The organism is Streptomyces sp. NPDC028910 (assembly GCF_055564955.1).
The window spans coordinates 1-56926 of record NZ_JBVHVF010000026.1; the positions used below are offsets into that span (position 1 = coordinate 1).

The following is a 56926-nucleotide window of genomic DNA, read 5'->3' on the forward strand; positions in this document are numbered from 1 at the left end:
ACCGGATGCGTCCGGCGGGGATGTCCAGGACGGCGGACACGGGGGCGGGGGTGTCGAACTTCTGCATGATGCTCTCCTCGGCTCCTTGGCTCCTTGTTTCTGACAGTGGAAACGCTACGTTGCATTCATGGATCTGCCAACACACTCGTTGCGCATAATCACTATGAATCCAGGTCAGAGCAGCAAAATCGTTGCAATAGTATCGAACCTAATGCAACAACAGCTCTCGCTCGTGTTGCAATGAACTGGCGGTGAATGCTACTGGCCTGGCGGTCGAGGCCCCCGTACACGTCCTGACCCCGCGACCACGGACCGTGGCACAAGCCCCTACGGTTGCGGGTCTACAGCGGTGTCACCCGATCCCCGAGCAGGAAGAACGCGTCATGACCCAGCAGATTCTCGAACGTATCGCCGGATACGAGCAGCGGTTCAACACGCTCTTCGAGGAGTACTTCGACACGGTGAGCGCCGGGATCGACGCGCCGTCGTTCAGCCGCTTCACCCCGGACTGCCTACGGTTGCTGCGGGAGTTGTCCATGCGGGGCGGGAAGCGGATACGGGTCGTTCTGCTGCATGAGGCGGCGCGTCTGGTCACGGACGAGCCGGTCGAAGGACTGGACGCCGCCGCACTGAGCATCGAACTGCTGCAGACCCACGGCCTGGTGCACGACGACCTCATCGACGACAGCCCCACCCGCCGCGGCGGCCCTTCCACCTACTACGCCTACCGCGAGCAGTTCCCCGCGCACCCGCGGACGGCCCTCGGCCTGACCGTGCTCGCGGGCGACCTCGCGCTGGCCCTCTCCCTCCAGGCCCTGCTGGAGGCGAAGGTACCCGTGGCGGTGCGGCAGGCCATGGTAGAGGTGCAGACGCGGGCGGCGGCCGACACGTTCGTGGGCCAGATCATCGACCTGGAGCGCGACACCACCACACCGGACGAGGACGTCCTGCACTGCGTGGCCGACTACAAGTCCGCCCGTTACTCGATCCTCGCGCCCATGCAGCTCGGCCTCCTGGCCGCGGGCGAGCAGCCGGTGCTCTTCGCGAAGGAGCTACGCGACTATGCGCGGCTGGTGGGGATCTGCGGGCAGATGCGGGATGACTACCTGGATCTGTTCGGGGACGCGGCCGTCATGGGCAAGCCCACCGGCACCGACATCCGCGACGGCAAGTACAGCTACACCGTCCGTGCCCTGCTGTCCGCGGTCGACGGCGCTGAGCGTCGCGTCGTGGAAGCCGCGCTCGGTGACCCCTCGTGTTCGCAGGACACCATCGCTGCCCTCCGGGAGATCGGGGAGCGCCGTGGCGTGACGGTCAGCATGCAGGCGGACATGCGCCGCCATGCGCAGCAGGCGTCCGCGGTGGCCGCCGGCTGGCGGTCGCGGTGGCGGGAGGAGGCGGTCACCTTCTTCGAGCACCTGCCGCTGTGGAGCGTTGAGCGAGCCAGGTGACCAGCGAGGGCGGCAGCACCGTGCACGGGCAGGGGCGGTAGTCCAGGCCGAGTTCGTGGTCGACCTCGGCGTTCGTACGGGTCGCGGCGCGGAAACCGCCGACCAGGAGCCGTACTTGGCGTAGAGCTGGTCCGCCGTCGGGCGACCTCCTCCTCCGGAGCACCCTGGGCGCGCATCTCACAGGCGGTGCCCCCACGGGGTACGCGCTGCCCCGCCCCGTTGACCAGGCTGTACCCAGGTGCGCCCGGAGTCTTCCGGGAGGAAAATCGAAAGGGGCGGGGCGTGCCGGGGGCGCCAGGTGAGTGGTCCAACACTGGATGTGAGCAAGATGGTTGACGGCGCAACGAGCAGTCGGAGCGCTGCCCGGCAAAGAGCGGCACGCGACGCCCGTGACACCCGCGGCCGCGACGGCCCCCGCCACCGGATCCGCATCCCCGGCTTCGCGCGCGAGGGTGCGGACATCGGACTGGGCGACGCCGTCGCCCGGGTGACGACGGCGGCGGGGATCCGCCCTTGTGGTGGCTGCGGCCGCAGGGCCGATGCGCTGAACCGGTGGATGACGATCGGCGGCGGTCGGGAGCACTGAAGCACCGCTCGTACGGCACGTACACGTACACGGGCATGGGCAGTGGGACGCACAGCACACAGCACGTCCGGGCGGGTGTAAGACCGCTCCGGCCTCGGAGCCCGGCAGAGCATGCGTGAGGAGTGACAGATGGACCCCCAGACCCCAGACACCGTCACCGTCACCGCCATGAGCCCTCCGGCGGAGGCCGAGGTGCGGCCCACACCCCCCGCTCCAGCCCCCACGCTCGATCCCGAGGAACCCCGCCCCGGTCCAGCCGATACGACCGTCACCCAAGCCGGCTGTAGCTGCGCCACGGGCGCCTCACGCGACAGAGGGGAGGCGAACGGCGAATCCACCCCCCGCTACGTCTATGTCCTAGGCCGCGTCCACGCCGTGTTCCCCGACCTCTCCGTGCAGCGGGAGTTCTCCCAGGTGGCGGGCGCCGACGATACCGCCGACATCACCGAGGCCGACGCGCTCTACCGCGTTCTCTCCGACCCGGAGAACCACTACATCGCCCGGCAGATGTGCTACGTCCTCTCCGTCCAGGGCGTGGACACCTACATCCTGGAGCCCGCTGACCCCGCCGGGCTGGACGACCTCGTGGAAGCCCTGCGCCCGGTCAGAAACCGGCGCGACCTCGCCGTGGTCGTCGGCTATCTCGGCCCGGTCGCGGCCCAGGGCGCCTGCCAGGGGCTGACCGTTCCGGTCGTCCGCGTCGAGAAGATCTGGGCCTTCGACAGCAAAGAGCTGATCCAGGCGATCGAACGCCCCGACGGGACCCCGCGCAAGGAGTTCGAGAGGGCCGCCGGATCCCTGCTCGACCGGTTGCTCCAGCTCGGCGACAACGCCGGCACCGACCCGACGGACCGGGCCCTCAACTACCTGACGGTAAGGGACCAGGACATCTACAAGAGGACCAACGAGAAGTACTCCGAGGGCTACACCCTCTCCGCGGTGGAAGCGGGACCTTCCCGGCTCAGCGGGGGATCGCACACCGTCATCACGGTCGTCTTCGCCTACACCCACCGCCAGACCAACGTCACCGAGAAGTGGTTCGTCCGCGTAGGTCTCGCCGGGCTCTTCCCCTTCCGCGTGACCCCGCTCCAGAACTACTACAACCGGTGACCGACGAGAGAGAAAGAGGCGAAGGACCATGCGTATCCCCGGATTCGCCGTCGAGCCCGCGGCTCGCGCAGTGAACGCCGGCGACCTGCTCCTCCCGCAGCAGTTCAGTTGCCAGGAGGAACTGGCTCCGGTCTGCCGCCGGCAGTGCCGGGGCGCCTACAACTACCCCGCGTGCGTGCGTAGGTGCCTGACGAAGCTCTGCTCGAAGGAGTACTGACCACACGCTCCCGCGCTCATTGCCACCGCTGCCATACCGCCGTTGCCACCGCTGGCCAAGGCAAGGAGATGACTTCAGATGCGTACTCCCGGATTCGAGCGCGCACGTCCGCTTCCGGATTCGTTCGGCGACCGACTCGTCCCCCAGAAGATCACCTGTGCGGAAGAGCACGGGCCGATATGCGATGACGAATGCGAGGGCTCCTGGAACCCCAATTGCTACAGGGACTGCATCAACGAGTACTGCTTCGGTCGCTTGGAGCCGATATGAACCTGCCGGGCTTCGCGCCCGCAGCCCCCACGGCCACCGCCCCGCCCGCCGGGCGGGACGTGCCCGGTGACCGGCTGCACCCGCAGATCGACACGCACTGCGACACGTTGTGCCTCAATCAGTGTGCCGACGAATGCCAGGACGTGCCTTCCTATGAATACGGCGATTGCCTGAACCGCTGCGGGGAGAGGTGCCACTACGAGTGCGCCGATCCGTTCACGCACAGGAATCCGTTCAGCACCTGATCGAGTGGTCCGGCCGTCCTGCCCCGTGGCCGGGGGAGAGGGAGTGCCCGTGGACCCGTTGGACCCGTTGGACCTGGTCCGCCTCAGGCCGCTCATGGCGCGCACGTCCGGCCGCTCCTCGATCGTCGTCGGCTTGATCGACGGCCGCGTCGCCCTGGACCACGCCGTCTTCGCGGGCCACCCGGTCAGGGAACTGCACCCGGCCGCCGGTACGGGAACCTGCCGCCGCGCCGATGTCTGCTGCGCGCACGGCACCGCCGTCGCGGGGATCATCGCCGCGGGCAATGGCGTCTGCCCGGGCTGCACTCTGGTGTCCAGGCCGCTCTTCACCGATCGTCCGGCCGGCGGCGGGCCCGCGACCTGCCTCTCCGGAGTACGGACAGGAGAGCTGGCCGAGGCGATCACGGAGGCCGTCGAAGCGGGCGCCCACGTCCTGAACCTCAGCATGGCCCAGCCCGCGCCCTCCGGGGTCCGCGACCACGCGCTGGAGACGGCCCTCGCCTACGCCGCCGATCGGGGCGTGATCCTCGTGGTCGCCGCCGGGAACCAGGGGCGGGTGGGCTCCTCCATCCTCACGGACCACCCATGGGTCATCCCCGTGACCGCCTACGACCGCGCCGGGCGCCCGATGCCCCAGTCCAATCTGGGTGCGTCCATCGGCCGCCACGGAGTCGGCGCCCCCGGGGACCGCATCCCGGGCCCAGGGCTCGACGGCCGTCCCTTCACCCTGAGCGGTACGAGCGCCGCCGCGCCCTTCGTCACGGGCACGGTCGCGCTGCTCCGCTCGGCCTTCCAGGAGGCCACCCCGGCGGCCGTACGGTACGCGGTCACGCACCGCCCCGGCCGACGGCGTTCGGTGTCCCCGCCGCTGCTGGACGCGTGGGCCGCGTACACGACACTCCGGGACGTGACCTCGCGCACCCTGCCCTAACAGGTGCGGACAACGGCGCGAACGACAAGGGCGGCTCCCACACCCGGACCTCCGGCTGCTGAAGCCGGTCACCCACGTCAACGTCCCGGCAGCCCGGGCCATGCGGAGAGTGTCGTGACGGAGCGCCAGACCCTCCGTGTGTGGTGATCGGCCGACGTGCTCCAATGGGCGGGCGGGACAGGGGGCCCGCGGAGGGAACGAGGGGAAGGCGGGGGCCGGTGCAGAGCAAGGCGATACAGGTCATGGGCTGGTTGGTGGTCGCGCTCGTGGCGCTGCTGGCGGGGGTGGTGTCGGCGTTCGAAGTCCGCGGAGCGCTCGAGCGGGAGCGGGAGTTCCGGGCCGCGCCGGTCTGTGCCTCCGTGCCGGTGAAGGCGTCGGCATGCGTATGGGATCAGGAGTTCACCGTCCGCCGGGCCGACACGCACCACGGCGACGACGGGAAGGAACCGGAAGCGGAGTTGTTGCTGCCGAGCGGCAAGCCGTGGGCAGTGACCTTCCGGAACGCCGATCCGGTCGTATCGGAGATGGAACCGGGCGAGTCGGTCATCGGCGTGATCTGGCACGGGCGGGTCGTCGAGGTGCGGGATGCCGACGGGCGGCGACAGCAGACGGCGTTCGGCCCGGTGGGGTGGCCCGCGGACCGGCTCGGGGGCGCGCTCGCCTGCATCTCGTTCGGCCTGACCGCCCTCGTCGGATCGCTGTGGGCACTCATCGTCCGCCGCGACCGCCGGCACGCGCGCGCAGCTGCCATCGTGCGGTGGCATGGCGTCGCCTTGGGCCTGGCCGCCATCCTCACACTGTGGGCGCAGGCGAACAACGACTGGCCCATCTTGACGATCCCGGCGATCTGGGGACCTCTCGCGCTGCTCCTCCTGGCCACGATGGTGGTGTCCGTCGTCGCCGCGCTCCGCAGCGATGCGGAGGACGACGCCGTGTTCACACCGCCTACGGGCCCGACGGCCCCGACGGGCCCGCCGCTGGTCGGGGCGGGTGGGATGGTCATGGGGGCAGAGGATCTGCCACGTGAGTACCGTGTGAGCAGGGGCAGGAGAAACGGGGTCCTGGGCCTCCTTGTCGCCAAGACGGCCCTGCTGCTCTTCGTCGTATGGACCGAGGAGATCGCCCCCTCCTGGTTGAAGCTCGGACTGAGCGTGGTACTGCCGGTGGTCCTGGTGGTGTTCGCCGTCCGCGTGCCGCGGTCCGGCACTCTGGTGGACCGTACCGGCATACGGATCCAAGGGATCACCCACACGCGGCGGGTGGCCTGGGAGGATATCCAGGACATCAGGTCAGAGCCGCTGCGAGGGGCCAATACGAGCGCCGGCGCCTTCATGCCCGATGTGATCGCGTACGCGTACCTGACGGGTGGCAGGCGCAAGCTGCTCATGCACCTGAACAACAAGGATTACGAGATGGACCGCGAGATCGCCGTCCTGCGTGCCGCCTGGGGCGAGCTGCGCGGCACGGACCCTGTGCCGGACGCGCCCGACGCGCCGGACGCGCCGGTCACCTGACCGCTCTCCCGCTGCTCCGCCTCGGTCCCTATGCGCACGACGTGGCGGGAAGCCGGACCGTGACGAGGAGGCCGCCGGCGGGGCGAGGGACGAGGTCGAGGGTTCCGTCGTGGGCGCGGACGATGCTGTGCACGATGGCCAGGCCGAGGCCGACGCCGGCGTGCTCGTCGGTGCGTACGCGTTCCGTTCCGCGCTGGAAGGGTTCGGTGAGGGTCGGTACCAGTGCCGGTGGGAGCGGATGACCCGTGTTCTCAACCCGCAGCACGCTCGTGTCGCCGTACTGCTCGGTGTGGACCGTCACGGTGCCGCCGGCGGGGAGGTTGTGGACGATGGCGTTCTGGACGAGGTTCATCACCATCCGCAGCAGGAGCTCCGCGGAGCCGCTGGTCCGGGCCGCCCCGCCGGTGACGTCGAGCGTGATCCCGCGCTGTTCGGCGAGGGGAAGCAGCGCTTCGGCGGCTTCTTCGGCGACGAGGGAGAGGTCGACGCTCTCGCGGGTGACGTTTCCGCGGTCGCTGCGGCTGAGCAGCAGGAGGGCCTCGGTGAGGTCGATCGCCCGCGTATTGACGGCGTGCAGGCGTTCGATGAGTTCTCCCCGGTCCCGCGTGGGGTCCTTGCGGGCGACGTCGAGCAGCGTCCGCGAGATCGCCAGCGGGGTGCGCAGTTCGTGGGAGGCGTTCGCGGCGAACCTCTGCTGCTCGGCGACGTGGGACTCGAGTTGTTCGAGCATCGAGTCGAACGCGTCGGAGAGCTCACGGAATTCGTCCTGGCGGCCCTTCATGCGGATCCGGTGGGACAGCGACCCGTTCCCGGCCATGCGTGCCGCATCCGTGATCTGTGTGAGCGGTGCGAGCATCCGGCCGGCGAGGATCCATCCCCCGACGAGGCCGAACACGAGCAGGAAGACCATCGCCACGGCCGCGGCGGGGGTGAAGGTCCGCACCAGAAGGTAGCGGTTGGGCGAGATCCCGAGCAGGCCCTGAGGGTTGTCGGGTACGTAGCGCAGCAGGAACACCCACACCACGGCCAGCAGGAGCGCCCCGGCGACGGCGAGGAACCCGGCGTAGCTGAGGGTGAGTTTCAGTCGGACGCTGAGCCCTGGACGTCTACGCATGCGTACTGCCGGGGCGGGTGGCGCCGGGGCGGGTGGTCTGGGGGCCGGTGGTGTCGGGGCCGGTGTCGATGCGGTAGCCGACGCCGGGCACCGTGGCGATGATCCATGGTTCGCCGAGCCGTTTGCGCAGTGCGGAGACGGTGATCCGGACGGCGTTGGTCAGGGGGTCGGCGTTCTCGTCCCAGGCCCGTTCCAGCAGCTCTTCGGTGCTGACGACCCCGCCTTCGGCGGAGACGAGGACCTCGAGCACGGCGAACTGTTTGCGGGTGAGCGCGACGTAGTGTCCGTCGTGGAAGACCTCCCGGCGGAAGGGGTCGAGCCGCAGGCCCGCGATCTCGCGGACCGGGGGCCGGGCGTACGCGCGTCTGCGGTCGAGCGCCCTCAGTCGCAGGACGAGCTCCCGCAGCTCGAACGGTTTGGTGAGGTAGTCGTCGGCGCCGAGCTCGAAGCCGGAAGCCTTGTCGTCGATCCGGTCGGCAGCGGTGAGCATGAGGATCGGGGTGCCGCTGCCGGAGGCGACGATGCGCCGGGCGACCTCGTCGCCGGAGGGGCCGGGGATGTCGCGGTCGAGGACCGCGAGGTCGTAGGAGTGGACGCTGAGCAGTTCCAGGGCGGAGTCGCCGTCGCCGGCGATGTCGGCGGCGATCGCCTCCAGCCGCAGACCGTCACGGACGGCCTCGGCCAGGTAGGGCTCGTCCTCCACGATCAGTACGCGCATGCCTGAAGCCTAAGCAGCACAACATATCGCCGGCATATGCAAGGGCGTATGCAAAGACGTATGCACACCGGACACGCCACTCAGGGCGCCGGTGCCGCTGCCGGTGCCGGCGCGGGGTGAGGCTGGTCCGACGGCGCTTGCGCCGCCGTAGTGCGCCACCAGTGGCGCGACGCCAGCGCGGCCAGCACGGCGCCGGCGGCGTTGACCAGTACGTCGTCCACGGAGGACACCCGGTCCAGCCGCAGGACGTACTGCGCGGTTTCGACCAGGACCGAGCAGGCTGCCCCGAGCGCCAGGATCCGCGGCACGGACGCCAGCGCCGCGAACCGCATCGGGGCGAAGAACCCCAGCGCCGCGAAGATCAGCAGGTTGCCGACGATGCCGAGCGACCCCATCGTGGCCAGGTCCCGCAGCGGTACCAGGCTCACCCGGGCGGGCACGGTGCCGGCCCCGCCGCCCGGCATCATGGTCATCCACAGGAACGGCACCGTCCCGTAGACCATGCCCACCTCGGCCAGCGACATCCGCCACGCCGATGGGACCCCGGCGGCGCGCCGACGGCGCGCCAGGGCCCACACCACCAGCGCGGCCAACGGCAGCGCGACCAACGTCATGAGCACCACACCGTTGAACGTGTCGAAGCAGCCGTGCCACCGCCCGGCCATGCACGCCGGAGCGGACATCATGAGCGGCCGCCGCACGACGAACGCGGCGCTCGCCACGCCGAAGATCGCCAGGCTGAGGAGCACGATCCCGCGCGTGCGGCGGGGCGGTGCTGACAGGGATGCGTTGTGGTTCATGCCCCCATTGGAGACGGAGGGCCGTTGCGGCGGCGTATGCGATTTTCGATACGCCCGCGATATGCGCGATCCCCGGTGGCCCCGTCGGTCGTGGTCAACGCGTCGAGCGGCCAGTCCGACTGGGCGGTCACCGCCGACGGCGCGGTCCGCGTCGCGCTGGCCGCCGTCGAGCAGGGCTGCCGCCTGCTGCATGTCTCCAGCGACGCCGTCTTCTCCGGTGCGCGCGTCCGCTACGACGAGATGTGCCTGCCCGATCCGGTCACCCCGTACGGCGCCGCGAAGGCCGCCGCCGAGACAGCAGTTCGACACCTGGTACCGGGCGGCGCCGTGGTCCGCACCTCGCTGATCATCGGACACGGCCGATCCGAGCATGAGCGCATGGTGCACGCCCTGGTGCACGGCACCCGCGACGGGGTCTTGTTCACCGACGACATCCGCTGTCCGGTACACGTCGAAGACCTGGCCACCGGCCTGTGGGAGATCGCGCTGTCCGACGCGGCCGGTGTGTTCCACCCTCGCGGGGCCGGACGCCCTGAGCCGTTACGACCTCGGTGTGCTCATCGCCCGGCGCCAACGGCTCGACGGCGCGCGTCTGCCCGCCGGGCGACGCGCCGACACCTCCCTGCCCGGGGCCCTCGACGTACGCCTCGACAGCTCCGCGACGCAGGGTCGGTTGCGGACCAGGCTTCGCGGCGCTCGCGAGTTCCTTCGCTGACCGCCCTGGCCGATACGGCCCGCCACGCGGCCGGCGGTAGGTACGGGATCACAGCCAACCGCGGCGCTGGGCCTGGAGGGCGAGCTGGAAGCGGGTCGTGGCGCCCAGGCGGGCCATCAGGACCTCCACACGGCGGAACAGGGTGCGGCGGCTGATGCCGAGTTCGCGTGCGATGTCCTCGTCCGACACCCCGCCCGCGAGGAGGGTGAGCATGCGGCGGTCGGCGGGCAGCGGGCGCTGCGGTGGGACGGCGCCCCGCGGGGGCGGTGTGCGGGAGGCGTACAGCGGCAGCGCGCTCCGCCAGGTCTGCTCGAACAGCGCCACCAGCGCCGAAAACAGCCCGCACGGGCGGACGATGAGCAGGGTGTGGTGCACGTCGACCTCGTGGATCGACAGGGAGACCAGCGCGCACGCGTCGTCGATGATGATCAGCTTCACGGGGACCGCGTGCACGACCCTGGCCTGCTCGCCGGCGGCGATGCACGGCTCGATGCTGCGGCTGAAGTTGCCGGGGTACTCCAGTGACTCCCGGGAGTACACGACCCGCTGGGTCACGCCCCGGGCGAGGGTGGCGAGGGCCTCGTCGGTGGCGGTGGGGATCGGGAAGTACGGCGGGGAGTCGAACTGGCGGATCTGGTCGCAGGCACCCGCCCAGGCCTGGCGCAGGCGGGGGCCGATGTCCTCTCCCGTGACCACCTCGACCAGGTCGTTCTTGAACGCGGCCGGCCGGCGGCGGCGGAAGGTGTCGAAGGCCCCGGCGACGGCGATGCACGAGGCGTCGAGCTCGGCGGCCCGCAGGCGGCCGAGGAACTGCAGGCCGGCGGCGGGCGGCAGGGGGGCGACCGCTTCGCCGTCGCCGGTGGCGGCGCTGCCCAGCCCCGCTTCCACCAACTCCTCATACGCGGCGGACAGTTCGGTCGCGTCCAGGCCGGTGGCGGCGCCGAGCTCGGGCAGTCGTACGGGCGCCAGCTCCAGCAGGGCCAGATAGAGCCGGACCGCTCCGGCGCCGATGCCCAGTCTTCGCAGGGCCTCGCCGACTTCCCCCGTCGCCATGGACGGCAAGGTACCAACGCGGTGCGGCGGCCGCACCACCCGGGCCGCAGAAGGACGGGTGGTGGTGCGGCCGCGCGGGCCTGCTTCGGCGCGGGTCCAGCTAGGTCCGGGCCCGGCGCGGGCCCGGCGCGGGTCCGGACCCGGCTCGGACCCGGCTCGGCCCGGGCCCCGGGTCAGTAGTCGATCGTGTTGTGGTACAGGCAGGACAGGGCGCCCGCACCCACGTCGTGGCCGTCGCCGGCGCGGTGGCTCCAGAACTGGCCGAAGGTCCCCGAGACATGGCCGAGGAAGGTGCTCCACAGCGGCCCCGCCGGGTTCTCCGCACAGGTGTCACCGGGCTCGTTCGCCGTGTCGGACAGGTCGATCATCGCGCCGAGGACCCGGCCCTCGACCGTATCGCCGTTGTCCCAGCCGGAAGTGCCCCAGGTCGGCCCCTCCAGGTCCAAGGTGCGGCCGCCGGGCCAGCGGAAGGTGGGATCGCCGAGCGCCACGACGCCGAACCAGGTGGCGAAGCCCTCGGTCCAGGCGCAGCCCGCCGAGCTCGTCTTGGTGATGTAGTGCGGGCTGCAGTTGGGGGAGGAGGGGAAGGCGTCCTCGTAGACGTCGTCCATCATCGCGTGGCCGAACTCGTGCAGGACGAGCACGGGGGCGTCGGGGTCCTCGGCGGCGAGGTGCACGGCGTTGCCCTGGAGCGAGTAGTACGTGCCGTCCGTGGAGTCCGGCGCCCAGTTGACCAGGCCGCGGCGGCAGGTGGTGTCCCGGGCGTCCCAGCAGCTGCCGGGCTTCCAGTTCCAGCCGGTGTTGACCGTGTCGAAGGCCTCGACCCCGCGCATCAGCGCCGCGTCGGCCGGCTGGAAGGCGCCGATGCCGGTGGTGGAGCCGGTGGGTACGTTGGCGCGGACCGGGGAGGCGAAACGATACGGCTGGCGGGACTTGCCGTTGCGTATCACCCAGTGCTGGTTCTCGGTGGCGAACTGGACGTAGACGTCCTGGCCGCCGCCCTCCTCGTCCGCGTTGTCGAAGCAGAGCGTGAAACCGCCGTCGGCTCCCGTGACACCGGTGGTGAGGAGATCGTCCGTGCCGCGCGCGTCGTCGTCGTAGACGGCCACGCGGGCGTTGGCGGAGACCCGGGTGACGCCGCCGTGGTCGACGTAGTTCCACGAGCCCGTCGCACAGGCCGTACCCGCCGCGGCCGCCGGCGCCGCCGGGCCGGGGGCCGGCTCGGCGGGGCGGTGGACGAGGCCCGGGCGGGCGCGGCTCGCGCCGGCGGCCGCCGGGGCCGCGGCGCTGACGCTCCCGACCGGGATGCCGAAGGCCGACTGGCGTGCGCCGACCGTGAGGAAGACGCTGCCCGCGTCGGTGTCGTCCGGGTCGGTGGCCGAGGTGGCCGTGGCGCGGATGCCGGCCGGCCCCTCGGCGACCGCGCGGACGGTGCCGCTGAGCCGCCACGGGCGCTGCTGCCCCGCCCGGCCGGTGCCCTCGGCCCGGTGCACGCGGCCGCCCTGGACGGGGACGAGCGAGGCGGCCGTGGAGGTGCTGAGCCCGGCGGGCGCGGTCACCCATTCCAGACCGGCGGGGAGCTGGACGTCGAGGCGTACGTCGGTGTCGCCGCCGACGGTGCCCACCTCGATGTCGAGCCGCGCCGAACCGCCGAGGGCGGGGGCCTCGGACAGGTGCAGCGTGACGGCCAGGCAGTGGCCGCGCTCGTCGGTGCGGTCCGCGTACGCCTGCGCGTCCGGCCGGCATCCGGCGCCACCGCCGGGCGCGGCCGCGGCCGGACTACCGCCGGGCACACCGGCGAGCGCCAGCAGCAGCCCGCACACGGCGGCGCGCACCGCGGTGCGGCCGGGGCTCCGCCGGCGGTGGTGTCTACGACTCAGGTGCATGGGGGTCCTCTCCAGTCGGGGAACTCGCTGCGGCAGCGCGTTCTACCGGACACGGACCCCGCCCGGTGGCCGATCAGTGTCACCGACGCGGATCGGCACCCCCCGCAAGTCACAAGCACGCCAACCTGGTCGGCGCGCCCATGGCTGTGGAACGACGCGTCAGCGGAGGGCCCCCGGGACCGGCCAGTGGCCGGACAACTCGGCGATTTACTGTGACCACCTGCGCGGCACGCCCGGCGCCACCGTCTACGCCTGCGCGACGGGGCCAAGCGGTGACTGCAGATCAAGCAGTCCCGCGAGGGCGCCGACCCGCTGGCGATCGAGCGCGATTTCACCGCGCTCCAGGGCTAGTTGGAGGTCAGCACGTCGAGCGGGAACCACGACGGCCGCTACCGCACCCCGACGATCAGCCACCGGGCGGGCCGGGGAGCTCTGGGCGAGGCGGCGCGGAGTCGGTTGGCCCGTGGCCCTCGCGTGGGTCAGCTGATGTGGGTTTCGTTTGGGGAGTAGGTGCATGAGTGCCCACATCGTGATCAGTGTGCCGACCATGTACCAGATGCTGTGGGCGAAGGCGGTACTCACGGAGGGGCCGCGGGTGGCGGCGCTGATGTGGGTGAAGAAGATGACGGTGGACAGGGCGGTGCCGAGCGCGATGCCGAGTTGGGTGGCGGTGTCGAAGAGGCCCGAGGCCGATCCCGCGTGGTGGTGGGCGACCTTGCCGAGGGTGAGGTCGGCGAGCGGGCAGCCGATCATGCCGAGGCCGGAGCCGACGGCGGTCCTCGCCCGGGGTGAGGCCGAGGCCGTCCTGCATGAACAGGACGTAGGACAGGAAGAAGACGCCGGACAGAAGTCCGAAGCCCAGTTGCGTGGGGAGCCCCGCAGTGAAGGTGCGGCCGGTGAAGAGGGAGAGCACGATCAGGGGTGACCCGTCCTTGCGCTCTCGGCGCCACCGGCGGGGGCGATGCCCGGTCAGCTCGACGTTGCGTTGTTCGCGCCGGACGATGCGGCTGTTCGGACTTCGACCAGGCACCGTTGGCGTTCTCCCGACGCCGCACATGCACATGGGCCCCTGGGTACTCGCAGCCCAGTGCCCGTGAGTCCTGCCGAATCGAAGGTTCCGCAGCCAGTGCTCGGCATCGGGGAAGACCTGTTCACTGCACCTGTGAGTGGCGCAGAGCCTGGAGCGAGCGCAACGTCGCCGCATTCCGGCAGCCCCCGAGGACGGCGCAGGCCCTCGCGGATCCTGCGCCGTCAAGGGTTAGCTCTGTCCCACCGGTTGCTCGGCCCGTTCATTGCTTTGCGGCAGGCGATTCAGGGCAAGCCCCAGGAGCATCACCGCGTACGCACACAGCACAGCGATCCCGGCCCACCACGGAAGCGGGAAGTATCCGGCGGAGGGCGCGTAGTGGGCGACGACCTGCGGATATTCGACGAGGGTCTGCTGGGCGGCGAAGCCGGCGGCCGGAGTGAGCCGCAGCAGCCACTGTGACGGGCCGTCGGCCAACAGCGGGAAGGAGGTCACCACGTACGGGACCGCGATCGCCAGGACGGCGACGAGGATCGCGAGCCAGGCCCGCCGGAGCAGGGAGCCGAGCGCGAGCGCGAGCACGGCGGCGAGGGCCAGCACCGCGGCCGTACCGACGACGACCCGCACTCCGGTGAGCGCGGGCACCGCGATGACGGAGATCCCGTTCCCCTTCAGGATCGCCACCCCGACCGGGATCACGATGCCCACGGCGATGAGACCGGTCACGAACGTGACGGCTCCGACGACGACCGCCTTCGCCGCGAGCACCCGGCGGGTGACCGGCGCGCCGCCCGTGGGTCCGCGGCGGTGCTCGGAGGCGGCGAACCGCACGGCGACCACGAGCACGATGAGCAGTCCGAGAGCCAGGCCGCCGAGGGTACGCTCCACCGGGCGGCCGCCACCCTCGGTACCTCCCGGCCCGATGTCGCCGATGCCGGTGACGGTGATGGTGCCGCCCTCCTCCACCGCCCCGGACGCCTTGTGGTACTTCTCCCAGTCAGACCGGTTCATCTCGCCGACGGCGTCCCTGCTCCAGCCCTCAGCGGAGGGTGCGCCTTGGACGTCGACGTTGTCGAAGGAACCGCTGGCCTGCGTGAAGCGCACCTGTTCCGTGGAGCCGCCGAGGCCGACGGGCCGCAGCGTCAAGTCGCCGGGAGAGGTGGCGAACAGGCCGACCTGCACGGTCTTGGGCAGCCCGGACAGCTGCGCCGTGCCGACCTTCGCCCACCGCTCGCCGTCGGCGGACTCGTAGCCGGTGATGGTGTCGCCCGACCGCGTCAGCCGCAGCCAGCGCGGCGACGTGGCCGAGACCCCACCGTCGCTGCCCGCGGTGTCATGACGGTAGTCGTACTGCATCCGCACGCCGTGGCTGCCGGTGAGCATGAGCGCCGCGTAGGAGGATCCCTGGCGGACACCGTCCTTGATGATGATCCCGGCCTTCGCCCACGGCACCAGGCCCGGGACGATCTGGTCATGGTTCGGCGGCGGGTAGGTGATCGTCCCCGTCATGGAGGTCATTCGGACCGTGATGCTGCCGTTCTCGCCCAGATCGCGATGCACGAAGTAGAACTGGTCGCTGACGAGGGAGCCGTCCGGCCCGGTCGGTTCGGCCGGGCACGAGCCGTCGCAGGAGGCGTGGTTGCCGAACGCGTAGAGCAGACCGAGGGCGACGATGGCCAGAGCCGCGGCCGCCATCGCGATCAGCCGGCCCGGACGTCGGAACCGGGTCCACTCCCGCCGGAGTAGTTCGTTGGTCGTAAGCATGGATCGAGTTCTACGGATTCGGCCATAACGTGGTCCTAACCGCCCCTGTCATGTCGCTGTTAGGTGCGGCGGGTCATCCTGAATCCGGCCGGACCGACCGGACCGACCGGACCGACCGGACCGACCGGACCGACCCGAGCGGGAAGAGGAACATGGGAAAGCTGCGGAGCGGGACCGTCGGACGGCGATTCACGATGTTGTACGCTGCGGGGTTCCTCGGGTCCGCGATCCTGCTGCTCGCCCTGACCTACGTGATTTCCGGTCGCCGGGTGACCAGTGCCGCTCCTGAACAACCCCCGGCCGGGCCGTCCGACTTCGCCGCCGCCGAGCAGCAGATCCGGGATCTGGAGAGGCAACTGTCGGACGTGCACGCGCAGCAGAACCACCAGCTACTGATCGCTTCGCTGATCGCGCTGCTGGTGATGGCGGGCGTCTCGCTCCTGCTCGGCCGGATCCTCGCCGGCCGAGTCCTGCGCCCGCTGCGGCTGATCACCACGGCGACACGGCGGATCTCCGCGGAGAGCCTCCATCAGCGGCTCGCCGTGGCCGGACCCGACGACGAGGTCAAGGAGCTCGCCGACACGGTCGACGGCCTTCTGGAACGCCTCGAAGCCTCATTCGTCGCGCAGCGCCGCTTCGTCGGCAACGCCTCGCACGAACTGCGTACGCCGCTCGCGACGATGCGGGCATCGCTGGACGTCGCCGTCGCCAAACCGGACCCCGCGCCGCAGACCCTCGCGCTCGCCGGCCGGCTGCGGACCGAGCTCGACCGGGTGGATCACCTGCTGGACGGCTTCCTCGTTCTGGCACGGGCGCAGCACGGCACCGGCACCCCGGCCGACCGGACCCGCGTGTCGCTCGGCGAGCTGGCGCGGGAGGCGCTGACCGCCCGGGCCGCCGGCATCGCCGCGAAGACGCTGACCGTCGACGAGGAGATGCGGTACGGCGCCTGGACGCTGGGCAGTCCGGCGCTGCTGTCCCGGATGGTGGAGAACATGGTCGACAACGCGATCCTGCACAACCAGGAAAGCGGCTGGATCCGGATCTCCACCGAACACGACGACGACACCGAGGCACGCCTGGTCGTCGAGACCGGCGGGCGCATCCTCGACCAGGGCCAGGTGGACCGGCTGACGCAGCCTTTCGAGCGGCTCGGCGCCGAACGGACGGGGTCGGAGGGGAGTTCCGGCCTCGGGCTGTCGATCGTCGCGGCGATCGTCGAAGCCCACGGCGGCCGCCTCCGCCTCCTGGCCCGGCCGGAGGGTGGCCTGTACGTTGCGGCGACGCTGCGGTCGGCAGCCGGTTCGGAAGGGTGACGCGGTGAGGGTTCTGGTCGTGGAGGACGCGCGGTCGCTCGCCGAAGTCGTCGCCGAGGGACTGCGGGACCAGGGGATGGCCGTCGACCTCGCGCACGACGGTCTGGCCGCCGCCGCCAAGCTCGACCTGACCGCGTACGACGTGGTGGTCCTCGACCGCGACCTGCCCGGCATCCACGGAGACACGCTCTGCCAGATGATCACCGAGCGGGACGACCGCGCGATGGTGCTGATGCTGACCGCGGCCGGGGCGCCCGGCGACCGGGTCAGCGGTCTCACCCTCGGCGCCGACGACTACCTCGCCAAGCCCTTCCACTTCCCTGAGCTGATCCTGCGCATTCGGTCGCTGGCCCGCCGCAGGCCGGCCGCCCAGGCCCGCACACTGCGCGCCGCCGGCCTCGAACTCGACCCGGCACGCCGGACCGCCGTCCGTGACGGCCGTCCGCTGGAGCTCTCCGTCAAGGAGTTCGCGGTCCTGGAGGCGCTGCTGCGCGCCAGTCCGGGCTTCCTGAGCGCCGAGGACCTGCTGGAACAAGTGTGGGACGAGAACGCCGACCCGTTCACCAACACGGTGACCGTCACGATCGGCCGGTTGCGCCGCAAGCTGGGCAGCCCGCCGGTGATCACGACGACGCCTGGGGTGGGCTATCGCATCGCCGACGCTGCGCCCGTCTGATGGCCCGGATCAGCCAGAGCCACGGCGGTTCGGACCTCCTGGCCTGGCCCGCCGGCCCCCTGGCCCCCGTACTCGCGCAGGTCGGTGGCCAGATGGGCGGTCAGATGGGCGGCGGCCCGTTCGACGCTCCGCCGTGTACGTGGTGCCCGCGGCGTCCGCGGCGTCTGCTACGGGTGCGGGGTGCGGGGCCGGCTTCGGCGCGGTGGCCCGGCGGGGCCGGGCAGGCCCTGGACCGTCCAGGCGGCGGGGCACCGGACCGGTACGCCGGTCCGCGCCGGATGCACCGGGGCCAGCGGCTGCCGCGCGACCGGCGCCGGCGCCCGCTCCGGCTCCGGAGCAGCGCTGGCGGGGAAGGAGGGCGGCACTGCGGGCATGGGGGAGACAGAGACCAGCGACGCATGACGATCAACCGCGTAGCTCGACCCATCCCGCGCGCCGGCACACGGCCTGGCGCGGGTGGCATGAGCCCTGATCAGCTGACCTCCGCCCACCTGACGCGCCCTGCCGATCGTTCCGTACCTGGTGGACCAGGCCGTTGAGCCGCTGAACGATCCTCTCGGGGGAGCGGGCGGCGGACGAGCGGCAGGGGCCCGCGAGCGCGACGTCCCCCTTCCCCGCGTGCCGCCGCGGGTGAGCCGCGTCTCACCTGACCACTGCCGCTTGTCTATGCAACGAGTTGCATAGCAGGATCGCGGTATGGCGCTCGACCACGCGATCCTCGTCTCCCTACTGGAGCAGCCGGGCTCCGGCTATGAGCTGGCCCGCCGGTTCGAGCGGTCCATCGGCTACTTCTGGACCGCCACCCACCAGCAGATCTACCGCGTCCTCAAGCGCATGGAGGCCGACGGCATGCTGGCCGTCCGCGACGTCCCGCAGCAGGGCCGACCGGACAAGAAGGAGTACTCCGTCGCCGGCCCCGGCCGCGCCGCCCTGGCCCGGTGGCTGCACGAGCCGATCGAACCCGAGAGCCTGCGCCACGACCTCGCAGTGAAGATCCGTGGTGCGGCCTTCGACGATCCGGCCGAGCTGATCGGCGAGGTCGAGCGGCACCACCGGGCACACAGCGACCGCCTCGCGCGCTATCTCACCGGCGAACTGCGCGACTTCACCGGGCCCGACGCCCCCGCACCGCTCGACGCCGGTCAAGAGCTCCAGCACGTCGTGCTGCGGGGCGGCATCGCGTACGAGCGGATGACGATCGCCTGGCTCGACGACGTCCTCGACACCCTCCACCGGTTGGGCGGAACTCCGCCGGCCGCGACCGCCTGAACCGCACCGCACCGCACCGCACCACGCCGTGCGGTGCCACGCGGCACCGCGCCACGCCGCACCGCACCACGCGCCGCCGCACCACCCCTCCCTCCACGTGTCCGTCCGACCTCCGACTCCCGACCATCCCAACCCTCCCAACCCTCCCAGCCCTCCCAACCCCTCGGAAGGTGTACCGCCATGGCCGACCCTCTGCTGTTCAACCCGCACACCTACGACCCGGCGCACTTCGACCCGGAGACCCGCAGGCTGCTGCGCGCCACCGTCGACTGGTTCGAGGACCGCGGCAAGCGCAAACTCATCGAGGACTACCGCTCCCGTGCCTGGCTGGCCGACTTCCTCGCCTTCTCCGCGAAGGAAGGGCTCTTCGCGACGTTCCTGACCCCGGCCCCCGCCGCCGGCCAGGACGAGCCGGACAAGCGCTGGGACACCGCTCGGATCGCGGCGCTCAACGAGATCTTCGGCTTCTACGGACTCGACTACTGGTACGCGTGGCAGGTCACCGTCCTCGGTCTCGGCCCGGTCTGGCAGAGCGACAATCCCGCCGCCCGCGCCCGCGCCGCCGAACTCCTCTCCGAGGGTGAGGTGTTCGCCTTCGGCCTGTCCGAGAAGACCCACGGCGCGGACATCTACTCCACCGACATGCTGCTGGAGCCCGACGGCGACGGCGGCTTCCGCGCCGGCGGGTCCAAGTACTACATCGGCAACGGCAACGCCGCCGGTCTCGTCTCCGTCTTCGGCCGCCGCACCGACATCGAGGGCCCCGACGGCTACGTCTTCTTCGCTGCCGACAGCCGCCACCCGGCGTACCACCTCGTCAAGAACGTCGTCGACTCCTCCAAGTACGTCAGCGAGTTCCGCCTGGACGACTACCCGGTCCGTGCCGAGGACGTCCTGCACACGGGCCGCGCCGCCTTCGACGCGGCCCTGAACACCGTCAACGTGGGCAAGTTCAACCTCTGCACCGCCTCCATCGGCATCTGTGAGCACGCGATGTACGAGGCCGTCACGCACGCGCACAACCGGATCCTCTACGGCCGCCCCGTCACCGCCTTCCCGCACGTGCGCCGCGAGCTCGCCGACGCGTACGTCCGTCTCGTCGGGATGAAGCTGTTCAGCGACCGCGCCGTCGACTACTTCCGCTCCGCCGGACCCGACGACCGCCGGTACCTCCTCTTCAACCCGATGACCAAGATGAAGGTGACCACGGAGGGCGAGAAGGTCATCGACCTGATGTGGGACGTCATCGCGGCCAAGGGCTTCGAGAAGGACACCTACTTCGCCCAGGCCGCCGTCGAGATCCGCGGACTGCCGAAGCTGGAGGGCACGGTCCACGTCAACCTCGCGCTGATCCTCAAGTTCATGCGCAACCACCTGCTGGAGCCGGCCGAGTACGTGCCCGTGCCGACCCGTCTCGACGCGGCCGACGACGACTTCCTCTTCCGCCAGGGACCGGCCCGCGGTCTCGGCTCCGTACGGTTCCACGACTGGCGCCCCGCCTACGATACCTACGCCGCCGTGCCGAACGTCGCCCGCTTCCGCGAACAGGCCGACGCCCTCTGCGAGTTCGTGGCCACCGTCGCCCCCGACGAGGAGCAGAGCCGCGACCTCGACTTCCTCCTCTCCGTGGGCCAGCTGTTCGCCCTGGTCGTGCACGGGCAACTGATCCTGGAGCAGGCCCGCCTGACGGACCTGGACGAGTCCGTCCTCGACGAACTCTTCTCCGTCCTCGTACGCGACTTCTCCGGACACGCCGTCGAGCTGTACGGCAAGGACTCCGCCACCGCGGCACAGCAGGACTGGGCGCTGGCCGCGGTCCGGCGCCCGGTCGTCGACGAAGCACGCTCGGCGCGCGTCTGGGCGCGCGTCGAGGCGCTGGCCGGGGCGTACGAGATGGCGCCGTAACAGCGCAGCCCTGCGGGTGGCCTCCACGATGCAGTCGTGGAGGCCACCTGGGCTGTTGCCGTGGGACGCGAGGGTGCCCTGTGCCATCCCTTGATCATTTGATCATTGCCATCGAACCCTGATGATCATTAGATTTGTGCCACCGAAGTTTCAGTGGTACGGGGTGCCGGTGTGTCGAGGGTGGCGGTGTGTGCACTCGCGGGTGCGTACGCGGGTTCGGCTGTTGGGGCGTTTGATCTCGGCTCCTTCGAAGGCGGCGTCCGGGTGCGACGCCCGCACTGCTCCTGCCGAGACGTGCGGTTCGAGCAGGTGACTGCGGGCCGGGACCAGCAACGCGCGCGTACCGCCGATGCCGCAAGACGTCAGAAAGTGAGCAGACACATGCAACCGACGTTCGTACTGGTTCACGGAGCCTTTTCGAACTCCTTCTCATTCGCACCACTCCAGGCCGAACTCGGCCTCCTCGGACACCGCTCGGTCGCCGTCGACCTGCCCGGCCATGGTTTCGAGGCGACCTACACGCGCGCCTACCAGGCGCCACAAGACCTCGAAGGGCTCGCCACGGCACCGGGCTCGATCAAGGGCGTCACGCTCGCCGACAATGCCGCGCACCTGATCGGGATCCTCGAAAGGGCCAAGCGGAACGGGCCGGTGATCCTCGTCTCCCACAGCCGCGGCGGCATCACGGCCACCGCAGCAGCCAACGCACGGCCGGACCTGATCGACCGCGTCGTATACGTCTCGGCCTGGTGCCCTGTCGATCTCGACATCAACGACTACTACGCCGAGCCGGAGATGGCCACGGTGGACGCCGCTTCCCTGGGCCTGGCGCTGGCCGGGAACCCGGCCGAACTCGGTCTGCTCCGCGTCAACTTCCGCACCGCGAATCCGGACGCCCTCGCGGCCTTCAAGGCGGCCTTCCTCGCTGACGGCACCGACGAGGAGTTCCTGACCTTCCTGAACACCTTCCAGCCCGACGAGAACCTGGACGTCGGCACCTCCGCCGACCGCGCACAGGCCGAAACCTGGGGCAGCATCCCGAAGACCTACGTCCGCTTGGCCGACGACACGAGCCTGCCGCTCGCCATACAGGACCGGCTGATCCGCGAGGGCAACGCGCTGACGCCGGACAACCCGTACGACGTCCGCACCCTTGAGGGCAGCCACCTGAAGTGGCTGGTCGCCCCGGCACCAGCGGCCCGAGTCCTGGGTGAACTCGCAGCACTAGCGGGGTAGCCGGGGGCAGGAAGAGCGGGCCCGAGGGCCCGATGGCGACACCATGGCCACGGCGGGCTACTCCAAGGATCCTGATCACGGACGTGGGTGAATGGTGGGCGATGTACGAGGGGCTACAGGGACGGGTTCCCGCGTGGCATCCGGTCGGGGTCGTTGTCGAAGCCGACGGGCCGGTCGTGGGCGCCGGTGAGCCGGTGGAGTGGGCCAGTTGGCCTCGCGGGCTCCGTCATGGCAGTGGACGTCGAACTGGCTGGCGTCGGCGACGAGTCCGGGGGCGCGGCGGGGGCGCCAGCGGCGAGGAAGTCGGGGCGCGGCCGCGGCCGACACGGCGGCGGCGACCTGATCGGCCGAGGTGGGCCAGGTCCAGCGGCGCGGTGACGGCCAGGCGGACCCTTCGGATGCGTGCGGCCCCACCGGGTCACTGCTGGCAGCGCCCGAAGGTCACGACGTAGGTTCCGGCCTCGCTCGCGCCGGCCCCGGCCGGATCCGCCGCACCCGGCTGGGCCCAGGCGCCGATCTCTCGCATCGACGGGTTGAGGATGATCTGGCGGTGGCCCCATGTGCTGACGTTCATCCACCAGTTGACTGCGGCCTTCGACGTCCCGGAGCCGCCCCAGCCCGTGTACGTGATCTCGGCGACGGCCCACGACCTGGGGTTCGGGCAGTAGCCCGCGGCCGTGATCCGGCTTTGCGGTGTCGAACCGGTCTGCGGGTTGCGGTGCGAATCGCTGCCCGGTGTCCACCACTTCAGCTGCACTGCGGCGGCGGAGTGCTGCTGCGCCGCAGTGGTCAGGGCCTGGTTCGTGGTGAGGGCAGACAGGCCCCGCTGCGTGCGCTCGGCGTTGATGAGGCAGATCAGCGCGTTCCGCACGGCGCTGTCGTTGCTGCTGTTCGGGGCCCGGGCAGCAGCCGCGACGTCGCACACGACGGCCGTCGCCGGTGCTGCCGAGACCGGTACCAGTGAGGCCGACAGGACTCCGGCCACAGCGAGACTCCGTGCGGTTCTGGTGAGCGAAGCGTGCCTGCTCAAGGAGGTCCACCTCCCGCGAACACGAACAGTGGTTTCCGGCGGTGTGGAGGCGCCACGTCGCGCCAGTGGCGGCACGTGGCATGGCCCGCCGCTACGGCTTCTCCTCCAGGCTGCCACCCGACGCGCCGACTCGCCATCCGGGCCCCGGGCAGGCGGTCGGGGGCCCCGTACGGCCCAGCGTGTCGACAACGGACTCCATGGACTTGGCCGTCGGCGGATTCCTTCGGGTGCTGCTTGAGGCGTTCGCTCGACCGAACCAACCGACGTACCGGGTGAGTTGCCCCGATGTCGGCCGCCCGGGGTCGCGGACCGCACCCGGTCCGGCCTGGGGGCCCCGTACGGCCCACGGCCTCACCGACGACGACCGAGAGAGGCACCGCAGTGTGGGCCGTGCCGCCTGAAGGCGGTGGGCAATGACGCGTCCTCGCTGATGGTCGCTGCCCATGTGCTGCTGCTGGCCCCGGACCGGACCGTGGCCGCTGCCCTGCGGGGCTTGATGCCGCGGTCCGACTGGCTCGCCATGGAGGTCGGACGCGGGCTGCTCTGGTTCGGCGGCGACCTGCACGTCGGTGGCTGACGCGGCCCTGCCGCCGACGGCCCGTCTCGTCCGGGGCGCAGGTCGTCGGCGTAGGCGCGGGCGTGGACTCCGGGCGCGCCGGGCTCACGGCGTACCGGGAGACACCCGAGGCCGGCGACTGCCTGAAAGGGCGGCCGAAGGGGATGCGGCTGATCGTCCGCAAGGAACGGCCCCACCCCGGCGCCCAGTTGCGGATCACCGACGCCGACGGGATGCGGATCACCTGGCTCCGAACAGGACGGGGACTGCTCTTGGGTTCACGCTTGCTGCTGGGCGCGAACGGTTTCACGGTCCGGGCTGGTCGCCATGGTCGCCTACGGTGCGGTGCGGGGCCAGGTCCAGGCGTACCGCAGGATGAGGGCGAGAACGATCACTTCCAGTGCGACGCCAAGGCCGTAGAAGTACGTCCAGGACTCGCCCACCGCGTTGAATGCCGCGAAGGGGACCTGTACCGAGGCCACGATGAGGTTCGTGATGCGGTTCGCCCGGGCGGGCAGCGTCATCGACAGCACGACCATGAGGATCGGGATCGCCATGAGCGCGAGGAAGGCGGTCAACAACGTCTGGCTGATGTCGAACTCCCAGACGACGCCGACCAGGATGTCATCGATGACGCCGGGCTTGAAGAAGGCGAGAATGTCCACGTAGGCGTACAGGAACATGAAGCTTGTCCACGCTGCGGCGAGCTTGGCTCTCACCGGGATCCGCTGGTCTTCCAGTGTGGTGGTGGGTTGACGTGTCCTCATCATGGGCTCCGTTGTTGTGGTGAGGATCGGTAGGTCCACGATCGCTGAGCCCGGCGGCGGGCACACCGGCGTCGAGGCCGGACCCGCCTCGGCCGTTGGGAGGAGCGGCGTCTCGTTCCTTGGGTCGGTCCCCGACGCTTCGGCGGTCCCTAGACTGGGTGTGTGATCACCAACGCCCTGAGCTCGCTGTGGGCCGAGCCCCGCGCCACGGACGCTCCCGAACGGGTATCGCGCGACTGGGTGCTGGTCGGGGTGTTGATGGTGACGGCGCTACTCGAGGGAGTCCTCCGGGACGACGTCGCCTGGCGGCCGTTCGCGACGATCGTGGCGGTCGGACTTGCGCCGGTGCTGCTGTGGCGGCGTACCCACCCGTTGGCCTGTGTCGTGGTGGGCTTCGGCACCGGCATGGCGTTGGGACTGGCGAGCCTGCTGGGCGGGGTCCCGAGCGTGGGCCTGAACACGATGGTCTACATCCTGGTGCTCGTCTACGCGCTGGTCCGCTGGGGCTCAGGGCGCGAGATCGTGATCGGGCTGGCGGTGGTGGCGGTCGCTGCGGCATTCGCCATAGCGACCGACTACACCGGGCCGGTCGACGTCATCGGCGGGTTCGCCATCCTGGCGGCGGCGGCGGCGGGCGGAGCGGCGTTCCGCTACCGCGCCGAGAGCTGGCGCCGGGCGTTGGACCAGATCCGCAGCCAGGAGCGGGTCGGCCTCGCGCGCGAGCTGCACGATATGGTCGCCCACCACGTCTCGGCGATCGCTGTGCAGGCGCAGGCGGGCCGGGCGATGGCCGGGCAGCGACCTGAAGCGGCGCTCGAGACGCTGGCGGTCATCGAAGGGGAAGCGTCGCGGACGCTCGCGGAGATGCGGGCGATGGTCCGGGTGCTGCGCGACGGAGCGCCGGCGAAGTACGCCCCCCAGCCCGGCGTTGCCGACCTGGTGTCCCTCGCCCGCCGCGACCCGGTCCCGGTCGTCGACGTGGAGTTGCCAGATGACATGGACGAACTTCCGCCCCAGGTCGACGCGGCGGTCTACCGGCTGGCGCAAGAGGCGCTGACCAACGCCCTGCGGCACGCCCGCAACGCCTCGCGTGTGGAGATCCAGGTCGTAGAGGGCGCGGGAAGGCTGCGACTACGCGTGACCGACGACGGACAGATCGACCTGGCACGGTCGGTGAACCACGGCTTCGGGCTGCTGGGGATGACCGAGCGCGTGCAGCTGCTCGGCGGCACGCTGCGTGCCGGGCCGGCGCCCGAGGGCGGGTGGACGGTCGACGCCGAACTGCCGACGAAGGTACGCCGATGACGGTGCGCGTGCTGGTGGCCGATGACCAAGATCTGGTGCGGACCGGGCTGTCGATGATCCTTGACGCGCAGCCCGACATCGAGGTCGTCGGCCAGGCCGCCGACGGCCACGCCGCCGTCGAGCTGGCGCATCGGCTCCGCCCCGATGTGTGCCTGGTCGACATCCAGATGCCCGGGCTCGACGGCATCGAGGTGACCGAGCTCCTCGCAGGGCGGGGCGTCCCGGACCCGATCGCGGTAGTGGTGATCACGACATTCGACCTCGACGAGTACGTCCAGGGCGCGCTCCGGGCCGGCGCCCGAGGCTTTCTGCTCAAGGACGCCGGGCCGGAGCTGCTCGTCCAGGCCGTCCATGCCGCCGCCGTCGGCGATGCCCTGATCGCGCCGAACATCACCCGGCGGCTGCTAGCCACCCTCGCCGCCAGGGAACCGTCGAGCCGACGGACCCAACCGATCGAGCCGCTCACCGAACGCGAGGAGGAGGTGCTGACGCTGGTCGCCCGTGGCCGCACGAACGCCGAGATCGCCGCCGAGCTATTCATCGGCTTGACGACCGCCAAGACCCACGTCGCCAGCCTGCTGACCAAAATCGGCGCCCGAAACAGGGTCGAGATCGCGATGTGGGCGTACGACACCGGCCGGGTGGGGAACTGAACCGAACCTGACGAGCATGCACGACGACTGGTTCCCGGCCGGGTGGCTGCAGGGCGGCGGCCTGCGCTTGACAGTCGTCCTTGGTGGGGTCGCCGTAGCATCGGCGGAAAATACGGCGGATATCCCTGACCAGCAGTTATTGACCTTTCCGAGTACCTGGGTCCGGCTGGCGGCGGCCGTCGGGGTCCAGGTGGCGGTAGATGGTCTTGCGGGAGACCCGGAGCCGGGTCGCGATGTAGTCGACGGTGTGGCGGCGCTTACCGTCCGGGCCGGTTTCGTCGTAGAGCTGGCGGGCCAGGGCGACGTCCGCCGGGTCGAGTTTGGGTTTGCGGCCTCCAACCCGGCCACGGGCTCGGGCGGCCTCCAGACCGTCGAGGGTGCCTTCGACGATCATCTCCCGGTCGTACTCGGCCATCGCTGCCAGGAGGTGGAAGATCAGCCTTCCGCCGGGGGTGGTGGTGTACCGTTGCTCGGCGAACTCGCCAGCCAGCCGCTGGTAGGTCTCCCGTTGCGCCTCGGCGCGAGCGTGACCGACCCGTTCGACCACGACGACCGGGCCGGGCCGGAGCACCTTCGCGGAGATCAGGTATCGCAGGCCAGACGAAACAGCAGCGTCGGCGAGTCATGCTCCATCGCCCGCGCGAGCAGGAACTCGTCCAACTCCTTGAGCTCCAGCGCACCGGACAGGTTCCAGCCCAGGTACCGGGCCACCAAACGGACATGGTCTTGGCGAGCCTTCACACGGCGGCCGTAGGAACGCAGCTCGTCCGGGTCAACGTTCAACTGGTCGGCAAGCCGGGCCACCGCCACCGGCGGAGCCGCGGTCACCTTGTCCGGCACGAACCCCAGCCACGGCAACGTGCACAACGACACCGCCAAACCCAGCCGGTCAGCCGGACCCCGACCGCGGCCCGGATCCACAAACGCCAGATCAGCGGGCATCAGCGTGAAGAACCAGAACAACTCATCCCGGCCGATGTCCGGGAAGCCCCGCAGACGCTCCAACTCCTCGTCCGCGAACAGCTGGTTCGCCACCGGCACCCCCCACACCAGGAAACCCTGGTCAGGAGCCTAACCTCGGGCTTTCACGGGGGCTGCCGTCCGAGGCTTGATCGAAAACGCGAGAAGTGCTCCTGACCTGCAACGATAGGGCTTGTCGAAGGTCCTGTCGGTCGCGAGGAAAGAAGCACTTCTCAGGTAAGTAAGCGTATCGGGTCCTACCCGCGTGTCCGCGTCGAGGGCAGCGGCCGGACCGTGGTGTCCCAGGCCGGGGCGGTGCTGCAGGCCGAGACCGTCCGCAAGACCGGCCTGGAACGGGTGATGTCGGCGGCGCTGACGCCGTGGCGCAAGCGCCGGGCGGTGCACGATCCGGGCAAGATCCTCCTGGGCGTGGCGCTGGCGGTCGCGCTGGGCGGGGACTGCCTGGCCGATGTCGGCATGCTGCGGGCCGAACCGGCAGTGTTCGGCCCGGTGGCCTCCGACCCGACCGTCTCCCGCCCGATTGACACCCTCGCCGGTGCCGGGCCGCGGCCACTCGCGGCGATCCGGCGCGCCCGGGCCGAAGCCCGCGAGTGCGTGTGACGGTTGGCCGGGCAGGCGGCCCCGGACGCGGACGGCGAGGTCGTGGTGGACATCGACGGGGTGCTGGTCCTGGCCCACTCCGAGAAGGAACACGCCGCCGCCACCTGGAAGAAGACCTTCGGGCACCACCCGCTGATCGCGTTCGTCGACCACGGCCCCGGCGGATCCGGAGAGCCGGTGGCCGGCCTGCTGCGGCCGGGCAACGCCGGCAGCAACAACCGCCGACCACATCGAAGCCACCCGCCTGGCTGCTGGCCCAGCTGCCCAAGAAACACCGGCGCGGGCGCCGGACCCTGATCCGCACCGACTCCGGCGGAGGCACCCCCGCGTTCGTCAACTGGCGGACGGCGCGGGGACGGTGGCTGTCCTACTCGGTCGGCATGACCATCACCGACGCCATCCACCAGGCCGTCCTGAAGGTCCCGGCCGCGGCCTGGACCCCAGCGGTCGAGCCCGGCGGGGAGATCCGCGACGGCGCCTGGGTCGCCGAACTCGCCGGCGACTGCCTAAAAGGGTGGCCGAAAGGGATGCGGCTGATCGTCCGCAAGGAACGGCCCCACCCCGGCGCCCAGTTGCGGATCACCGACGCCGACGGGATGCGGATCACCTGCTTCGCCACCAGTACCAAGAACACCCCGATCGCGGCTCTGGAACTGCGGCACCGACAGCAGGCGAGGGCCGAGGACCGCATCCGCGCCGCCCGCGACACCGGCCTGCGCAACCTGCCCCTCCACTCGGCCGCGCAGAACCAGCTCTGGCTGGAGATCGTCCAGATCGCCCTGGACCTGTTGGCCTGGATGCCGATGCTCGCCCTCACCGGCCAGGCCCGGCGCTGGGAACCCAAACGCCTGCGGCTGCGGCTGTTCTCCGCCGCCGCGCAACTGGTCACCACCGGCCGCCGCCGCGTACTCCGCCTCGCCCGCCACTGGCCCTGGACCGACGTGATCGCCAGCGCGTTCGGCCGCCTGCAAGCCCTGCCGGGCCCCGGCTGACCGGCGGACAACGACCTGTCCCGACGAGCACCTCACACCCGGAGCCGTGGAACCCGGCGCCCACCCGACGCGACAGCCGGGCGTTCAGCCTGCCCACCCGCAGAAACCGCCGCCCCGAACAAGCCGAAAGGATCCGTCAGCAGGCCGACGGACCCTCATGCAAGATCGCGGTTAAGGCGATGGAGTCCACCACGCCATCTGCGGAATCGCCCGGATGCGAAACCTCGCCTTCGCCGGATGAACGAGCGGGCCACAATGCGACCAAGCACGGCCCGAGGCGACCGTCCCACCAGGAGCTCGATGTCCGTCTGGGGGCCGGGCGAGTCTTGAGTGCCCTGCCCGCAACTCGCCTGCTTTAAGCAGCCACTTGGCTATGCGCTGAGAAACGTCAATGACCTGCGATCGTCAGTACCAGAGATACAGATAGAACGGCAAGACCGCTCCGGGTAAGCCCATAAGGCACTTGTAGGGGAGATCCTGGGCTTCTCCGGCAGCAACGCACGGCGAGGGTGAATTGTAGTACGTGCTGTGGTAGTGCCAATCGGGCGCGGTGTTTGTGTCGTCGGCCGAGACCCTCGCGGATTGCGTGGATTCGGTCGCCTGGGCGGGCATGGCTGTGCCTCCGAGGGCGAGCGTACCCCCCAGGGCCAGGCTTGTCAGTGCATGACGTATGCGCATGAAGTTCTCCTCTTCTGGTCGTGGTCCGGTCAAACCCGCGGCGCAATGCGCCACCGGGAATCCGTCCGTCTACTGGACTTTCTCCTTGTTAGCACAGCGAGCTGTCAAACCGGTAGATCCAATAGAGTTCACGCTACCGTCGACGCTTTTCTGTTGCTTCAACCGCTCAACGAATCGACACGGACTCGCGAATGTCGCCGAATCGAGCAGGCCGGGAAGGGGACTTCCTTACGGCAATCACGGCAATCACGGCAGTCAGCTGCTCGCAGTTCGGTCGACTGGGCACGCCCACATCTCAATTCTTCGCGACGAGCCGGCTGCGCGGTGAACCCTTGTCGCCTCTCGCCGTTGGTCCCCTGTGATTGGCAAGGGCAATCCAGCGGGCTCGGAAAGATGTATGACCTACGGCAAAGTGGACTGTCCCGTCAACTGGACAAATTCCGCTCAGCGCGACCCGTAGAGGCAGGCTCAATTTACCCTTTGAGTAACTCCTCACTATTGGACGCGACAACACAGGAAACACTTGCCCCCGGCACCCTCACGTAAAGATCTTCGGATCGCCTCGGGGACGGCTGGCCGCCGTACGGCCCGCTGATCTGCCGGCGAGCGCGAGGTTGTGCATCCGGGCGATGCCGAGTATGGCGTGGTGGACGCCGTCGCCCTTTGCGGCGGCAGTCACGGAGGATCTTCCAGTCTTCATGCGGGCGAAGACGTGCGGCTTGAGCGACGCGGGCGCGGACCTGCTTCTGGGACCTGTTGTGTTCCTCTTTTGCGTCCGCGTCTGTCTGTGTCTGCTGTGCCTCGTTTCTTTTTATGTGCGGGTGGCGAGGGCGGCGGTGTAGCCGGTGGGGGCTGGTAGGTCTTTTAGTGTCCATCCGGTGATGGGGGCTGGGGTGGGGTGGGAGCCGACGTAGGGTTGGGTCAGGCCGAGTGCTACGCCTGTGCCGAGGGCTTTGAGGCAGGCTTCTTTCCGGGTCCAGACGCGGGCGAGTGCGTGGGGGCGTTCGCTGGGTGTGAGGGCGTTCAGCTCGGTGTTCTCGTCTGGGTGTAGGGCGCTGAGTATGTCGGTGACGGCTTGTGGGGTGGGTGTTTCCTCGATGTCCACGCCGACTGGTGTGGTGGCGAGGGCGATGTAGGCGAGGTCGCCGCTGTGGGAGAGGGAGAAGTGGAGGGGGTTCTCGGCTATGGCGGGGCGGCCGTGGGGGCCGCCGCAGGCCGGGCAGTCCTCCCGTGTCAGGCGGACTTGGTCGGGGGCCTGTGCCAGGTAGCCGCCGAGTAGTACGCGTAGTGCGAGGTGGGAGGCGAGGTAGCGGTGTCGGGTCCCGGGCGGCAACAGCCGCCTGGCTCGTTCGCGTTCATTGGCGTCCAGTACCGTGTCCGCTTCCCGGACCTGGTATCCGCCGATGGTGTCGGCCGTGGTGTTCAGGGACCACACCACGGTCTGGGTGCCTGTGGGCGCCGGCCCGATCTGCGGTGTGCTCCGGCCGAGTTGATGCAGGTACTCGATCACCTGACCGAGAGTAGAGCACGAGGCCGGGGATGTGGGGCCTTGCGTGATCGGGTGGCCTCCGGGTGGGTTCGTGGGGCCGCGGTGGTGTGAGTACCGTCTGCTCATGCACATCAACGGACCGGAGCGGCAGCGGGGGCACGTCCTGCTCATAGCCGGGGACGCCGCCGTACGCCGAGGCGCGGTACAGCTCGCGCCCAGCGCCAACCTCGCCGCGCTGGCGATGGTGCCGGCCCGCGCCCTGCTGGGCAGTGAACTGCCCAGCGACACCGTGTGTCTGGACGGGGCCCGTGATCCGAACACCGTTGTGACCCGGCTGCGTACGGCCGCCGCCACTCCCGGTCCGCTGCTGCTCTACCTTTCGGGGCGGCTCACCGTCGACCGCCGTGCCCGCCGCCTGCATCTGGCCCTGGCCGGAACCACAGCGGCCACCGTCCGCTACACCTCACTGCCCTGGGAGTGGCTGGGCACCGAACTGCGCGGCCGGCCCGCCGCGCTGACTACCGTGCTGCTCGACCTCGCCGCCGACAAGGACGCCTGGCCGCTGCTGCGGGAGTACGGCGGTCTGCCCGCCTTCCCCCTGGCTGAGGTGTACGGGGTGATCTGCCCGCCCGCCTTCGGCGCCGCCGGCGGCGCGGTGAGCAGCTACACCCGGCACTGGATCGACCAGCTGCGCCACAGCCCCACCCGGCCGCCCAACGTCCAGTTGCACGCCCTGGCGGTGGGAGCCGCGGCGCTGCCACCGGGCGCCCTGGTCCTGCCCAGCGCCCGCGAACTCGACATGCGCCCCCCGACACCACCCCAACCCCAACCCCAACCCCAATACCAGCACCCGCAGCCCCAGCTGTACCTGCACCCGCAGCAACCGGAACAGTCCAAATCGCAGTCCCAGCCGCAGCCGTGGAGACCGGTTCAGGCCTCCGCCCCCGCCCCCGCTTCCGCTTCCGCGCCTGTTCCCGTCCCCGCCTTCGTCCCCGTTCCTGTTTCCGTTGTGGGTGGGGATCCGCGGCCGCATATTCATGCCTTGGCTGTTGGTGGTCGTCATGTGGAGGCGGCCGCGCTGGCGCAGGCGTGGGAGCGGCATGTTGTGCAGAGGCATGGGGGTACCTCGCTGGAAGCGATCCGGTGGGTGGAGATCCGTGCCGATCTTGCCCGGATGGCGGGGGATTTCGGGTTGGCGACCGGGCTGTGGATCGGTGCCGGTCAGGCCCGTTTGGCTTGTCAGGACGCGGATGCTCCCGAGGTGCTTGCCGCGGCGGTCGGCGCCTTGTATTGCTGGACTCAGCTCAAGGATCGGGCGTCGGCTCTGGAGTGCGGGGTGGAGCTGATGCGTCTTTTGGGTGGGGTGTCGTGCGCCGATCCCCGCCATCTGCGATTGGCCCGGCAGCGGCTGGAGGCGCTGCGCGCCGTGCACGGGCCGCGCGCCCTGCGCACCTGACGGCGCCGGGCGCGGGGCGCCGGGCGTGGGGCGCGGGGCTTAGGCACCGTTTTTTTTGGCTTGATGGTTGGTTGGACTGTGCATGGCGGGGCTGGTTGAGCGGCTGGTGCCGGACGAGTTGTGGGTGCTGTTGCGGCGGGTGGTTTTGCCGACGGAGGTGATACGTCCGCGGGGTGGCGGTCGGCGTCGAGCGGGTGATCGTGAAGCTTTGGCCGCGATCTTCTTCGTGGCGGTCTCGGGCTGTACGTGGCGGCGGCTGCCGCCGGTGTTTGGCCCGAGCTGGCGGACGGTCTACCGACGCTTCGCCCGGTGGAGCCGGGCCCGGGTGTGGGCCCGTCTCCACCGTGTCTTCCTCGATGAACTTGGCGGCCGCGGTGAACTGGACTGGTCGCGCTGTGTGATCGACTCCGTCCGCATGCGGGCTGCGAAAGGGGCCTGTGACGGGACCGAATCCGACCGACCGCGGCACGTCGGGATCGAAGATTCACTTGATCACCGATCGGAACGGATTGCCGCTCTCGTAGGGCGTCTGCGGCGCGAACATGCACGACGGCCTCGGCCTGGAATCGCTCGTGCGGGGCATCTGGCCGATCTCCTCCCGCCGCGGCCCCCGCTGCCGGCGCCCGGCGAAACTGTACGCAGACAAGGGCTACGACTGCGGCCGGCTGCGGCGATGGCTTCGCGCGCGCGGCATCCGAACATCGCATCGCCCGCAAGGGCACGAGTCCTCACAACCGCTCGGCCGCCACCGGTGGCTAGTTGGGAGGGCGGTGTCGTGGCTGGCCGGCTGCCGTCGGCTCCACCGCCGTTACGAGCGCAGGGCCGAACACGTCCTCGCCTTCGTCGCCATAGCCGCAGCCCTCATGTGTCACCGCCGCCTCACCAAATGAAACGACGTCTTAGCGCGCCGCTATGGCGTGCGCGGGCGAGGCCCGGCGCCCGGTGTTCTGGGGGGTAGTACCGCCGGGCCGCCCCCAGGCAGGCAGCCGACCCCGGCCGGTGACGAGAGGTCAGTGCGCGGCCGCGTCCGCGTCCGGGTCTGTGCCGAGTTTGCGGTGGGACGGACGTGGAGTACACCCCCGCCCCGTAGCCGGGCTGGTGCACGGTGCGAGGGCCATCACGTCGGCGAGTTCCAGGGTGACGGCCCTTGCCCGTGGCGGGGGGCGGAGTCGGCCTCCAGCGACTGGTTTATGGCTTGTGACTCACCTTGACTGTCCGGTGATGAGGCTCTTCGAATTTCCCCACCCGCCGCTCAGGTGCTGGCCAGACATGCTCACTTGGATTTCCCACGCTGGAACAGGCGGTGGGTACACCGATGGCGAGAGCGGCGGTCGCCGCTGAGCGGGTTGGCGAGGAGAGTAGCTACCTATGGCCTACCTGACAAATGATCATCTGGCGGGTTCGTGGGACCAGGAGCGCGGCCAGGGGTCGGCCTCGACGCAGAACCGCCGGCTCGCTGGATACGGAGAGCGAGCCGGTCGGCGGTTGCTCGGCTATCGATGTACTCGTCTCTGATCGTGCGGAGGTCGTGAGTTCGAGCTCTGACCAGGTAGACGGTCGGCTTGGTGACGCCCCGAGGCCGCCTCGCGGGTTTGAGCCCGGTGCCGCGGCTGACGAACCTGTCCGCGTACTCGTCTATGTGCTCAGCCGGGTACAGGTGAACGTGCTCAGATACCAGGGGCTGCTCAGGTCCAGGTGCGGTCGAGGAAGTCGGCGATGAGGGGGGCGACTTCGGTGAGGTTCTCCTCCAATGCGAAGTGGCCCGTGTTGAGGATGTGGAGTTCGGCGTCGGGGAGGTCGCTCAGGTAGGCGTGGGCGCCAGGTTCGGGGAAGAACGGGTCGTTGCGGCCCCAGGTAATGAGGGTGGGCGGGGTGTGCTTGCGCAGCCATGCCTGCCACTGCGGGTAGTGCTTCAGGTTGTTGTGGTAATCGAAGGCTAGGGCGACCTGGGCTTCCTTGCGTCCGGGAAGGTCCAGGAAGTGCTGATCGAGGGTCCAGCCATCGGGGGCGACGAGTTCGGGGTCGCATGTGCCGCCCTCGTACTGGCCGCGCGTGGCGGGCAGGGTCAGCAGGTCGCGGATGATGCCTTCGTCGCCAGGCACGTCCGGGCGGAGCTGGATGAAGTCGCGGGCGCCTTTTGACAGACCCTGTTCGTAGGCGTTGCCGTTCTGCACGACCAGGCCGGCGATCCACTCGGCGTGACGGGTCGCCAGCCGGAAGCCGACGGGAGCGCCGAAGTCGAAGACGTACATCACGAACCTGGCCAGGCCGAGTTGTTCCACAAATGCCTCGGTGATGTCCGCGAGGCGGTCGAAGGTGTAGGCGAAGCCACTGGGGGCCTGGGTGTGTCCGAAGCCCGGGTAGTCCGGGGCGATCAGCCGGTATTGAGCGCCGAGTGCGTCGATGAGGCGCCGGAACTGGTGGGAGGCCGACGGGAAGCCGTGCAGTAGCAACAAGACCGGGGCGTCCCCCCGGGCCGGAAGCGATTCGCGGTAGAAGACCTGCACGCCGTCGACCTCGACGTGGCGGTGGACGATGCGGGGGATGACCAGCGGCGCCATTTCACATGCCTCTCTGTCGAGATGATGCATTAGTTCTAACGGAGGTCAAGCTAATGCGTCAACATGCCCATGTACCATTAGACGCATGGTTGATCCCACTCCGCTGACAGGCGAGACCCTGGCCCTCGACTTGGTCAACACCCGCCCGAACACCGTCGACGGCCCGGTCGACCTGCTCTCCGACGTCACTCGGCTGAGGTCATGGCTGGGCCTCCAGGCCGAACGCTTCCCAGAGCCGACACCGGACGCGGCAGCGCTCACCGATGCCGACCTGGCTGCCGTGCATGCCGTGCGCGAGCACATCGCGGCCGCCGTGCACGCGGCCCGGCACAGCGAGCGGCCACCCGCAACGGCCCTGGACGGCGTCAACGCGGCATTGCATGCTGCGCCCGCCATCCAGGAACTGGTCTGGGACGGCGGCTCAGTCACACTCACCTCCCACCGTCCAGGCACCCCCGGCACACGCCTGGCCGCCCTACTCGCAGAGGACGCCGCCGGCCTGCTGAGCGATCCGGCAGTCCGCAAGGTCCGTATCTGTGAGGGCGAAGACTGCGTGATGCTGTTCATGCAAACCCATCCGCGTCGCCGCTGGTGCTCGGCCTCCAGGTGCGGCAACAGGGCCCGCGTTGCCCGCTACTACCAGCGCCACAAAGCCAACTGAACCGCCGACACCGTTGGGCCGGCGGGCGTCACTTCACCCACGGCGTCGGGCATAGCGCCCCTACCAGCCGGCATGTGCTTTCCACGGACAGCCAGGACTAGCACGTTCACCTGTACCTGGCTGAGCACATTCACCCGTACGCCGACAGAACCTGGCGAAGAGTCGTGTCCTACCGGTTCGAGGCGCGGCCAACCGCCCCCGCTACGTCCTACTCCTCCGGCTCCCAGGCGCGGAGCAGGTCGAGCAGCCCTGCGTCTCCGTCAACGTGCAAGGAGTCGGCCGGGATACGGTCGTACAAGTAGAGGACCAACTCACTGGCCGTGCCATGGATGGAGGCGCCGGCTGCGTCCGAGTCCTCGCCGGTCGCGGCAGTGGGCGCGGGGATGCGGGTGGAGCGTGCGCCGTCGCCGTCGACCGTGAGGCGCCAGGAGCGGCCCTCGGCGGTGTGGAAGTCGAAGGCCGTGGGCTTGTGCGGCCAGGCGCTGGGCGTCGCGACGCAGGTGAACAGGAACTCCTCGACACCGTCGAGTGCGACCTCGGCCGGCAGCGGCTGCGGGGCGCCCGCGGCGAGCTGGGCGTCGTAGGTGTGCACCGCGCTCTCCTGGACCCGGTGCCGGGCGACTCCGCCAGAGGTCCGCGGCGTCTGCAGGGCACTCCACCACGCCCAGCAGCCGGCGTCCGGTCCTGCCTCGCGCAGGGCGCTCAGCAGAAGCTGCGTCGACGCGGCCAGCCAGGCCAGCAGGGCCTCACGCTCCCGCGGCACTTCCAGAGCGGCGCGCGCAGCGGTGGCCTCGGCCGGGGGAGCGTCGGCAGGCCCCGCGCCGACGATGGCGGCCCAGAAACGGTCTCCCCCACCCAGGTGCTTCACCAGATCGAACAGCGTCCACCCGGGGCAGGTCGGCACCTGTGCGTCGAGACTGGGCGCGGCGGCGACCGCGGTGCGGAAGGCGGTCGACCGTTCATCGATCAGTCGCAGCAGGTCAGGGAACTCAAGACTCTTTTCCACGCCGGATATCTATCACCGTGCTCCGGTGATCGGACAGCGATTTTTCACAGTCGCCGCCGGTTGGCCATTGCGGACGTCGTCCTCGCCTCCCACCGCTCGGGTGACATGCCGCGCACTGCTGCGAGGACGCTGGTGGTGGCGGTACGCCCGGCGTCGTACCTGTGGGTGCTCTGGCCTCGCCGCGCCGCTGGGCACCTCGGCGACGTGACGTCCACCCGGTGCGCGCGGTCGTGCTGCCGGTCGAAGTCGTAGTGACCAGCGAACGCGACCGCCTCCGGGTGGAGCGGAACCGCCTCACCGGGGGCGACGTGCCGCCGGACCCTACGGGGACGGGCGACTCCGGCCTTCGATGCACGCGCAACCAAGTGGGGAATCGAGAGCGGGCCTGGCCGTTTTCGCAGATCCTCATCACCGGGCTGTTCCTGGAGAAGGGGTGCGGGCCCGGGAGGTCCCTGGCTGCCTGCCCCCTGCTGCTGCTGGTGCTGGTGGGGCTGATCAGCACGGTCCGTTCCGCTCTCCAGGCGCCGAAGGCATGGCAGGATCGACGTCATGTCCCTGGACGTTCCCCGCCTGCGGGTCGGCTCGGCCGAGATTATCGCCCTCGCCGACGGCGAAGGCCCGTTCTTCTCTCCCCGCGCCGATGCCTTTCCCGGGGCCACGGCCACACAGTGGGTAGAGGCCGACCGCTACGACCCGGGCGCGGTCGACGCCGAGGGGCGCTGGCGGCTTCAGTTCCGCGCGTACGCGGTCCGCAGCGACAAGGGCCTGACCGTCGTGGACGCCGGGATCGGTCCGGCGGACAGTCCGGCCGGCGCCTGGGCGCCTGTGCCCGGTGTGCTCCCCGACTCGCTGGCTGCCGCGGGTATCGACCCGGGCGAAGTCGACACCGTGGTGCTCACCCATCTGCACACCGACCACGTCGGGTGGGCGGTGGTGAGCGAGGCTGCCGTCCCGTCAGCGGGCGGTGGGGTGGACGGCGACGCTTCGATCGGTGGCCGCCGCCCTTACTTCCCGAACGCGCAATACCTGCTGCAGCGGGCCGAGTTCGAAGCCCTTGACGCACTCAACCCGCAGCTACGCGAGACCCTCACCGACCCGCTCGCGGCTGCCGGCCGGCTCCGGCTCCTGGAGGGGGACACGCCGCTTCGCACCGGGCGGGCGGTCGCCACGCCCGGTCACACCCCCGGACACCAGAGCGTGCTGATCGAGGACGGGCGCAAAGCGGCGCTCATCACCGGCGACCTCCTGGTGCACGCCCTGCAACTCCTGCACCCCGAGCTCGCCTACGCGCACGAGATCGACGCTGAGGCGGCCCGGCACTCCAGGAAGCGCATGCTCGCGCGCGAAGCGGCCACCACGCTGCACCTGGCGACGCCGCATCTGACGGAGCCGTTCCTTTCGGCGTGATCGCGGCGCTTCGGCGAGGGGGGAGGCGGCGTGGGCATGTGGTTGTTCCGATCTTTTCGGCGCTCTGGCCGTCGATCGGGAGCCAAGACCGTGAGGTGGTAGGCGTCTTTCGGGCCGGGGCCGCATCCGGTCGGCGTGCTGGCGCGGCACGCGGGCCTGAAGATTGCGGAAGGTCGTGACGTCCCTGATCGGCCACCCGGTGCGCCGCCGCGTCGCCGCGGCCCGCTGGGCGGGTTCGTGATCCCCGGGTGAGTGTCGGCAGACGTTAGACGTCTTTCACGAGCCGGCGAGCCGGTTCGGGGGGATCGCGGCTTGGATGTGGGCGAGTTGGGCGGCGAGGATTTCTTCGAACGCGGCGCGGCGATCCGCCCCGAGGGGGCGGACGTCGCGGGCGAAGTGGGCTAGGGCGGGGAAGCGTTCGGGGTCGGCGCCGAGTACGGTGACGCGGAACAGCTCCATGCCCTGTTCGTGTTCTTCCGGGGTGATGGTGCTGACTGCGGCCTCGGAGGCGATCAGCGCGGCGATGAGGACCGCGAGCCGGTGGTAGCACGCCGGGATCTCCTCGTCGGGCAGTCCCGACGCGCGCAGGGCCTGGAGTACCTCTTCCACGATCAGCCGGGAACCGGCGCCGCCTGACGCGTACCGTCCCCAGACCGCGGCGAGCTGGGGCTGCTGGCCGAACGTCTCTCTCATGCGCAGGGCCAGGGCGGTGATGCGCTGCTTCCAGTCGCCTTCGGCGCGGTAGCCGTCCATGGAGGTCAGCAGGATGCGGTCGGCGAGCGCGCGCAGCAGTTCGGTCTTGCTGCGGAAGTGCCGGTAGAGGCTGGAGGAATCGGTCCCGAGGGTCGCGGCGAGCTTGCGCACGCTGAACGACTCCGTGTCGCTCGTGCGCAGCAATTCCGCGGCCGCATCAAGGATTTCCTCGGTCGTCCAACGCCTTCGGCCTGCCATTTCGCCCCTCTCGTCGGACATAGCCTACCTGTGCACTTGGTGTTGCACGCACTGCGTGCATAATGAGGACCTGAGCGTGGCGAGCGACCCGCGAGCAGCGGGGCCGACGAGCCACGCGTTGCCCTGTCACTCGGGTCGGGCGACCGATGCGGAGCTCGTCCCTACCGATGCGAAAGGACGCACCGTGAGGAAAGCACTGGATCCGGCGGCGCTGGACGCCGCCATCGACAACGTCCACCACGCCGGGATGCCGGGCCTGTTCGCCGAGGTGCGAGACGGCGACCAGGTATGGCGCGGCGCGGCCGGCGTCGCCGATGTCACCACCGGCCGCCCCGTCACGGCCGACATGCGCCACCGCGTCGGCAGCATCACCAAGACCTTCACCGCCGCAGCCGTTCTCCAGCAGGCCGAGAGCGGCCGGATCGGGCTCGACACACCGATCGGCCGGTACCTTCCGAAGCTGGTTCCCGGGGAACGCGGCAACGCGATCACCGTCCGGATGCTGATCAACAACACCAGCGGCCTCGCCGAGTACCTCCCGTACGCCTACCCCTCCCTCAAGGGCATGCCCGTCGTCGCGGACACCAGTCCCCAGAGCCTGGACGACCACCGGTTCACGCGGTTCGACCCCACTGAACTGATCGAGATGGGAGTCAGCGCGCCTGCCGTCGGCGTCCCGGGCGGTGCTCCGGGGGTGTACTCCAACACCAACTACCTGCTCCTGGCTCAACTCCTGGAAGAGGTGACGGGCACTGCGGCCGAGCAGTACATCACCCGCAACATCATCGAGCGCGCCGGGCTGCGGGACACCGAACTCCCCGCCGGGCCGTACATCGACGGACCGCACTCACAGCTCTACGAGGCGTGGTTCGGCATGATCGACCCACCGCGCGACTACAGCGTCTACGACATGTCATATGCGGGGCCGACAGCCTCCCTGATATCGACCGTCGCGGACCTCAACCGCTTCTACCGCCTGCTTCTGGCCGGAAAGATCATCAGCCCGTCGTCGCTGGCGCAGATGCAACGCATCGGCCCGGTCATCTCCCAGGAGGGAAAGACGATCGACTACGGCCTCGGCCTGTACCCGATGCAGGGTCCCGGTCAGGGCACCTTCTGGGGCCACGGCGGCACGGTCTGGGGCGGTGGAGCACTGGCCATGATCCGTGCCGACGGCACACGGCAGATGGCCGTCGCGGTGAACCTGCAGAGGTGGAACAGGCTCGACTCCTGCGGCAAGCCGCAGCCCCATCCCATCGACGACGCGCTCGCGACTCTGTACCGCGTGGCGATGTACGGCTGACCGGCCGCCTGACAACCGCCTGCCTCGCCACGGCGTCCCCCGTCATCCTCGAAAAGAGAAGGCTCATCGACTGCCAGGCCGGCCCCGCCTGACACCAAGAGCCCCTGTTCGGCGCCGACGGCGCCGAACAGGGGGCGGGCCCAGCGTCTGCCCCTCCTCCCCGGACCGGTCCCCTGGGCGGTGCTCGGGCAGGTGCGGGTGATCGAGCGGTTCCATTCGGGATGCGGGTGACGCTAACGGGTCGACGGTGGCACTTTGCCCGGCCGAACTGGTCAGGGCGACCAGCCCGCCCAAGGCGGCACCGACCAGCTCCTCGGCTGGCTCTACCGCCGGCGCCCGGCTGCCCGTCTCCCCGACGGCGCGGCGCGCCCGGCCCCGCCCTCCTTGAGCTGTCCGTACGCGAAGGCGGACGCCCGGAACACGCGATGCGGCAGACGCCGGCCCGCCTTGCGTGATGCCGTCGGCGCCGCCGTGTACGTCAGCAGCCACACCGACGGCGAAGTCTCCGTCTCCAGATCCTCTGACGGCCCTGACGGCCCTGACGGCCCTGACGGCCCTGACGGCCCTGACGGCCCTGACGGCCCTGACGGCCCTGACGGCCCTGACGGCCCACGCGTCTACGAGTGGGTCGACTTCAGGGCCCCAGCTCACGCCAGCGCGGTCGCAAAGAGCCCGCTTGCCCAGCTGTCCTATGAGGAGCGCATGGACCACCTGTCCCGTCACCGTGCGGCCAGGCTGACCTCACGCACCATCACCGACCCGCGGACTCTCTTCCGTGACCTCGATGGACGCGGGCCCCGCGCTGCCCGGTTCGACCGGCAGGAGTACTCCGCGCGAGAGGTGTGCGTGGCGGTTCCTCTCCCGCTCAACCTCGGCAACGGGCAGGCCGAGTGCCTCGCGCTCTCCCTCCCGGTGGACCAGCAGCACCGCCTGCGGGAAGCGGCCGAAATCCTCACCACCAAGTCGGCCACCCCGACGAGCAAGGGGCGCGGGGGCTTGTGAGCTGTGTCTGTGTGCCGGCCGCCGTCCTCGTCAGTCCCCAAGGCCTTGTGCTGTGGGCGGGGGTTGGGCGCGGCGGCGAGGTGTGATTCCTGTGCGGGGCCGGCGTCCGGTGCGCCGTCGGAGGCCTGCCCCGTGTCGTTGAGTGTGGGTTCTTTGGTGGGCAAGGCCGGTGTTGTCAGGGCGGGTTGAGGCCGGCACGGGGTGTGGCGGCGGGAAGGTATTCGCTGCTTTCGGTGGGGGTGGAGGGTGGAAAGCTCGTAGGCTGCGGGGGTAGGGGAAGGCTGTGGAAGGGGGGCGTGTATGTCTTTGCCGAAGGGTGCCAATGTACCGGTGGCGAGTGGCAGCATCCGTGTGGAGCTGGGGTGGCGGGCGGGGCCTGGAGTGCCTGATGTGGACGTCTCGGCCCTGTTGCTGACGGCGGCCGGCAAGGTGCGCTCGGACGAGGACTTCGTGTTCTACAACCAGCCGGTGCATGGCAGTGGCGCCGTGCGGCACGAGGGCAGGCGCCAGGACGGCACGGGCGTGTTCGAGACGATCGCGGTGGCGCTGTCCGTGGTGGAGCGGGAGATCGCCACCGTGGTGCTCGCCGCTTCCACCGACGGCACGTTCGGTCAGGTGCCCGGCCTGTTCGTACGTGTGCTGGACGCGCGGAGCGGCGCCGAGATGGCGCGGTTCGACGCCACGGATGCCACCTGTGAGACCGCGTTGGTCTTGGGGGAGTTCTATCGGCGGGGTGGGGCCTGGAAGTTCCGGGCGGTGGGTCAGGGATACGTCCGGGGTCTGGCTGGGCTCGCGACCGACTTCGGCATCACCGTCGACGAGCCCGCGCCTACTCCTCCACCTGCGTCTGTCCCTGGCCGTGTGCCTGCCCCCGCGCCCGCGCCGCAGCCCCCGGCGCCGGCGCCGCAGGCCCCGGCGCCCGTGTCGCAGGCCCCCGTATATGTGGCGCGGACCCCGGCGCTTGCGCCGCGGGCTTCCGGGCCCGTGGTGCGGGTTTCGGGGGGTGGTCGGCCGGTGCGGTTGTCGAAGATCACGTTGACGAAGGCGGCGCCTACCGTGTCGTTGACCAAACAGGGGGCTACCTCGGGAGGTATGCGGGTCAATCTTTCCTGGAGCGCGGCCAGGGCGCAGCGTGGCTGGATGAGGAAGGGCAGGGACGCGGTCCGGTTGGAGGACGTCGATCTGGATCTGTCGTGTCTGTGGGAGCTGCGTAACGGGGTGATGGGGATCGTGCATCCCATCAACAATCAGTTCGGCTCGTTCGACCAGCCGCCGTACATCCGGCTGGACCAGGACGACCGGACCGGGGGGAGTGAGAGCGGCGAGAACCTCATGATCAATCTTGATCAGGCGGCCGAGTTCAAACGCATCTTGGTGTTCGTCGTCATCTACGCCGGGGCGTCGAGCTTCGCGGGTCTGCACGGGGTCGCCACCCTGTATCCGCCCACCGGTCCGCCGATCGAGATGCGCCTGGACGAGTGCACTGTTGCCTCGCCGGTCGCCGCGATCGCGCTGATCGAGAACGTGGGCGGGGAACTGATCGTGCGGCGCGAGGCGAAGTACCTCGTGCTGGCGCCCGGCGTCCTCAAACAGCAGGCCGCCGACCTCGAGTACGGCTGGGGGATGACCTGGCACGCGGCCAGTAAGGACTGACTGTCCTCGCCCGCCATCGGGTGCGCGCGCACGAAAATCGCGGGCGGTGGCGGTCGGGACGCGCCGGCCGGGCACGTCATGCCACAAGGACCCGCGACCCGCGCCTTGACCTCTGTCCCGCGACCCGCGTCTTGACCTCTGTCCGGCGAAGGCCTCTTGAATCATGCCGGGGGAGTGGCGGTTCGCCGCGCCGGCCGCCGAGGAGGAAAGCGGTCGCCCGTATCCGACCACCGTGCTCCGGGGCGGGGAGTCAGGGTCCGCAGGGTGTGCGTCGTTGGCTTCGCCGCCGCCGCCGCCACCACCACCACCGCCGCCGCGACTGCCGATGGCGTTGAGGTGGAGCGTTCGCGCCGTGATGTGTGCGCGGTCGTTGCGCGGGGCGTGGCGGGGGCGGGGGGCGGCGTGGGCGTCGGGGGCGCTGCGGGGGCCCGCACGTGCGACGTCTACGGGTCATCCGGCCGTGACGTGGTCACCTGGCCGTCCGGGGTGGGCGGGCTCGGCGTTCACTTGGTGTTGGGGCTGGTGGCTGGGTGTCACAGTCCCAGGGCGATGGCCAGGCGGGTCAGCTCGGCCGTGCTGTGGACGTTGAGCTTGGCCCGGATGCGGCGCAGGTAGGCGTCGACGGTGTGCTTGGAGAGTCCCATGTGGCGGGCTGTTTGCAGGTAGGTGCGTCCGGCGGCGATGTGTCCCAGTGCTTCCTGCTCACGCGGCGCCAGCTCGGGCTGGGAAGCGTCGGTGTGCGGCATGGCGAGTGCGAGGCTCATGGGATTTCCTCCGCCTGATCGGCTCGGTCATCGCTGCTCACGTCGTCGGAAGCAGGGGACATGCGACTGAATGTCCCTTTTGTTCTCTTGTTAAGAGCGTGACCGCGTGATTTCACGAGGGTGTCCGGCGACTGTCACAGGCGTGTGACAGGCCCCCGCCCGGCCGGCCGGCATCAGGCGGGCCGGCCGGGATCAGGCGGCGGGGGTCGGGCGGGGCGGCGGGGGTCAGGTGGCGGGGGCAGGCGGGGCGGCGGCGGGGTCAGGTGGTGGTGGGCTGGGGTTGGCGCAGTTGTGCCTGGCCGAAGAGGAGGGCGTAGCCGCCGGGGAGCCGGCGCAGGATCCGGGCCAGGAGGCCGGGTCCGGCCAGGCGTGAGACGACCGTGAGGACGGCGCCGGTGTCCCAGCGGGCGGTCGCCGGGGTGGCGCCGGTGCGGTGGGCCAGGTCCTTGACGAAGCCCCAGCCGGTGAGCTGTTCGGGGGCGTGGGCGGGGGCGGGGGTGGGGGTGGGGGTGGGGCTGGTCAGGGCGTAAGCGGCCCGGGCGGGCAGGCGGCGGGCGAGCTCTGCGCGTTCCTCGCCGTCGACCTGCCGGCCCAGGGCGGCCAGGACCTGGTACACGGCCTCTTCGGCGTGTTCGCGGGTGGGGTAGGCGCCCTCGTGGCGCACGTGTTCGAGCATCTGCTCGAACGTCATGGCCGCCGGCCAGGGGCCTGGCCCGCTCTGGTCGTACATGCTGCTGCGGTTCGCCTTTCTCTTGTGGGGGTCCGGTGTGCGCCCGCCGGCGGTCATGTGGGCTGGGGCTGGCCGAAGAGGAGGTCGTAGCCGGGCGGGAGCTGGAGCAGGACCTCGCGGGTGAGGGACTCTCCCGCGGCCGCGGCCACGGCGCTGAGGACCGCGCCGATGTCCCACAGGGCGGTCTTCTCGGTGGCTCCCTCGATCCAGGCCGCGGTCGCGCGGACGAAGCGTTCGGGCGAGAGCGGCTCGGCGGCCGGCAGCGGGTTGAGCAGGATCAGGGCGTAGGTCTCCGGGAGCCGGGCGGCGAGCTCGGCCCGCACGGTGCCGACCAGGTGCGCGCCCAGCAGGGCCATCACGACGCGGGCCGCCCGTTCGGCTTCCGCCCGGGTGCGGTACTCGCCGCGTTCCTGGACGTGGGAAAGGAACGCCTCCCAGCGCATCGACATCACGTCACCTCGGTGCGGGGGTGAGGAGTGCGGATTGCGGATTGCGGGTTGCGGGCCAGGGGACGCGAAGGACGGGGGTACCGGGAAGGGGGGTCGGGCCCCCGTCCCGCGCCGCTGGCGCGAGGGCGCTTCAGCCGGAGATCTCCTTGCGGCCACCCTCGCCGCCGATGGTGATCTTGCGGGGCTTGGCGCGCTCGGCGATCGGGATCCGCAGGGTCAGCACACCCGCGTCGTAGTCGGCCTCGATGTGCTCGGTGTCCAGGGTGTCGGCCAGCATGACCTGGCGGGAGAAGACGCCCAGCGGCCGCTCGGAGAGCTCCATCTGCACGCCGTCGGACTTCTGCGCGGGCCGGCGCTCGGCCTTGACGGTCAGCATGTTCCGCTCGACGTCGATGTCGATCGCCTCGGTGCTCACCCCGGGCAGGTCGAAGGCGATCACGTACACGTCGCCCTGGCGGTAGGCGTCCATCGGCATCACGGACGGCTTCGACCACGTACCCGCCGTGCCGGAAAGCTGCTGGACGATCCGGTCCATCTCGCGGAACGGGTCGGTGCGCATCAGCATCGCGAAACACCTCCAGTCGTTCAGGCAGGAACTGCCCATGCGCTTCAACGTGACCCCGTTGTAACATGTCGTCGAAACGATGACAAGTAGGGTGTCGTCCAGACGATGACAGAGCGAGGGAGAGTGTCATGAACGAGGCCGCCCCACCGCCGGCGCGGGTCCCCTTCCTCGCCGCCGCCGCGGCACTGCGGACCATCGACCAGGCCGTACGGGACGCCCAGCGACCCCCCGCGGGATCACCCACGGCCCCGGCGGCCCCGGTGGTCCCGGCGGAGTCAGCGGCCCCGGCGGAGTCCGCGGCGCCGGCGGCGGCGGTGCCGGCGCGGGAGGCGGGGCCGCATCCGGCTCTGGCCGCGCTGCTGATGCTGCGCGAGGTCCGTGAGCAGCTCGCCGGCTGGGAGAGCGTCCTGATCGAAACCGCCCGCGGCCAGGGCGCGAGCTGGGCCGACCTCGCCGGGCCCCTGGGGGTCGCCAGCCGCCAGGCCGCCGAACGCCGCTACCTGCGACTGCGCCCCGGCACCACCGGGAGCACCGGCGAGCAGCGCGTCCAGGCCACCCGCGACTCACGCGCCGCCGACCGCACCGTGAGGGCCTGGGCCCGCGACAACGCGGCCGACCTGCGCCGGCTCGCGGGCCAGGTCACCTCCCTCACCCATCTGCCCGCCAGCGCCGAGAGCGCCGTGGGCGAGCTGAACCTGGCCCTCGCCGCCGACGACGCGGCCCGCCTCGTGCGTCCTTTGACCGACACCCGGCCTCATCTGCGCCCCCAGGACGCCGACCTCGCCGAGCGCATCGACGCCCTGACCCGACACGCCGACCAGCTCCGCCAGGACACCCGCGCCCAGCGCGGCACGTGATCCACCTCCCCCGAACCACCACCCCGGCACCCCCCCCGCAGCCCCTGCCGGGCCACTGCGGCCCGTCAGGGCGCCGCCCGCCATCCCGCTGTGACCGGCCCTCTGCACGCGATCCCGCACACCCCGCGGATCCCGCACATCCCGCGGATTCCGCAGAGCCCGCGGATTCCGCACATCCCGCGGATTCCGCGGATTCCGCGGGTCCCGGAGCCCGTGGAGCCCGCGGAGACACCGCTCCTTGTGGCCGGCGCGTGGGAGGGCCCCCGCGCGGCGTCGCCGCGGCGAGGGTCACCCGTATCCGCGGGGGCCCCGCGCGGTGCAACCCGCGCGGCGTCGCCGCGGCGAGGGTCACCCGTATCCGCGCCGAAGTGACGTGCGTCCCGGTGGATTTCGTATCTGCCGGGCCTCTCACCGTCCCGGTGTCCCTCTGGCTCCTCACCGCGTTCCGTCAGGCCCCGGTGCGTCGCCGCGTCGCCGCTCGCGGGCGTCCGGACCGTTCTTGCGGCGGTGTTCCCGCGACCGGGGTGCCCGGCTCTCAGGACGACGGCGGTGCGGAAGGTGGCGTGGGGGCGGGGGAGGCGTCGCCGCCGTCCAGGCACATCAGCGACATGACGACCGTCGCCGGAAGGCCCTGTGCCTGCTCCCCGGAGAGGCCGACGGTGACCGTCCAGTTGCTCTTCACGAGCGTGAGTCTCTCGGCGCCCAGGTCGGGTCCGCTGTGCCAGCCGTGCTCCAAACGGGCCCGCGCGAAGGCCGCCTTCAAGGCGGCGTCCACCGTCTGCGGCGCGTGCTGTCCCATGAGTCGTTCGTGGCACCTGCCCAGAAGGTTCGAGGGTTCCCGCCGCACGGTGATGCCCTCCGCCGCCAGTACCGACGTCATCTGCGACACCACGGTGTCCGCGGGCAGCGGCGGACCCGAAAAACGCGGGGGCAGCGGGCCCAGATCCCGCAGCGGGAAGGCGAGGCAGCCCGTCGCCGTCGCCGTCATCAGCGCCGCCATGACCAGGGACCAAAGGGCGGTACGCCTCTGTCGCCGTCGCACGATGCTCTGCGTCCTCTCTGTCACCTGCACGGCCGGCCAGTCTCCCATCCCGCTGATCTTGACCGACCACCAGCCACCGACCACCAGCCACCGACCACCAGCAACCGGCCATCGGCCACCGGTCACATAGGCCCGCGGCCCACCGGTGCGCCTCGCGTGCCGGCCGGGAGCCGCCGTGGGAAGGAGCACGGTCACCACGGCGGCGTGAGCGGGCGGGAAGGCGGGGCGAGGCCGCGCCTCACGCCCGCCACCATCGGCCTCGGTGTGATCCCCGGGCTCCGTGGGCGCGCCCGGCGAGGGGTGGCCCGGTCACCGTAGGGTCGGCCCCGCACCACGGTCCGGCCGACTGGCCACCGAGGAGGCCGCGTGGAGGTACTGACCCCGTGCAGGGGGAAGGGCGGGCCGCCGTCCGCCGGCGACCCGCCCTCATCGCACCGCCGCCGCGCCCCGGTCCTTCCCGATCGCCCTCCTGGGCCGTTAGCCAGGTCCGTCGCCACGCCGGCTTGACCGCGCGCACCCGCGACTGCGGGCATGTCCGGCACAGGGTCGGCCCAGCGGGTCCGGCCCGGCGGGTCCGGCCCAGTAGGTCCGGCCCGCCGCCGCCTGGTGTCGCGGTGGGGGAGGGGGGCGTTCTTCGTGACCTGTCTCAGCGCGAGCGGGAAGGCGTCTGGCAGTACTCGGCGTCGAGGATGGGCAGGATCCCCGCCGCCTGCCAGTCGCCGTTGTAGTTGAACGTGAGCTGGTGGCCGCCGTCCTCGGTGAGGGTGGCCAACGTGATCCACCCCACCGCGCCCCCGTCGTGGTACCAGAGGGTCGTGCCACAGCTCATCGTGAGCCGTTCGATGCCCAGCCCGTAGGACGCGCCCGGGAAATCGGGGTTCTCCACGGTCGTCTTCATCGCCTTCAGCTGCTGCGGTGGCAGCAGTCTCCCGCTCATCAGGGCCCTGTAGAAGCGGTTCAGGTCCCCCGCGCTGGAGATGATGTCGCCGTTGCCCCAGCCCTGCGAGCCGTTCACCTCGGTGACGTCTTCGATCCGGTCCGGCTGCCCGCGAAAGAGCTTGGAGTAGCCGCGGCTGCTCGGCTGGGGCAGGTGGATCCCCTCGCCCGGGTTGGACGTCGCCTTGAGCCCCAGGGGTTCGATGATGCGCCCCCGCACCTGGTCCTCGTACGGTGTGCCGCCCACCTTCTCGACGATCAGCGCGGCCAGGACGTCGTTGGTGTTGGAGAACCCGTGGCGGGCGCCGGGCTCGAACAGCGGCTCGTGGGCCAGGGCCACCTTTACGCGCGCCCCGGGCGTCAGGGTCTGGTAGCGGTGCTGGAGGTAGCCCTCGCCCACCACGTACGTCTCGACGTACTCCTGGTCGGCGAGGTAGTCGAACAGGCCGCTGGTGTGGTTGAGGAGCTGGCGCACGGTGATCGCGCCGCCGTCGTTGCCGTTGCCCCGGACCAGGCCGGGCAGATGGCGCTCCACGGTGTCATCCAGACTGAGCTTGTTCTCCGCCTCCATCTGCAGCAGGACCGTCGCGACGAAGGTGTTGGTGATGCTGCCGACGCGGAACCGGTCGTTCTTGCCGCGCGGCGCACCCGTCTGCAGGTTCCCCACGCCCGCCGCCGTCTTCCACACCCCGTGGGCGTCTCGCGCCTCGGCCGCGATGCCGGGAACACCGGCCGCCACGGCCTCCTCGATCGCGCGCTGCGTCGCCTGATGGGCGGAGGGAGGCGACTCCTGCGATGCCCGGGCGGGACCCGCGAAGGCGGTGGCCATGACCGCGGCCGCCGCCAGAGCGGCCACGCCGGCCCGTGGTCTCTTCCGTATCGTCATTCACCGCTCCTGAAAGTCGTCCGTACTTGGCTGATTTCGTACCTTGTGCGGTCCGTCGGCGGCACAGTACGTCACCTCGGTGGGGTGCGGGCGGCTCGCGCGGCAAGAGCGCGACGGCGACGCACTGTGAGCCGTACGCCCGGGCGCGCGGGGCCGGAGGGGGCCCGGGGTCGTCCTCGCGCGGCCGCGGTAGCGGCGGCAACCGCGCCCGCCTCCCACCGACTTGGCCGGCGGCAGGGACCGGATCCGGACTCGGGCCTGCCTTCGGCATGACAGGCCTGGCCGCGGGCCACCGGGCGGCATCGTGGCACAGCAGGCCCCCGCGTATGGGGGATCGCGGTGGGGTGCGCATCCGGGCGCGGCGACCGGGCAGCCGGCGAGGGCGCCGCCCTTGTAGCGCTGAGCGCCGTGTCCTTACGGTGACGTGCAACGCCGGGTCGCCACCGGTGCCCGGTGGCCGGTCGAACGGACGCGCCGGTGTCCTGTCGGCCGGACAGCCCGGCGTCCCGTCGACCGGACAACACCCCGGCCGGCGAAACCCTTGCCCGGTGCCCTCCGGCACCGGCCGGCGATACCCCATCGGGAGTCACCCCATGACCGTTAAGGACGGTGCCCGTTGAGCACGAACCCCTTCGACGACGAGGACGGCCGCTTTTACGTTGTCGTCAACGACGAGGAGCAGCACTCCCTGTGGCCGGTTTTCGCCGAGGTACCCGCAGGCTGGCGGACGGTCTTCGGCGAGGCGGCCAGGGCCGAGTGTCTGCAGTACGTCGAGCGGAACTGGACCGACCTGCGCCCCAAGAGCCTGCGGGAGGCCATGGCGGCGGACTGAACGCGCGTAAGATCACGCCGAGTTGACGCGGCACGCGGCGGCGGAGCGTCGGCGCTGCCTGTGACCGACGCCGCCGACGCGAAAGGCCTACGGGGCTACCGGCCTACGGGCCTACGGGCCTACGGGGCTACGGGCCTGCGGGGCTGCGGCACCTGCCCGCTCATCCCGGACCCCGTGACCGCCCGCCGGCGCGCTCGCGGAGCGGGAGCGGACCGGGACGACGCCGCCCGGCCGCACGAACCGGTAACCCCCGGCGGGGGACCCCGCGGCCCACGACGCCCACGGTCGCCCACGGCGTCCATACGCCCACGGCGTCCACAGCGTCCATCCGCCCGGGGCGTCCGGGGCGTCCGGGGCGGTCCGGCGTCCTGTTGCGCGGGTCCGCGCATCTGCCGCTCGCCGGCGCTCGCGCAGTCCATGAGCAGGCCGGCCGACCGGGGAACGGACGACGATCGCCGCCCGGGTGCTCGTCCGAGGGATCGCTCTAGGCCCGGGAAGAAACTCTGAGTTGGGAGATGAAGGTTGTGACGGGGGCTGTGCGAACGGCGAGCAAGTACAAAGCCAGACCGGTGGACAACAGCGGTGAGCCCGCGCAGCGCGATGTGGTCCTGTCGTTCGTGGGGTCACAGGCCACGGTGCAGAAGTCGGGCATGATCTTCCCGCAGAACCTGCCGGAGCAGTCCTGGGAGCGCATCGGCGCCAACCTGCGCGAGCTCGTCAACTCCTCCGCGTGGTGGCTCGCCGACTGGCTGCTCTACGGGGAGGCCACCTACGGGTGGCGGCGGTACAAGGAGGCGATCGAGCGCACCGGGCTCGACTACCAGACCTTGCGCAACTACGCGTGGGTGGCCAGGCGGTTCGAGCACCACCGCAGGCGCGACAGCCTCAGCTTCGCCCACCACGCCGAGGTGACCCGCCTCTCGCCACCGGAGCAGGACTACTGGCTGCGCAAAGCCGAACAGCACAAGTGGTCGCGCAACGAACTGCGCAGGGCGGTTCGCGCCAGCCTGGCCGTGCAGAACGACACGGCCGACATCCCCCCGAGCGGCGGCGACGAGCAGCAACAGGCACCCCAGCCGGCAGCCGCCTCGCAGGGCGCTGAAAAGCGCCAGCCAAAGCTCACCACGCTCACCATCGAGCTGTCCGCCGGCCAACTCGAGTTCTACTCGAAGACGGCTGCCGCGCACGGTCTGCCCGTCGATAAGTGGGTGACCCAGGTGCTCGACACCGCCGATCGGCGCACCGCCACCGCCTAAAGGCCCACCGCCCACAGGCGCCCACCTGACGCGCATCGCCCGCAGGCCCATCGCCCGCAGGCGCACCACCTGACGCGCATCGCCCGCAGGCCCACCGCCCGCAGGCCCATCGCCCGCCGGTCCACCGCCCGCCGGCGCGTCGCCCCAAGGTGGGCGGCGATGCCCCGTTCCCCCGTGGTGCGCCGGCGGCTCGTCCGACCGGACAGACACCCCTTTCACACTCGGAGCCAGTTGATGATCCTTCAGGGAAAGCGGGTCGCCCTGCCCCCGGCGCCCGTCGTCCACAAGCGGTTCGAGGCGCACGCCGAGACCGCCCCCGACGCCGTTGCCGTCTTCTGCGCCGGTGAGCAGGTCACGTACGCGCAACTGGACGCGAAGGCGAACCGGTTCGCGCACTTCCTCGCCGCCCGCGGACACGGCCCAGGCGCGAAGGTCGGGGTCTGTCTCGACTACTCGATCGACATGCTCGTCGCCATCCTGGGCACGCTGAAGGCCGGCGCGGCCTACGTACCGCTCGATCCGGCCTACCCGCCGGCGAGGCTGAAGCTGCTGCTGGGGCAGATCCCCGATCTCGCCCTGATCGTCGCCTCCCAGGCGACCGCCGCGATGGTGGAGTCGGCGGCCGTCGAGGTCGTCGATCTCCAGCAGCTGTCCGACCACCTGGCAGCTCTCCCCGCGACCAGCCCGCAGGTGCGCGTCACCGGGGACGACGTGTGCTACGCCGTCTTCACCTCCGGCTCGACCGGTACGCCCAAGCTGACCGCGGTGCGGCACGAGGGCTGGTTCAACCTGATGAACTGGCTGACCCTGGAGTACGGCCTGCACAGCGGGTCCCACCACCTGGTCGTCAGCGCGTTCGGCTTCGACCTCTCCCAGCGCAGCCTGATGACACCGCTGTTCTGCGGCGCCACCCAGAACCTGATGGCGAGCCGCAACTTCGACGCCCTGATGGCCTACCGGCTGCTCGGCGAGCGCGACATCCGCGTGGTGCACTGCGCCTCCAGCACGCTGTACCTGCTGGTGGACTGGGAGAGGGCCCGCGGCGGGGAGGCGCTGGCCCGCCTGGACTACGTGCTCTTCGGCGGGGAGGCGCTGAAGGCCGAGCGGCTCACCGACTGGGCGCGGCGCGAGGGCAACACGTGCACCCTCCTGCACCAGTACGGCGTCGCCGAGTGCACCGACGTTGCCACCTCCTACGACCTGGCCCGCTACCGGCCCGGCGAACACGACGTCCCGCCGGTCGGCAGGCCGGCCCACAACACCGACATCCACCTCCTGGACGAACACCTGCGCCCCGTCGCGCCGGGCCAGCAGGGCGAGATCTGCATCTGGGGGGCCAGCGTCGGCGCCGGCTACCTGGGCAACGGCCCCGAGAACGCCAAGTTCACCACGATCGACGTCGACGGCGAGCCGCGCAGGGTGTACCGCACGGGGGATCGCGGACAGGTGAACGAGGCCGGCGAACTCGTCGTCCTGGGAAGGATCGACGCGCAGGTCAAGGTGCGCGGCATGCGCATCGACCCCACCGACGTCGAGCGCGCCCTCGCCCGGCTGGCCGGCGTCCGGGAGGCCGCCGTGGTGGTCACCTACACCGACCACGGCGACGCCGAGCTGAACGCGTTCATCGTCCCTGCGGGCGACGACCTCGCCGAGGACGACCTGCGCACCCGCCTCCTGCACACGCTGCCGCGGAACATGGTTCCCACCAGGTTCGCGAATATCCCCCACATTCCGCTGAGCCCGCACGGGAAAGTGGACCGCGCGGCGCTGGCCGACGCATGCCGAAACCAGTACGCCGACAGCGCCGCGAAGGCATAACAGGGGGACGGGCGGGCCTTGATGACAACCGAGAGGACTGTGATGATTGCCGAGAGCGTGCGCGCCATTTGGTGCCGGGAACTCCAGCACGACGACATAGCGGTCGACGATGATTTCTTCGCCCTGGGCGGCCAATCCGTGATCATGGTCAGGATTCAGGGCGCTTTCATGGAGGAGTTGGGCGTCGAGGTCCCGATGGACCAGATGTTCCTCAACTCGACGGTGGCGTCGATCTCGGCGTACATCGAATCCCTGGGCGCGGTAACCCCGTAGCGTCAGGCACCGTCGACGCCCCTGTCGATGCCCGTGTTGATGCCTGCGTTGATGCCTGTGTTGATGTCCTGTGGTGTCCCGCCGGCGAGACACCACACGGCGCCGGCACCCATTCCCCTGGCGGACGTTCTATTTATTCCGCCAGTTCGGGTCGGCTAGCATCGAATTCATGCCCCCCGGCGGCTATTTCGTCCGCCGTATCGATCGCACGCCCCACCGCCATGGAATTTCCGGCCGCGGCCGCATCGGGCTTTAAAAACCAACTGGTAAGAGAGGCGCCATGTACGACGTCATTGTCATAGGTGCCCGTTGTGCGGGTTCGCCGACGGCCATGCTCTTCGCGCGGCAGGGTTACCGCGTCCTGCTCCTGGAGAAGGCGCGGTTCCCGCAGGACACGCTGTCCTCGCACTACATCCACCAGCCGGGCGTGGCGCTGCTGCATCAGTGGGGGCTGCTCGACAAGCTCCGCGACGTGGGCTGCCGGCCGATCAACCACGAGAGCTACCAGGGCCTCGGAGTCCGCCTCGACGGCTTCTCCCTGCCGGTCGACGGCCAGCGCACCACCTACGCGCCCAGGCGCTTCGTCCTCGACCCGATCCTCGCGGACGGCGCCGTGGCGGCCGGTGTGGACTTCCGTGAGGGCTGCGCCGTGGGTGATCTCCTCTTCGAGGACGACCGGGTCGTCGGAGTGCGGTACACGACACCCGGCGGCGCCGAGGCCACCGACCGGGCGCGCCTGGTCGTCGGCGCGGACGGCATGCGCTCAACCGTGGCCCGCAAGGCGGGCGCGCCCCACGTCATCGAGCACCCGCGGATGACATGCGTCTACTACAGCTACTGGGCCGGTGTTCCCGCCGGCTTCGAGCTGTACGAGCGGCCGGGGCGCTGGGTCGCCGCCCTGCCCACCAACGACGACCTCACGCTGATCATGACCTACTTCCCGCAGGACGAGTACAACGAGGTCCGCAAGGCGGTCGAACCCTCCTACCTCGAAGCCGTCCGCACCACGGCCCCCGAGCTGTACGAGCGGATGTCGGCGGGCAACCGCGCGGAGCAGATGTACGGCACCGGCCACCAGGAGAACTACTTCCGCAAGGCCTACGGGCCCGGCTGGGCACTGGTCGGTGACGCGGTCCACCACAAGGACTCCATCACCGCCCGCGGTATCACCGACGCCTTCCTCCAGGCCCAGTCCCTCACCCGGTACATCGGGGAGCACCTGCACGACGACACCGCCCTCAAGGCGGCGCTCAGGGCCTACGAGAACGACCTGGGCAACGACGCCCTCAGCCTCTACCAGGGCGTCCTGAACGTGGCCGAACTCAAGCCCGAGGGGCGCACGGAGATGCTGCGCAAACTGGTCGGCCACCAGGAGCTGATCGACCGGTACTTCTCGACGACGTCGGGCGCGATCTCCCTCGACGACTTCTACAACGCCGAACTCCTGACGGTACTCGATCAGAACTGAGTGGCGGATTGCCCCCAGGTAGTCCTGCCGATATTGGAGAAACAATGATCCCGTTGTCGTTCGCGCAGCGCCGGCTGTGGTTCGTGGACCGGTTCGAAGGCCCCTCGCCGACCTACAACGGCGCTTTCGCCCTGCACCTGACCGGTGAGCTGAACGTGGACGCGCTCCAGGCGGCGCTCCACGACGTCATCGACCGCCATGAGGTCCTGCGCACGGTCATCGTCGAGGACGACGACGGCGTCCCGCACCAGCAGGTCCTGCCCCGCGGCCACCAGCCGTTCGACCTGCCGGTCATCGAGGTCACCCCACAGCAGCGGGCCCAGGCCATCGACGAGGTCGCCAAGCAGACCTTCGACCTGGCCGCCGACGTGCCCATCCGCGCCCGGCTGGTGCGGTGCGCCCAGCGCGAGCACACCCTGGTGCTCGTGGTCCACCACATCGCCCTGGACGGGGAATCCCTCGGACCGCTGCTGCGCGACCTCACAGCCGCCTACGCGGCCCGAAGGCAAGGCGGCGCCCCGCTGTGGGAGCCGCTGCCGGTCCAGTACGCCGACTACACGCTGTGGCAGCAGGACGTACTCGGTGACGAAGCCGACCCCGACAGCCTGGCCGCCAGGCAACTGGCCTACTGGCGAGGCGCCCTGGCCGACCTGGCGCAGCCACTGGCCCTGCCCACCGACCGCCCGCGCCCCAGAGTGATGAGCTCGCGCGGCGATCTCGTCCAGTTCCCCATCGACGCCGACCTGCTCGCAGCCGTGGAGAAACTGGCCGCGCAGCAGGACACCACCGTCTCGATGGTCATGCAGTCGGCGCTGGCGGTGCTCCTGCACCACCTCGGCTGCGGCGACGACGTGCCCCTCGGCGCGCCGATCGCCGGCCGCACCGACGAGGAACTGCGCGACCTCGTCGGGTTCTTCGTCAACACCTGGGTACTGCGCGTCGACCTCTCCGGCAACCCCACCTTCCTCCAGCTGCTGAAGCGGGTACGGGACCGGGCCCTGGCCGCGTACGACAACCAGGACATGCCCTTCGAACGCCTGGTGGAGCTCCTCAACCCGGACCGGTCCACCGCCTACCACCCCTTCTTCCAGGTGATGCTCGCCTGGCAGGAACCCCTGGGCGCCCTGGAATTCGCCGGCCTCACGGTCGAGTCCCAGACGCTGGAGACCGCGACCGCCAAGTTCGACCTGTTCTTCAACATGATCCCCAACGGCTCGGGCGGGGCGGGAGTCCGTCTGGAATACGCCACCGACCTCTTCGACAGGGACACCGCCCAGGCCCTCGCGGACCGGTTCGTACGCGTCCTTGGCCAGCTCACGGCCGACGCGCAGCGCAGCATCGGCGCCATCGACGTCCTCGACGCGGCCGAACGCGACCGTGTGCTCACCGCCTTCAACGAGCACACCGACGCTGCGGCGCCGTGCGAGCTGACCATCCCCGAACTGTTCGAAAACCAGGTGGCCAAGACACCCGACGCCCCGGCGATCGTGTGCGACGAACGGACCTTGACCTACCGGGAGCTCGACGAGAGGGCCAACAGCGTCGCCTGGGAACTGGCCCGCCGCGGCGCCGGACCCGAAGACCTGGTGGTGCTGGCACTGCCGCGCACCGAGGACCTGGTGGTCGGCCTGCTCGGGATCCTCAAGTCCGGCGCCGGCTACCTGCCGATGGACCCGCAGTACCTCGCCGGACGGGCACGGACCGTACTGTCCGAAGCACGCCCGCGTTTCGCGCTCACCGACACCGCGACCTGGCCCGACCTCCCGGCCGGCGACATGTCACACATCAACCTCGACCACCGCACGCAATGGCAGGCGCCCCCCGGGCCGCTGGACAACACCAGCCGCACCACCCCGCTGGGCCCGGACAACCTGGCCTACGTGATGTACACCTCCGGCTCCACGGGCACACCGAAGGGCGCCGCGATCACCCACCGCGGTGTCGTCAACGGCGTACGGGAACTGGCACGCGTCCTTGACCCGCAGCCCGGCTGGAAGATACTGGCCGCCACCTCGATCAACTTCGACGTCTCGGTGTTCGAGCTGCTGACCACCCTGTCCACCGGCGGCACGGCCGAGGTCGTGGCCAACGCGCTGACGCTCGCAGAACGCGACAGCTGGGACGGCCACGTCATCAGCGCCGTCCCCTCCGTCCTGGGCGAGCTGGCCGGGCACCTGGACAAGACCACCGACGTAC

The 56926-nt window shown here is 70.5% G+C and carries 49 protein-coding genes and 4 pseudogenes (1 of these 53 cut by a window edge); 31 read left to right on the plus strand and 22 right to left on the minus strand.

The genetic code is table 11. From position 1 onward, the window contains the following. The first annotated feature begins 383 nt into the window (after positions 1–383). From ACZ4TV_RS26650 to ACZ4TV_RS26680, 7 genes are all read left to right on the plus strand, one after another. The gene (locus tag ACZ4TV_RS26650; RefSeq protein ID WP_468137473.1) at positions 384–1451 is read left to right on the plus strand and encodes a polyprenyl synthetase family protein; all 1068 of its coding nucleotides are present in this window, start codon (positions 384–386) and stop codon (positions 1449–1451) included. A 328-nt stretch (positions 1452–1779) separates the two neighbouring features. Beyond that, positions 1780–2037, plus strand: coding sequence for a hypothetical protein (locus ACZ4TV_RS26655; protein ID WP_468137559.1), 258 nt, complete (start codon positions 1780–1782; stop codon positions 2035–2037). Positions 2038–2166: 129 nt separating this feature from the next. Next, complete coding sequence (locus ACZ4TV_RS26660) at positions 2167–3147, plus strand: cyanobactin maturation protease PatG family protein (RefSeq protein ID WP_468137474.1); 981 nt, start codon at positions 2167–2169, stop codon at positions 3145–3147. Between the two features lie 28 nt (positions 3148–3175). Further along, a complete protein-coding gene (locus ACZ4TV_RS26665; RefSeq protein ID WP_468137476.1) occupies positions 3176–3364 on the plus strand; it encodes a hypothetical protein in 189 nt (62 codons plus the stop codon). Between the two features lie 266 nt (positions 3365–3630). Beyond that, on the plus strand, positions 3631–3879 hold the full coding sequence (locus ACZ4TV_RS26670) for a hypothetical protein (RefSeq protein ID WP_468137478.1): 249 nt from the start codon (positions 3631–3633) through the stop codon (positions 3877–3879). Between the two features lie 49 nt (positions 3880–3928). Then, a complete protein-coding gene (locus ACZ4TV_RS26675) occupies positions 3929–4810 on the plus strand; it encodes a S8 family serine peptidase (RefSeq protein ID WP_468137479.1) in 882 nt (293 codons plus the stop codon). Positions 4811–5028: 218 nt separating this feature from the next. Next, positions 5029–6324, plus strand: coding sequence for a PH domain-containing protein (locus ACZ4TV_RS26680; protein ID WP_468137480.1), 1296 nt, complete (start codon positions 5029–5031; stop codon positions 6322–6324). Positions 6325–6352: 28 nt separating this feature from the next. On the opposite strand, the gene ACZ4TV_RS26685 is transcribed toward ACZ4TV_RS26680, so the two are convergent. The 3 genes from ACZ4TV_RS26685 to ACZ4TV_RS26695 form a co-directional block, all read right to left on the minus strand. Further along, a complete protein-coding gene (locus ACZ4TV_RS26685; RefSeq protein ID WP_468137482.1) occupies positions 6353–7438 on the minus strand; it encodes a sensor histidine kinase in 1086 nt (361 codons plus the stop codon). After that, positions 7431–8156 carry a response regulator transcription factor gene (locus ACZ4TV_RS26690; protein WP_468137484.1) on the minus strand — a complete coding sequence of 242 codons (726 nt, stop codon included), beginning with the start codon at positions 8154–8156 and terminating at the stop codon, positions 7431–7433. Before ACZ4TV_RS26690 ends, ACZ4TV_RS26685 begins: the two co-directional genes overlap by 8 nt. A gap of 80 nt (positions 8157–8236) precedes the next feature. Further along, positions 8237–8956, minus strand: a complete 720-nt coding sequence (locus tag ACZ4TV_RS26695) for a VanZ family protein (protein WP_468137485.1) — start codon at positions 8954–8956, stop codon at positions 8237–8239. Between the two features lie 75 nt (positions 8957–9031). Here ACZ4TV_RS26695 and ACZ4TV_RS26700 point away from each other — a divergent pair. After that, positions 9032–9671: pseudogene (locus ACZ4TV_RS26700) on the plus strand (sugar nucleotide-binding protein); the annotation flags it as partial. 48 nt (positions 9672–9719) lie between these two features. Here ACZ4TV_RS26700 and ACZ4TV_RS26705 read toward each other — a convergent pair. The 4 genes from ACZ4TV_RS26705 to ACZ4TV_RS26720 form a co-directional block, all read right to left on the minus strand. Continuing rightward, a complete protein-coding gene (locus ACZ4TV_RS26705; protein WP_468137486.1) occupies positions 9720–10724 on the minus strand; it encodes a helix-turn-helix transcriptional regulator in 1005 nt (334 codons plus the stop codon). Between the two features lie 173 nt (positions 10725–10897). Beyond that, entirely contained in the window at positions 10898–12610 is a 1713-nt protein-coding gene (locus ACZ4TV_RS26710; RefSeq protein ID WP_468137488.1) for a hypothetical protein, read from the minus strand. A gap of 246 nt (positions 12611–12856) precedes the next feature. After that, on the minus strand, positions 12857–13363 hold the full coding sequence (locus ACZ4TV_RS26715) for a hypothetical protein (protein ID WP_468137489.1): 507 nt from the start codon (positions 13361–13363) through the stop codon (positions 12857–12859). 505 nt (positions 13364–13868) lie between these two features. Then, positions 13869–15401, minus strand: coding sequence for a DUF1349 domain-containing protein (locus tag ACZ4TV_RS26720; RefSeq protein WP_468137491.1), 1533 nt, complete (start codon positions 15399–15401; stop codon positions 13869–13871). A gap of 194 nt (positions 15402–15595) precedes the next feature. Between ACZ4TV_RS26720 and ACZ4TV_RS26725 the strand changes: the two genes are divergently transcribed. The 5 genes from ACZ4TV_RS26725 (at position 15596) to ACZ4TV_RS26745 (ending at position 21803) form a co-directional block, all read left to right on the plus strand. Then, a complete protein-coding gene (locus ACZ4TV_RS26725) occupies positions 15596–16717 on the plus strand; it encodes a sensor histidine kinase (RefSeq protein WP_468137493.1) in 1122 nt (373 codons plus the stop codon). A 4-nt stretch (positions 16718–16721) separates the two neighbouring features. Next, positions 16722–17393, plus strand: coding sequence for a response regulator transcription factor (locus ACZ4TV_RS26730; RefSeq protein WP_468137495.1), 672 nt, complete (start codon positions 16722–16724; stop codon positions 17391–17393). A gap of 696 nt (positions 17394–18089) precedes the next feature. Further along, positions 18090–18662 (plus strand): PadR family transcriptional regulator, encoded by a 573-nt coding sequence (locus ACZ4TV_RS26735; RefSeq protein WP_468137496.1) that lies wholly within the window; start codon positions 18090–18092, stop codon positions 18660–18662. A 180-nt stretch (positions 18663–18842) separates the two neighbouring features. Beyond that, positions 18843–20567 carry an acyl-CoA dehydrogenase family protein gene (locus ACZ4TV_RS26740; RefSeq protein WP_468137498.1) on the plus strand — a complete coding sequence of 575 codons (1725 nt, stop codon included), beginning with the start codon at positions 18843–18845 and terminating at the stop codon, positions 20565–20567. A gap of 381 nt (positions 20568–20948) precedes the next feature. Beyond that, positions 20949–21803, plus strand: a complete 855-nt coding sequence (locus ACZ4TV_RS26745) for an alpha/beta hydrolase (RefSeq protein ID WP_468137500.1) — start codon at positions 20949–20951, stop codon at positions 21801–21803. Positions 21804–22221: 418 nt separating this feature from the next. Here the strand turns inward: ACZ4TV_RS26745 and ACZ4TV_RS26750 are convergent, their stop codons facing one another. Continuing rightward, on the minus strand, positions 22222–22788 hold the full coding sequence (locus tag ACZ4TV_RS26750; RefSeq protein ID WP_468137502.1) for a CAP domain-containing protein: 567 nt from the start codon (positions 22786–22788) through the stop codon (positions 22222–22224). Between the two features lie 451 nt (positions 22789–23239). Here ACZ4TV_RS26750 and ACZ4TV_RS26755 point away from each other — a divergent pair, with 451 nt between their 5' ends. After that, on the plus strand, positions 23240–23410 hold the full coding sequence (locus ACZ4TV_RS26755; protein ID WP_468137504.1) for a hypothetical protein: 171 nt from the start codon (positions 23240–23242) through the stop codon (positions 23408–23410). A 314-nt stretch (positions 23411–23724) separates the two neighbouring features. On the opposite strand, the gene ACZ4TV_RS26760 is transcribed toward ACZ4TV_RS26755, so the two are convergent. Continuing rightward, complete coding sequence (locus tag ACZ4TV_RS26760; RefSeq protein ID WP_468137505.1) at positions 23725–24156, minus strand: DUF6326 family protein; 432 nt, start codon at positions 24154–24156, stop codon at positions 23725–23727. 162 nt (positions 24157–24318) lie between these two features. Between ACZ4TV_RS26760 and ACZ4TV_RS26765 the strand changes: the two genes are divergently transcribed. Then, complete coding sequence (locus tag ACZ4TV_RS26765; protein ID WP_468137507.1) at positions 24319–25461, plus strand: sensor histidine kinase; 1143 nt, start codon at positions 24319–24321, stop codon at positions 25459–25461. After that, positions 25458–26114, plus strand: coding sequence for a response regulator (locus ACZ4TV_RS26770; RefSeq protein WP_398561193.1), 657 nt, complete (start codon positions 25458–25460; stop codon positions 26112–26114). Before ACZ4TV_RS26765 ends, ACZ4TV_RS26770 begins: the two co-directional genes overlap by 4 nt. A gap of 136 nt (positions 26115–26250) precedes the next feature. Here ACZ4TV_RS26770 and ACZ4TV_RS26775 read toward each other — a convergent pair whose 3' ends face one another. Together ACZ4TV_RS26775 and ACZ4TV_RS26780 are read right to left on the minus strand one after the other, a co-directional pair. After that, complete coding sequence (locus ACZ4TV_RS26775; protein WP_468137509.1) at positions 26251–26685, minus strand: recombinase family protein; 435 nt, start codon at positions 26683–26685, stop codon at positions 26251–26253. An 11-nt stretch (positions 26686–26696) separates the two neighbouring features. Beyond that, positions 26697–27149, minus strand: a complete 453-nt coding sequence (locus ACZ4TV_RS26780) for a DUF4158 domain-containing protein (RefSeq protein ID WP_468137511.1) — start codon at positions 27147–27149, stop codon at positions 26697–26699. Between the two features lie 174 nt (positions 27150–27323). Here ACZ4TV_RS26780 and ACZ4TV_RS26785 point away from each other — a divergent pair. Beyond that, positions 27324–28687, plus strand: a pseudogene (locus ACZ4TV_RS26785) (IS1380 family transposase). 1216 nt (positions 28688–29903) lie between these two features. Here ACZ4TV_RS26785 and ACZ4TV_RS26790 read toward each other — a convergent pair. Further along, positions 29904–30186: pseudogene (locus ACZ4TV_RS26790) on the minus strand (hypothetical protein); the annotation flags it as partial. After that, positions 30177–30875 carry a 4'-phosphopantetheinyl transferase family protein gene (locus tag ACZ4TV_RS26795; RefSeq protein ID WP_468137513.1) on the minus strand — a complete coding sequence of 233 codons (699 nt, stop codon included), beginning with the start codon at positions 30873–30875 and terminating at the stop codon, positions 30177–30179. The pseudogene ACZ4TV_RS26790 and the gene ACZ4TV_RS26795, both read right to left, overlap by 10 nt. A 103-nt stretch (positions 30876–30978) precedes the next feature. On the opposite strand from ACZ4TV_RS26795, the gene ACZ4TV_RS26800 reads away from it, so the two are divergent. Then, entirely contained in the window at positions 30979–32310 is a 1332-nt protein-coding gene (locus ACZ4TV_RS26800) for a hypothetical protein (protein ID WP_468137515.1), read from the plus strand. Positions 32311–32392: 82 nt separating this feature from the next. Further along, positions 32393–33200, plus strand: a pseudogene (locus ACZ4TV_RS26805) (IS5 family transposase). Positions 33201–33995: 795 nt separating this feature from the next. On the opposite strand, the gene ACZ4TV_RS26810 reads toward ACZ4TV_RS26805, so the two are convergent. Beyond that, positions 33996–34871 carry an alpha/beta fold hydrolase gene (locus ACZ4TV_RS26810; protein ID WP_468137517.1) on the minus strand — a complete coding sequence of 292 codons (876 nt, stop codon included), beginning with the start codon at positions 34869–34871 and terminating at the stop codon, positions 33996–33998. A gap of 85 nt (positions 34872–34956) precedes the next feature. Between ACZ4TV_RS26810 and ACZ4TV_RS26815 the strand changes: the two genes are divergently transcribed. After that, positions 34957–35532 (plus strand): CGNR zinc finger domain-containing protein, encoded by a 576-nt coding sequence (locus ACZ4TV_RS26815; protein ID WP_468137519.1) that lies wholly within the window; start codon positions 34957–34959, stop codon positions 35530–35532. A gap of 208 nt (positions 35533–35740) precedes the next feature. On the opposite strand, the gene ACZ4TV_RS26820 is transcribed toward ACZ4TV_RS26815, so the two are convergent. Then, complete coding sequence (locus ACZ4TV_RS26820; RefSeq protein WP_468137520.1) at positions 35741–36538, minus strand: maleylpyruvate isomerase family mycothiol-dependent enzyme; 798 nt, start codon at positions 36536–36538, stop codon at positions 35741–35743. 549 nt (positions 36539–37087) lie between these two features. Here ACZ4TV_RS26820 and ACZ4TV_RS26825 point away from each other — a divergent pair. Next, positions 37088–37945, plus strand: a complete 858-nt coding sequence (locus ACZ4TV_RS26825) for an MBL fold metallo-hydrolase (RefSeq protein ID WP_468137522.1) — start codon at positions 37088–37090, stop codon at positions 37943–37945. A 276-nt stretch (positions 37946–38221) separates the two neighbouring features. On the opposite strand, the gene ACZ4TV_RS26830 is transcribed toward ACZ4TV_RS26825, so the two are convergent. Continuing rightward, entirely contained in the window at positions 38222–38896 is a 675-nt protein-coding gene (locus tag ACZ4TV_RS26830; protein WP_468137524.1) for a TetR/AcrR family transcriptional regulator, read from the minus strand. 247 nt (positions 38897–39143) lie between these two features. Between ACZ4TV_RS26830 and ACZ4TV_RS26835 the strand changes: the two genes are divergently transcribed. From ACZ4TV_RS26835 to ACZ4TV_RS26845, 3 genes are all read left to right on the plus strand, one after another. After that, positions 39144–40199: a serine hydrolase domain-containing protein gene (locus ACZ4TV_RS26835; protein WP_468137560.1), complete on the plus strand. Its 1056-nt coding sequence runs from the start codon at positions 39144–39146 to the stop codon at positions 40197–40199. Positions 40200–40670: 471 nt separating this feature from the next. After that, positions 40671–41201: an IclR family transcriptional regulator domain-containing protein gene (locus ACZ4TV_RS26840; protein WP_468137561.1), complete on the plus strand. Its 531-nt coding sequence runs from the start codon at positions 40671–40673 to the stop codon at positions 41199–41201. A 300-nt stretch (positions 41202–41501) separates the two neighbouring features. Then, a complete protein-coding gene (locus tag ACZ4TV_RS26845) occupies positions 41502–42854 on the plus strand; it encodes a TerD family protein (protein WP_468137525.1) in 1353 nt (450 codons plus the stop codon). 533 nt (positions 42855–43387) lie between these two features. Here the strand turns inward: ACZ4TV_RS26845 and ACZ4TV_RS26850 are convergent. The 4 genes from ACZ4TV_RS26850 to ACZ4TV_RS26865 form a co-directional block, all read right to left on the minus strand. After that, positions 43388–43618: a response regulator transcription factor gene (locus ACZ4TV_RS26850; RefSeq protein ID WP_468137526.1), complete on the minus strand. Its 231-nt coding sequence runs from the start codon at positions 43616–43618 to the stop codon at positions 43388–43390. Between the two features lie 259 nt (positions 43619–43877). Continuing rightward, a complete protein-coding gene (locus ACZ4TV_RS26855; RefSeq protein ID WP_468137527.1) occupies positions 43878–44348 on the minus strand; it encodes a DUF2267 domain-containing protein in 471 nt (156 codons plus the stop codon). A gap of 53 nt (positions 44349–44401) precedes the next feature. After that, positions 44402–44797, minus strand: a complete 396-nt coding sequence (locus ACZ4TV_RS26860; protein ID WP_468137529.1) for a DUF2267 domain-containing protein — start codon at positions 44795–44797, stop codon at positions 44402–44404. Between the two features lie 130 nt (positions 44798–44927). Next, on the minus strand, positions 44928–45362 hold the full coding sequence (locus ACZ4TV_RS26865) for an Hsp20/alpha crystallin family protein (protein ID WP_468137562.1): 435 nt from the start codon (positions 45360–45362) through the stop codon (positions 44928–44930). 128 nt (positions 45363–45490) lie between these two features. Between ACZ4TV_RS26865 and ACZ4TV_RS26870 the strand changes: the two genes are divergently transcribed. After that, complete coding sequence (locus ACZ4TV_RS26870) at positions 45491–46219, plus strand: HSP18 transcriptional regulator (RefSeq protein ID WP_468137530.1); 729 nt, start codon at positions 45491–45493, stop codon at positions 46217–46219. A 535-nt stretch (positions 46220–46754) separates the two neighbouring features. On the opposite strand, the gene ACZ4TV_RS26875 is transcribed toward ACZ4TV_RS26870, so the two are convergent. Next, complete coding sequence (locus ACZ4TV_RS26875; RefSeq protein WP_468137532.1) at positions 46755–47261, minus strand: hypothetical protein; 507 nt, start codon at positions 47259–47261, stop codon at positions 46755–46757. 646 nt (positions 47262–47907) lie between these two features. After that, a complete protein-coding gene (locus ACZ4TV_RS26880; RefSeq protein ID WP_468137533.1) occupies positions 47908–49083 on the minus strand; it encodes a serine hydrolase domain-containing protein in 1176 nt (391 codons plus the stop codon). Between the two features lie 616 nt (positions 49084–49699). Here ACZ4TV_RS26880 and ACZ4TV_RS26885 point away from each other — a divergent pair. The 6 genes from ACZ4TV_RS26885 to ACZ4TV_RS26910 all read left to right on the plus strand — a co-directional run. Continuing rightward, on the plus strand, positions 49700–49915 hold the full coding sequence (locus ACZ4TV_RS26885) for an MbtH family protein (RefSeq protein ID WP_468137534.1): 216 nt from the start codon (positions 49700–49702) through the stop codon (positions 49913–49915). A gap of 569 nt (positions 49916–50484) precedes the next feature. Further along, a complete protein-coding gene (locus ACZ4TV_RS26890; protein WP_468137535.1) occupies positions 50485–51171 on the plus strand; it encodes an LmbU family transcriptional regulator in 687 nt (228 codons plus the stop codon). A 234-nt stretch (positions 51172–51405) separates the two neighbouring features. Continuing rightward, complete coding sequence (locus ACZ4TV_RS26895; RefSeq protein WP_468137536.1) at positions 51406–52989, plus strand: amino acid adenylation domain-containing protein; 1584 nt, start codon at positions 51406–51408, stop codon at positions 52987–52989. A gap of 57 nt (positions 52990–53046) precedes the next feature. Next, positions 53047–53262 carry a phosphopantetheine-binding protein gene (locus tag ACZ4TV_RS26900; protein ID WP_468137537.1) on the plus strand — a complete coding sequence of 72 codons (216 nt, stop codon included), beginning with the start codon at positions 53047–53049 and terminating at the stop codon, positions 53260–53262. 280 nt (positions 53263–53542) lie between these two features. Beyond that, positions 53543–54730 carry an NAD(P)/FAD-dependent oxidoreductase gene (locus ACZ4TV_RS26905; RefSeq protein ID WP_468137538.1) on the plus strand — a complete coding sequence of 396 codons (1188 nt, stop codon included), beginning with the start codon at positions 53543–53545 and terminating at the stop codon, positions 54728–54730. A gap of 44 nt (positions 54731–54774) precedes the next feature. After that, on the plus strand, positions 54775–56926 hold the start of the coding sequence (locus tag ACZ4TV_RS26910; protein ID WP_468137540.1) for an amino acid adenylation domain-containing protein. Its footprint extends 5660 nt past the window's final position; only the first 2152 of its 7812 coding nucleotides appear in the window; the start codon lies at positions 54775–54777; its stop codon lies off the right edge, out of view.

Excerpts from the sequence above, each read along its gene's own strand:
- ACZ4TV_RS26650 (WP_468137473.1), top strand. The coding sequence starts at position 384 with ATGACCCAGCAGATTCTCGAACGTATCGCCGGATACGAGCAGCGGTTC.
- ACZ4TV_RS26655 (WP_468137559.1), top strand. The coding sequence starts at position 1,780 with ATGGTTGACGGCGCAACGAGCAGTCGGAGCGCTGCCCGGCAAAGAGCG.
- ACZ4TV_RS26660 (WP_468137474.1), top strand. The coding sequence starts at position 2,167 with ATGGACCCCCAGACCCCAGACACCGTCACCGTCACCGCCATGAGCCCT.
- ACZ4TV_RS26665 (WP_468137476.1), top strand. The coding sequence starts at position 3,176 with ATGCGTATCCCCGGATTCGCCGTCGAGCCCGCGGCTCGCGCAGTGAAC.
- ACZ4TV_RS26670 (WP_468137478.1), top strand. The coding sequence starts at position 3,631 with ATGAACCTGCCGGGCTTCGCGCCCGCAGCCCCCACGGCCACCGCCCCG.
- ACZ4TV_RS26685 (WP_468137482.1), bottom strand. The coding sequence starts at position 7,438 with ATGCGTAGACGTCCAGGGCTCAGCGTCCGACTGAAACTCACCCTCAGC.
- ACZ4TV_RS26690 (WP_468137484.1), bottom strand. The coding sequence starts at position 8,156 with ATGCGCGTACTGATCGTGGAGGACGAGCCCTACCTGGCCGAGGCCGTC.
- ACZ4TV_RS26695 (WP_468137485.1), bottom strand. The coding sequence starts at position 8,956 with ATGAACCACAACGCATCCCTGTCAGCACCGCCCCGCCGCACGCGCGGG.
- ACZ4TV_RS26705 (WP_468137486.1), bottom strand. The coding sequence starts at position 10,724 with ATGGCGACGGGGGAAGTCGGCGAGGCCCTGCGAAGACTGGGCATCGGC.
- ACZ4TV_RS26710 (WP_468137488.1), bottom strand. The coding sequence starts at position 12,610 with ATGCACCTGAGTCGTAGACACCACCGCCGGCGGAGCCCCGGCCGCACC.
- ACZ4TV_RS26715 (WP_468137489.1), bottom strand. The coding sequence starts at position 13,363 with ATGATCGGCTGCCCGCTCGCCGACCTCACCCTCGGCAAGGTCGCCCAC.
- ACZ4TV_RS26720 (WP_468137491.1), bottom strand. The coding sequence starts at position 15,401 with ATGCTTACGACCAACGAACTACTCCGGCGGGAGTGGACCCGGTTCCGA.
- ACZ4TV_RS26725 (WP_468137493.1), top strand. The coding sequence starts at position 15,596 with ATGTTGTACGCTGCGGGGTTCCTCGGGTCCGCGATCCTGCTGCTCGCC.
- ACZ4TV_RS26735 (WP_468137496.1), top strand. The coding sequence starts at position 18,090 with ATGGCGCTCGACCACGCGATCCTCGTCTCCCTACTGGAGCAGCCGGGC.
- ACZ4TV_RS26740 (WP_468137498.1), top strand. The coding sequence starts at position 18,843 with ATGGCCGACCCTCTGCTGTTCAACCCGCACACCTACGACCCGGCGCAC.
- ACZ4TV_RS26745 (WP_468137500.1), top strand. The coding sequence starts at position 20,949 with ATGCAACCGACGTTCGTACTGGTTCACGGAGCCTTTTCGAACTCCTTC.
- ACZ4TV_RS26760 (WP_468137505.1), bottom strand. The coding sequence starts at position 24,156 with ATGAGGACACGTCAACCCACCACCACACTGGAAGACCAGCGGATCCCG.
- ACZ4TV_RS26770 (WP_398561193.1), top strand. The coding sequence starts at position 25,458 with ATGACGGTGCGCGTGCTGGTGGCCGATGACCAAGATCTGGTGCGGACC.
- ACZ4TV_RS26800 (WP_468137515.1), top strand. The coding sequence starts at position 30,979 with ATGCACATCAACGGACCGGAGCGGCAGCGGGGGCACGTCCTGCTCATA.
- ACZ4TV_RS26810 (WP_468137517.1), bottom strand. The coding sequence starts at position 34,871 with ATGGCGCCGCTGGTCATCCCCCGCATCGTCCACCGCCACGTCGAGGTC.
- ACZ4TV_RS26815 (WP_468137519.1), top strand. The coding sequence starts at position 34,957 with ATGGTTGATCCCACTCCGCTGACAGGCGAGACCCTGGCCCTCGACTTG.
- ACZ4TV_RS26825 (WP_468137522.1), top strand. The coding sequence starts at position 37,088 with ATGTCCCTGGACGTTCCCCGCCTGCGGGTCGGCTCGGCCGAGATTATC.
- ACZ4TV_RS26830 (WP_468137524.1), bottom strand. The coding sequence starts at position 38,896 with ATGGCAGGCCGAAGGCGTTGGACGACCGAGGAAATCCTTGATGCGGCC.
- ACZ4TV_RS26835 (WP_468137560.1), top strand. The coding sequence starts at position 39,144 with ATGCCGGGCCTGTTCGCCGAGGTGCGAGACGGCGACCAGGTATGGCGC.
- ACZ4TV_RS26845 (WP_468137525.1), top strand. The coding sequence starts at position 41,502 with ATGTCTTTGCCGAAGGGTGCCAATGTACCGGTGGCGAGTGGCAGCATC.
- ACZ4TV_RS26850 (WP_468137526.1), bottom strand. The coding sequence starts at position 43,618 with ATGAGCCTCGCACTCGCCATGCCGCACACCGACGCTTCCCAGCCCGAG.
- ACZ4TV_RS26855 (WP_468137527.1), bottom strand. The coding sequence starts at position 44,348 with ATGTACGACCAGAGCGGGCCAGGCCCCTGGCCGGCGGCCATGACGTTC.
- ACZ4TV_RS26860 (WP_468137529.1), bottom strand. The coding sequence starts at position 44,797 with ATGTCGATGCGCTGGGAGGCGTTCCTTTCCCACGTCCAGGAACGCGGC.
- ACZ4TV_RS26865 (WP_468137562.1), bottom strand. The coding sequence starts at position 45,362 with ATGCTGATGCGCACCGACCCGTTCCGCGAGATGGACCGGATCGTCCAG.
- ACZ4TV_RS26870 (WP_468137530.1), top strand. The coding sequence starts at position 45,491 with ATGAACGAGGCCGCCCCACCGCCGGCGCGGGTCCCCTTCCTCGCCGCC.
- ACZ4TV_RS26880 (WP_468137533.1), bottom strand. The coding sequence starts at position 49,083 with ATGACGATACGGAAGAGACCACGGGCCGGCGTGGCCGCTCTGGCGGCG.
- ACZ4TV_RS26895 (WP_468137536.1), top strand. The coding sequence starts at position 51,406 with ATGATCCTTCAGGGAAAGCGGGTCGCCCTGCCCCCGGCGCCCGTCGTC.
- ACZ4TV_RS26905 (WP_468137538.1), top strand. The coding sequence starts at position 53,543 with ATGTACGACGTCATTGTCATAGGTGCCCGTTGTGCGGGTTCGCCGACG.